Genomic DNA, 57,671 nt, shown 5'->3' with positions numbered 1-57,671 from the left:
CCGCCCGCACGCACGATCGTGGTGCGGCCGAGGATCGCGGCGCGGGTCCAGCCGGTGAGCGTCGCGTCGGCGATGAGCCACGCGACGGCGCCGAGGCCGCCGGCGCCGCCTTCGGTCCGGGCACTCGAAGACTGGGTGGCGGTGGCCAGCAGCGAGATGGAGCCGGTCGTGGCGAGCGTGGTGATCGCGCCCGAGGTCGAGCCGATGCGGGCGTCGGAGTCGACGTCGACGTCGGTGTCGACGCGCGCGCCCGAGCCGCCGATCGCGCCGATCGCGACGACGACGATCGACGCCTCGGCGATGGCCGTGTTGACGGCCTCGACCGCGATCGATCCGGCGCGCACCGTGACGGCGTCGGCGATGAAGGCTCGGGCGATGCCGTAGAGCGCGACCGCGAGACCCACGCCTCCGACCGCGACGACTCCGACCGCAGCCGTCGCGCCCGAGACCCGCACGGTCGGGGTGAAGCGGGATGCCACCCGGACGGCGCCCGATGCGTAGATGAGGGTTCCGCGCCGCACCTCTGCCGAAGCGACCGCAGCGCCCGAGACACCCACGGTGATCGCGAGGACACCCGCCGAGACGCCGAGCGGGCCGCCCGCGAGCGCGAGGATCGTGATGCGCGATGAGCCGAACGACGAAACGGTCGAGGTGACCTTGGCCTCGATGGTCACCGTGCCGACCGTGGCGGTCGGAGAGTCGACGCCGATGCGCGAGAAGGTGCCGGTCGCGGCGAGCGCGGACCCGGTGGAGTTCACGACGACGACCGAGGCGCCGACGGCGGCGGCGATGATGCCCACCGCGGCGGCGACCGCGGCGACGTGGATGCCGACGATGCGCTCGGCGAGGATCTGGACGGTTCCCGCTGCCGCGATGACGGCGGCATCCGCGGTGCTCGTGGCGTCTTCGAGGTAGGCGCTGACCGCGCCGCGGTCGTTGACGACGACGACCGATGCGGCGACACCCACGATCGCGCCGAACCCGGCCGTGACGGCGAGGACGCTGAAGTCGGCGAACAGGCGTGCCCGGAGCGCGACCGTTCCGGTGGCACCGGCGCTCACCGTGGAACCTGAGCCGATGAAGGCGGTGACGTCGTCGTCGAAGGTGAGGACGGCGATGCCGGCGCCGATCCCCGCGCCGCCGATGCCGAGGCCGCCGCCGACCATCAGGACGATGAGGCGGCTGCGGGCGTCGATGAGCACGTCGCCGCCCGCGGTGATCGTGGCGTTGCGGCCGATGAAGGCCGCCGTGCCGCTGGGGACCTCCTGCGTGCCCACGAGCGGGCTCGCGCCGGGGGCGGCCGTCGCGGCGCCCACCGCGCCGCCCGGAGCCTGGGCGTCGAACGTGCTCTTGACGTCGGCGGCGGCATCGCGCATGTCGCCGGAGTTCTGGGTGGTGCCGGCCGCGTTGCCGTCGTCGTCGACGCCGGGGTTCACGAGCGACCCGAGCGCGGACGATGCGTCAGAACCGTTGATGAGGCCGTCGACCTTCGCGATCGTCGAGGTGTTCTCGCCGCTCGAGCCCTTGCCGGTCAGCGCGTCGGTGCTGCGTGTCGTGTTCGCGCCGCTCTGCGTCTTGTCGGCGTAGGCGTAGGTCGAGATGAGGTTGCCGCCGAGCGTCCACACCGACACCGCTGCGGCGAGTCCCACCGCGCCGCCGCCGGCGCTGATCACGAAGCTGCTGAGCTCGCGGTCGGCCAGGGCGCTGGCGGTGATGTGGCGCCGGGCGCGCACATCGATGCCGGCGATGAACGCGGTCGTGTCGTTGTGGACGATGCCGATGTCCACACCGCCGGCGAGACCGACGGCGCCGACGCCGATGGCGCCCGAGATCGCGAGGATCGTGACGTCGTTGATCGCGACGACCCGCACATCCTGGTTCGCCGAGGCCGTGCCCTGCGCGAGGGTGTTGATGCGGGCGCCGCCGTCGATGAACGCGCGGGTGTCGGAGTCGAGCACCTGCACGGTGACGGCTCCGGCGATTCCGGCGATGAGACCACCCGCACCGGCGATCGCCACCGAGAGGACGTCTTCGCTGCTGACGGCGACGACGATCACGCCGTGGACGTTGTCGACGGCATCCGTGATGCCGAAGACCCCACTGTCGCTCAGCGTGCCGTCGTACGTGTTGATGAGGTCGGACCGGCCACCGGCATCCACCGTCGCATTGCCGATCCAGGCCCGCGTGTCCTTCGTGATGACCGTGACCGAGGTGCCCGCTCCGACGCCGGCCTTCGCGAAGCCGATGCCGGCGGCGATCGAGAGGATGTCGAGGTCGGTCAGGTCGGAGGCGATGACGACGACGTTGCCGCCCGCGAAGGCGACCGCGCCCGACGCGATGCTCGCGTGCGTCGTGTTGTCGATCACGAGGACGCCGACGGCCCCGCCGATGCCGACCCCGCCGGAAACGGCGATCGCGATCGTGATGATCAGGATGTCTTCTGCGGCCTGCGCACGCACCTCGATGTCGCGCGCGGCCTCGACGCGGGCCGAGGTGCGGATCGACGCCGTCACCGTGTTGAGCACGACGGCGACCTCGACGGCGGGCGTGACCCCGACGACACCCGAGAAGGCGCCGCCGCCGGCGATGCCGAGAAGCTGGTAGTCGTTCGCCGCGATGACGAGCACGCTCTGGTTCGCACCCTCGCTGCCGGCGCTCGCGTTGATCTCTGCGAAATCGCCGATGCGGGCTGTGGTCGAGGCCGTGATCACGTGCACGATGGCCGAGATCTGCACGGCGACGGATGCCGAGGCCCCCGCGCCGATGCCGTACATGCCGATGTCGTCGCGGTTGAGCGCGGTGACCGCGACGCCGGTGAAGCCGGTGCGGGTGTCGGGCGTCACGACGCGGTAGCCCGTGAACTGCTCGTCGACGAGGGGGTCTTCGGCGTCGGGGTTCGACGGGTTGTAGCCCACGTCGCTGTTCGAGATCGACGGCGGCCGCACCTGCCCGGTCTCGCCACCGTAGTTCACGAACACGACGTCGAAGCCGCCGTCGACGTCGATTCCCGGGCGGAGGCCGCGGCCGTCGACGATCGCGCGGGCGCCGATCGCGGCATCCGTCCTCTTGGTGATCACCGGCACCACGACCGCGCCGCCGATGCCGGCGGCGATCGCGCCGACCGCGAGGTTGCCGGCGATGAAGTCGACCTCGGTGTCACTGGAGGCCGCGACCTGCACGCTGCCGAGCGCCAGGACGGTTGTCGGCGTCAGCGCGGCTGTCGCGGTGCCCCGGATCTTGGCGGTGGTGGAGATGTCGAGCACGTAGATGTCGACGGCGCCGGCGATGCCGACCTTGCCGCCGGCGGCGACCGCTCCAGAGACCGAGACGATCTTCTCTTGCGAGAAGGCCAGCACCCGGACGTCACGCTGCGCCTGCACCCACGCACCCGCGCCGATCCAGGCGTGGGTGTTCTTGGTGAGCACGCCGACCTCGACGCCGGCGCCGATGCCGGCCTTGCCGCCGATGGCGATCGAGCCGGCCACGCCGACGTGGTCGGTGCGGCTGGAGGCGATCACCACGACGCTCTGGTCGACGCTCTCGCCGGTCGTTCCCTGGTTGATCCGCGCACCGTCGCCGATCCAGGCGTGGACGGTGCGATCGATCACCGTGACGCTGCCCGAGCCGGCGACGCCGAACTTCGCTCCGCCCGCGAGACCGATGGCGATGGTGCGCACGGTCTGGAACGACGTGGCCGAGACGGCGAGGCCCTTGACGAGAAGGGTCTGCGCAACACCGGCGGAGTTCTTCGTTCCGGTGCGGGCGAGCACGCCGCTGCCGTTGCCGCGGGCGTCGACGACGGTTCCGTCGCCGATCCAGGCCTTCACCGAGCTGAGGTCGATCTGCAGGGGAACTGCGGCTCCGCCGGCGCTGCCGCCCGCCGCCGCACCACCGGCGACCGCGACCGCGGTGAGGTCGTCGGCCGCCTGGACGAGGATGCTGCCGTCGGCGTCGACCGAACGCGGCCCCGAGATGTAGGCGGTGATGGCGTGGGCGATGACGTTGATCGTGATCGCGCCGCCGAGGGCGAGCTGGCTCGCGCCCGCAGCGCCGATGGCGACGCTGATGATCCGCGCGGTGAACGGCGCGTTCGCCTCGGTGCTCGGGTCGCCCGGGATGGCGACGGTGACGATGTCTCCGATGCTCACCGAACCCGGCAGGGCCGAGGCCGGCGGCAGGTAGCCGGCCTTGACCTGGATGTCGCCGCCCGCCTGCACCCGCGCGTTGTGGATGTACGCGGTGATCTGGTCCTTGACCGTGCTGTCGCGGTCGATGACGTCGGGGTTGGCGGGGCTGAAGCCGCCTCCGATGAAGTTGTAGGCGATCGCGGCGCCGACCGCGGTCCCGGAGAGGGCCACCCCGACGCCGCCCGCGATGACGATCAGCGTGACCGACTCGGTGGCTGTGACCAGGACGTGCCGGCCGGCGCGGATGTCGGGGCTGTCGGCGATGTGGGCGTCGAGCGTGTTGGCGATCGAGTTCACCGTGAGCGATCCGCCGACGGCGACGTTGCCGCCCGAGAGGGCGGCGCCGAGCGCGATCGCGACGAGGGTCGCGCCCGAGGTGGCGGTGACGGAGATGTCGGAGGAGGCCCCCCGCGCGATGACGCTGGCGTCGTCGATAGAGGCGACGATGCGGTTCGAGATGAGGTTGTAGCTGATCGCGGCGCCGACCGCGATGCCCTTGGCGGCGACCGAGAAGCCGCCGGCGATCGAGACGATGAGCGACGAGTCGGTGGCCGAGACGCGGATGGGGCCGCCGGCGCTGATGACGGACGCGCCGACGTGCGAGTCGGCGACCGTGTCGCCGATCGTGGCCTCGACGCGCTTCTCGATGATGTTGATGAGGAGCGACCCGGCACCGCTCAGCGCGCTCTGGGGTCCGAGTGCGGCCGCGACGCCGAGCGCGACGCCGCCGATCTCGCCGTCGGAGACCGCGATGACCGTCAGCGCGCCGTCGATCGTGATGTCGACGTCGTCGAGACGCGCGAGCGTGTCGGTGTCGACCTCGTTGTAGCCGGCGGCGGCGCCGATCGAGTTCGAGGTCGAGAGACCCACGGCTCCGGCGATCGCGACGATGCCGGTGCGGTCGGTCGCGGAGACCGTCACGGCCACGACACCCGGGGTGCCGGCGAGCTCGGTGATCGTGGTGCTCCGGATCGCCGCTTCGGTGATCCCCTCGATGATGTTGACCCCGAGCATGAAGCCGAGGCCGAGGTTGCTCTGCGGGCCGAGGGCGAGTCCGATGCCGGCGCCGAACGCGAAGATGCGCGCCTCGGTCGTCGGGTTGACATTCGAGGCGGTGACCGAGACGGTCGTGCCGCCGATCGTGAGGCGCGATCCGGCGATGAGCGCGCGGGTGATCGTGGGGCGGGTCGGCGTTCCGAGCAGGTTGAGGCCGACCCCGAGACCGACTCCCGTCTTGCCGCCGAGCGCGATGCCGCCGCCGACGGCGATGATGCGCGAGTTGTCCGACGCGCTGACCACGACATTGCCGGCGATGCTGCCGATCATGCCGCGGATGATCGCCTCGGTCTCGTTGAGGATGACGTTCGCCGAGAACGACCCGGCCACCGCGAGGCTGTCGTTGCCCGGTGCGCCGGCGAGTCCCGCCGAGAGGGCGATGAGGTCCCCGCTGCGGGTCGCGGTGACGGTGACGTCGCCGGTCGCGGCGCCGGTCGGGTCGAGCACGATCGAGGTGGTCACGTCGGTGGCGACGATGAAGGCGCGGATCGTCGCCTCGATGTCGTTGAAGCTGAAGGCCCCGGCGATCGACTTGCCTCCCGGCTGCGCGCTGACGACGAAGCTCGCGCCGCCGGTGACGGCGAGCTGGAAGAAGTCGTCGAGGGCGGTGACGGTGACGCTGCCGGCGACGATGCGGCCGGCGTTCGCGATCGAGGCCTGCACGGTGTCGCGGACGATGTTGACGGATGCCGCGCCGGCGAGGCCGATGCCGGTGGGCGGCGTCTGCGCCGTGGTGCCCAGCAGCTGCAGCGCCTTGGCCGGGGTGCCGACAGGCGCTGTCGGTGCTCCCGGACGCGAAACCGCTCCGGCGACGCTGAACGCGTACAGGTCGCCATCGAGGCTGGCGAGGACGTCGATGACTCCCGTGACGTCGATGTTCACGGTGCTGCCGGCTGCCGCCGTGTTGGACGAGGTCGCGGTCAGGTCGCCGATGACCGCGCGGGTCGTCCGCTGCAGATCGTTGATCGCGACCGAGATGCCGACGCCCGTGCCCTCGCCGATGGTGACGGCGCCGACCCAGGTGACCTGGGTGGTGAGGTTGCCGGCGTACAGGCGGGCGTCGCGGCCGGTGACCTTGGCGGTGCCGCCCAGGTGCACGAGCGTGTCGCTGTCCTGGCCGATGTAGGCGACCGACCCGGCGAACGCGTAGGCGCCGCCGGTGGTGCCGGACTGCACGAGGTCGATGTGGAAGATCGCCTCTTCGGCCTTCATGTTGAAGCCGCCGTCGGCGCCGCTGAAGATCATCGCGCCGTTCTGGACGATCGCGTGCGTGGTGTTGTCCTGCACGAAGACGTAGAACGAGCCGCCGGCGCCGCCCTTCGAGCCCGCAGTACCCGCGGGGTTCAGCGAGATCCGGTCGGCGAACTTCGTGCCCTTCGAGTCGAGGTCGATGTCGGGCAGCGCGAAGATCCCGACCATGTTGATGAACTGCTGGTAGTTCGTCGCCTCGATCGAGACGACCTGCTCGGATCCCGCGGCATTGCCGTGGTCCGAGTTCCGCCACGCGAGCGTCTGGTTGATCTTCACGCCCGACTGCACGGTGGCGATCGCCCGGTTCGTGAGGACGAGCACGGTGACCGAGCCCGCGATGCCGACCTCGTCGGCCTGCGCGGTCGCCGAGGTCCACGTGTTGAAGAGCGAGTCCTTGAGGCCGAGCTGCGCGTTGACGTACTTGAGGATCGCGTCCCAGCCGTCGTTGCGGAGCGAGTCGACCAGCTCGCCCCACGACAGCGGGATGTACTGGTCGAACCGCGTGAGGAACGGGTATGACACGTCGGCGATGAGGCGGGTCGCGCGCAGTCCGTCGAGCGTCGCGCCGCTGGTGAGCGTCGCGGTCGCGGTGTTCTCGACGATGCCGATCGAGATCGCGACGCTGATCATCGTGCCGGCGCTGGCACCGTCGGGGCCGGACTGCGGCTCGGCGTTCGACTCGGCGTTGAGGTTGAGGGTCTGGGCGATCGTCGCCTTGACCTCGAGGTCCTCGTTGGACTGGATGACCGCTGCCGCCCCCACGATCGTGGTCACGTCGTGGTCGGCGAAGGTGAACGCGAGGGCGCCGGCGACCGCGATGCCGCCGTTGGACGCGACGCCGGCCTTGGCCTGGTGGTCGCGATAGGCACGCGTGAGCCGCGAGAGGAGCGAGTCGACGACGTTGGCCGCGAGCTTCTCCTTGACCTTCGCCCAGAGGTTCGGGTTCAGCTCCTCGTCCACGAGGCCGGCGCTCGCGGAGCTGGAATCCTTGGCGTTCAGCTGCGAGATGATGCCGACACCGGTCGCGAAGCCCGAGTCGAGAACGTGCTTCGCCTCGAACATGTAGCCGGTCGCGCCGACCGGGATCTCGCCGATGTCGATGAAGACGCCGCCGCGCGCCTCGTTCTCGCTCTCGGCGAGCCGGATGACCTGTGCGGTCGCGAAGCGCGTGTTTCCCTGGAGGTTCGTCTGATTGGTGCTCGCGATGACGTAGTACGTCTGGCCGTCGACGAGGCCGGCGATCGCGTGGGTGCCCTGGCGGTAGACGACCGCCTGGCCGAGTTCGAACGTGTTGAAGACCGTGCCCACGGGCCACCGGAGACGGACCGTGTTGGCGGCGCCGTCGACGTCGGTGCCGTTGAAGAGCCGCTCGTTGTTGCTCGTCTCGAGCACGGTGCCGGCCTGGTTGATCAGGTCGACGACGTTGCCGGCGTGGTAGTCGTACCCGAGGCCGGCGGTGATCGCGCGCTCTTCGGTGAAGGCGAGCTTGATCCACTGCGACTCGTCACGCCCGGGGTTGTCGGGGTCGTCGATGTCGAAGAGTTGGACCACGAAGTACTGGCGGCCGTCGACGAGCCCGCCGATACTCGTGCCACGCCGGTTCGTGTAGGTGATGACGTCTTCGGTGACGAGCGCGTGGGCTCCGACGAAGATCATGTTCTTCGCGTAGTCGACGTATCCGGGCTGAGTCGGGTCGGTCTCGGTCGGGTCGATCTCGATCTTGACGACCGAGCCCGAGCCCATGTTCGCGCGGACGGTGCCGAGCACCGTGTTGGTGATGTCGGCATCCGACAGCTCGATCGCCGTCGCGACGCCCGCGCTGCCGTCGGCGTAGATGCCCGATTCGGCCGACGCCGACGAGTCGGCGTTGCCCGTCGCGACGAGGTTCGCGGTCTTGCCCGCTTCGATGCGGGTGCGGAGGCCGACGCTGATCGTCGAGGTCACGACGGCGTTCGAGACGGCGAGCGAGAGCGCGATCTGCGTAGCCCCGGGGTTCGGAGTGCTCGAGAGCTCGCGGCTCGTCTCGGAAGAGATGGATGCCGTGGCCGTCGCCGTGGCCGTGATCACGACAGCCGCCGCGCCCGTGAGCACGGCATCGGTGCCGATCGTGACCCGCGCCGTCGCCGTCGCCCACACGAACCCGACGCTGACCATGCTGCCGCGGGCCGAGCCGCTCGCGTCGGCCGAAGCAGTCGCATAGATGCCCAGCGCATCGGCGCTGATGATCCGCACGCGGTTGCCGATCGTGATCGTGGCCGACGAGCTCTTCACGAGCACCTTCACCGGGAGGGCGATGATCGACTCGAGCAGGCTGATGAGCGGGTTGATGACGAAGTTCGCGACCTCCTTCATCTGGCCGAGGAACTCGGCCACGGTACGATCCTCGGCCTGCGCGATGATGTAGATGCCGGTCGCGCGGATCTCGGCATCCGCCTCGATCGTGATCGCGACGCTGCGGCTCGCGACCAGTCCCGGCCGGAGGTTCTCCCACGTCGAGGTCTCGATGTGGCGGGCACGCAGGACGATGTAGCCGTCGCCCGCGTCGATCGAGACACCCGCGCGCACCGTGATGTTCGCCGCGTAGATCTCCATCGTGCCCAGCGGTGCGATGTCGCCGGTGAAGAAGACCGAGTCGGCATCGGGGTCGTCGACGAAGATCGGGGTCGCGACACTGAGGCGGCGGTTGCCGTAGACGAAGATCGTCGCGCCGTCGTGCCAGCCCGACGAGAGGCTCGCGATCGTGATCGAGTCGGCGCCGGCGCGACCTTCGATGACGAGCGAGACGAGGGGGTTCAGGAAGATCTCGCCATCGACCAGGGTGCCGGTCACGACGTCGTACCAGGCGCGGCCGACGTAGCGGACCTGCATGCGGGTCGCGTCGACGGCCGAGACGACCATGACGTCGTCGGCCGAGGAGCCCTGGATGACGCGGGTCGAGTTGTTGCCGGCGAGAACGCTCTGGCGATCCAGACCCGTGTAGACGATGCTGCGGCCGTCGTAGTTCGCGGTGCCGCTGTGGTTCGCGGAGGGGACGTTGTACAGAACGGCGAGGGTGTCGCTGACGGCGAAGACGAGGGCGTCGGAGGTGCCGCTGCCTCCGGCGATGGAGCCGGAGAGGGTGCCGGTCGCGGTGACGGTGAACACGTCGGCAGACCCTGCGGCGCCGACGAGGGACTCGAACGACGAGAATCCGATGCCGGCGACGCTGCCCGCGTCATCCCCGTCGATGGTCCACCGAGTCGACTCGTCCGGAGGACCGCGCACCGTGTCGGCGCCCGCGCCGCCGGTGACGGTCTCGACGTTGACGAAGGCGGCGACGCCCGTCGCCGAGTGCATCCCCGGCGCGTAGACGAAGGTCAGCGCGTCGTCCGCCGAGAACGGGTTGGCGGCGCTCGCGGAGAGCACCTGCACCGAGAAGGCGCGGTAGCCCGGGTCGCCGGCGGCGCCGAGGCCGAGCAGCTTGAAGAGGATCCACTTCGCGTCGTCGTCGGTGGCGACGACGCGCACCTCGCCGAGGGGCGCGGGAGAGTCGTCGATGCGGTCGATCGCCGCGGCGATCACGCCGCCGGCGGCATTGCCGATGCCGACGCGGATCTGGGTCGCGCTCGACTGCGTCGCGGTGTTGAACCGCACCGTGCCGGCACCGGTGGTGGACGTCTGCGGCGTGGTCGCGAGTGAGAAGAGGGCGGCGAAGGTGAGCGCGCCGCCCGCGAGCGTGAGGGTCACGGGCGAGCCGAATCCCGCGAACGTGATCGTGTCGACGGCCGGCTCGTCCGCTTCGTCGTCATCGCCGCCGCCGTCGATCATGCCGGTCACCGAGCCGCCGGCGAGCATGCGGAACTCGTCGTCGCCGAGGCCGCCGATGAGGTTCTCGATCGCGGCGAAGGACTGCGTGCTGGTGAGCACGAGGTCATCGTCGGGGTCGACGGTGGAGAGCGTGCCGGTGCCCGCTCCGGTCAGTGTCCAGCGGTTGGCGAGGTCGCCGGCGACCAGCGCGTCGACGCCGCCGCCGCCGCTGATCACGCCGCTGAGCGTATGCACGCGCGGTGGATTGCTGGCAGTGACGACGGTGGTCACGGCGAAGGTGTCGGATGCCGACCCGCCGGTGATGTTCTCGACCGCCGAGAAGAGGGCGAAGGATGCTGCGCCCGTGTCGGCTCCGGTGATCGCCCAGTCGTTCTCGACGTTCGGTCCGACGAGGGTGTCGTCTCCGCCGCCGCCCTGGATGACGATGGTCACGTGCGCGGGGAGCGCCTCGACCCGGAAGGTGTCGTTGCCGGCGGCGCCGCGGACGGTGAGCTTTGTCGTCGTGGCGCCGATCGTGAAGGTGGTGAGCTCACCGGTGCCGGTGGTGAACTCGACCGTGATGTTGGTCGCACCGGTCGAGTGGATGCGGATCTGGTGGTTGTCGCTCGTGCCCGCGTCGACGAGGCACGCCACAGAGCACGAGAGGTTCACGGGCTCCAGGCCGTCGTACCGGGTGGTGCGGCCGTCGAGCACCACCGACCCCGACTGCGGGCCGCTCACCCGCGAGGTGACGCTGGCCGGGGACGAGTTGCGGGACGCGATGGTGTCGAAGCCGCCCGCACCGCCGTCGACGGCGCCGATCGTGCCGCTGCCGACCAGCTCGAAGAGATCCTTGTTGCCCTCGGCACCGCGCAGCGTCTCGATTCCGCGGAAGGTCACCGTCGCGCCCCCGGCGAGCATGCGCCCGGAGCCTGCGCCGTCGACGATCCAGCGCGCGTCGACCGTGGGGCCGGCGAGCACATCGGAGCCGCCGGCGCCGTCGAAGGACACCGACTTGCCCTTGAGTGCGGCGAGCGCGCTCGCGTCGATGACGAGGGTGTCAGCACCGGCACCGCCGATGACGATGACGGCGGTGATCGACGAGAGAGCACGGCGCTCGGTGCCGATCACCAGGTCGGTGCCGTCGATGCGCATGACCGCGGTGCCCGAGATCGTGACGGTCCATGGCGACGGGGCGATGACGACGGGCGCGACCGCAATCGGAGCCGCCGGCTCGGCGGTCGTCGTGGCCGCGGGCTCTGCCGCGACGGGCTCGGCCGGCGCTTCGGCTGCCGGTTCGGCCTCCGCTACGGGCTCGGCGGGAGCGGTGTCGACTGCGGGCTCCACCGGAGCGGTCGCGGGCTCAGCGGGGGCAGGCTCAGCGGGGGCGGGCTCAGCCGGCGCGGGCTCAGCCGGAGCAGGCTCCGCGGGTGCGGGCTCGGCAGGAGCGGGCTCCGCGGGCGCAGGCTCTTCGGCGACGGGCTGTTCCGCGGCCGGCTCTGAAGCGGGCTCGACGACGTCCATCGCGCGCAACGGCAGTTCGCGGCCCGCAGCAAGTGCGCGCAATACCTTCACGTGCGCGCCGTCGTCGAATCCGACGCCGAGGTGGCGCGTGCCCGGCGCGAGTCGCTCGTGCATCAGCGCGTCGTCACGATCGAGGTCGTCGCGACCGAGCAGATGGCCGATCTCGTGTGCGAGGACGGTTTGCAGGTCCATCAGGCCCGCGGCGACGCTCGACGCATCGGCGGTCGCCGTGGAGCCGGCGCCGTGCGTGAACTCGCGCGATGAGGCGGGGGTCGCGTCGACGAACCAGCCGTGGCCGGCGGCATCGGGGTCGACCGTGATCGTGGTGCCGCTCGTCACGGCGAGCCGGTCGCCGGAGACGTCGCCTACGCGCACCTCACCGGGCAGGTCGCGAAGGCCCCACAGGGCCAGCGCGCTCGGCAGCACACGATCGATGTCGGCGGCGTCCAGATCGGCGTGCGCGGCGTTCGCGGCGACGCTCGGAGCACGCAGAGCGTACTCGGCCGGAGCGGCCGCGGCAGCAGGAGAGACAGCCGGAGTGACGGCCATCGCGAGGGTGACGACCGCTGCTATCAGCGGCGTCCGGGCGCGGTCGACGAGCGAAGGCGGGCGTAGCCGCCGAGACGCTCGAGCACTCCCCACAAGCCCTCCAGAGGGTCGGGCACACCCGGCGAGGGGAATGCCCAGGGTGGACGGTCCGCACCACACCGCCCGGTTCGGATCGTCCCGTGGATCACCGGTCCGTGTCAATGGGGGTCGTCACATTGCTCCGCAGGGATCAGCCTGCCGATGCCGACGAACCGCTCACGCGAACCGGACGAACCCGCTGAAGACGAGCTCGCGCACCCGCGGCAGCAGATCGGCGCGCAGGGCCGCGGCATCCACGTCGAGCAGGTGTGCGATGGCATCGATCAGCACACCGACCGGCAGGTCGCCGTCGCAGGCGCCGACGAGGGCGGCGAGGCCGGGATCCACGGCGAGCGAGCGGGCGAATCCGCCGCCCTGACGCAGCTCGATCACCGTCGGATCCTCGGCTCCCGGCAGGTGATGGCGGGCTTCGGTGACGTCGGCGGCGACCGCGAGGACGGATGCCGCGAGCGCGGCATCGTCGAGGGCGGCGAGCCGGTCGTGCGCGGCGAGCGCGGCGGCCAGGTGGGCGCCGAGATCGTCCCCGCCGAGCGGCTGCGGGAGGGTCTCGTAGCGCGCGAGCGACGGCTGCCCGGCAACCGGACGCCGCAGCAGCACGTAGCCGAACCCGACCGCGGTCACCTGGCGAGCCGTGAAATCGTCGAGCCACGCATCGATGAGTCTCGCGAAGCGCTCGGTGCCCGGAAGAGTCCCGCCGTCGCGCACCCAGAGCTCGGCATACGAGAGCGGATCGAGGCTCTCACGCTCGACCACCCACGCGTCCAGGGGCACCGGCGACGCCTCAACCCACGCGCGCGCACGGTCGAGGCCGGAGTCCCCGGCGCGGGTCTCCCAGTTGCCCAGCAGCTGTGCGACTCCACCCGGCGCGAGGTGCACGCCGACGCCCTCGACGAACGCCCGGACGAGGTCGTCCCCGACGAGTCCGCCGTCGCGGTACTCGTACGCGGGCACGCCGTCGGAGCGCGGTGTGATGACGAACGGCGGATTCGACACGATGCGGTCGAACTGCTCGCCGGCGACCGGTTCGAACAGGCTGCCGAGCCGAGTCTCGATGGCGTCGATGCCGTTGAGCTCCGCGTTCAGGCGCGTGAAGTGCAGTGCGCGCTCCGAGATGTCGGTCGCGACGACATGGTCGACCGAGCGCCGGGCACGCAGTGCCTGGATGCCGCATCCGCTGCCGATGTCGAGCCCCCGACCGGCGGGTGTCGGCAGCTGCAGCGCCGCGAGCGTCAGGGACGCGCCGCCGACCCCGAGCACGTGATCCTCGGGCAGCGCGCCACCGAGCGCCGCCTCGTCGAGATCGCTCGCGAGCCACCAGGCGATCTCCCGATCCGGTGTCTCATCGTCGCCTCCGAACGAGATCGCCTGCGGTCGGACGAGCGCCGTCGGCCGCACCGTGTCGCCGTCGATCACGCCGATCCCGAGCCGCGCGATGCCGGCGGCGCCGGTGCGGGGGAGCGCTCGATCGACGTATGCCGTCGGCTGCGGCATCCCGAGCATGAGAAGGCGCCCGAGAACCGCCACCGCGTCGTCGCGATCACCGATGGCTCGCTCGGCGGGCGAGCGGAGCCCGCGCGCGATCGCGTCGTCGGCGGTCTCGCCCCAGGCGTCGCGCAGCGCATCCGACGTGTAACCCGCTTCGCGGAGATCATGGGCGAGGTCTCGGCACGTGGCGGGTTCGGGTTCGGGAAGCACGGCTCCATTCAACCGCGCCTCACACCGCGCCGCCCAGTGCAGTGGTGAAGGGCGGTGCGGTGCGGGGCTCTCAGATGGTCGCGCCGTAGAATCGCACTCGATCGTGCGGTCAGGACATCGCACAGGAGCGAACCACTTCATGACCGACTTCCGCCACGGGACCCCGCCGCGCCGCGCCCGTCGTGCACGCCGTGCGGCGGCTGTGGCCCTCGTCATGCTGGGCCTGTGCGCGGGGGGCATGCCGGCCGCTGCCGCTACCGCACCGACACCCACTCCCACCCCGATCGCGCCGACCGGCATGGTCGAGTTCACCCTCGCACCGGTCGGAGAGGGGATCGTCTCGCCCGGTGACCCGCTCGCCGTCTCACTCGCGCTCGACAACGGCACCGCGGTGGCGACCACACCGGTCACCGCGACGCTCTCGCTCGGCACGACGGCGCTCCGCGACCGCGCGGCGCTCACCGCGTGGCTCGACGGTGAGAGCGCTTCGGCGGGCCTCACCGACGTGGGCACGGTGCTCCTCGATGCCGTCGTCCCCGGCGGCGAACTCGTGAAGGGCTTGCGGGTGGAAGCGGACGATCCGACGCTCACGGCGCTCGAGCCCGGCGTCTATCCGCTCGCGGCCGCGTACGAGACGGCCGGGGTGACGACGACCTCGACGAGCGCCGTCATCGTTCCCGATCCCGCTGTCTCAGGGGTGGGGATCGGCGTCGTCGTGCCCATCACCGCCGGGCCGCTGTCGACCGGTCTGCTGACGGCGGAACAGCTCGCGGTGCTCACCGCTCCGAACGGTGCACTCACGAGCCAGCTGAACGGGGTCGCCGACACCGCCGCGATCCTGGCCGTCGACCCCGCGATCCCCGCGGCGATCCGGGTGCTGGGCTCCGCCGCCCCCGATTCCGCCCGCGCCTGGGTGCAGCGCCTGGTCGACCTGCCCAACTCGCGCTTCGCGCTTCAGTTCGGCGACGCCGATGTGGCCGTGCAGCTCGAAGCCGGCCTGAACCGTCCGCTGCGCCCGACCTCGCTCACCGCCTACATGGACCCCGCCGACTTCGACCCCGATGAGGATGCCGAGCCGACGCCCGCGCCGACGGCGACCCCTGCTCCCGATCCTGATGCGGTGGTGCTGCCGAGCATGGACGAGCTGCTCGACATCGGCGGAGCGCGGGGCGCGGTCTACTGGCCGGCGGGCGGCGCAGCGACCTCTGGCGTGGTCTCGGAGATCGGCGGCATCACCGTCGACGACCAGACCTCCCTCACCCTGCTGTCATCGGCAGCCACCGCCGGCGGCGCTGTCGGTGAGACGGTCCCGGCTCGCGCGCTCGTCGACGAGGCCGACGTGCTCGTCTACGACGCCGACGCCTCGCGGGCACTCCGCGACGCGTCGCTCGAAGACACCGCTCGCCGCGGCGCCCCGCTCACTGCGGCGGCCGCCTACCTCGCCTTCGCGACCGACGAGTCCGGCGGCGGTCCGCTGCTGGTGACCGTCGACCGCGCGCAGGGCCGCTCCAACGTGGCACTCGGGGCGACCATCGGCGCAGCACTTCGCACCCCCGGCGCCGTGCCGATCACCCTCAGCGGGCTCGCCGCCGCCGAAGCGTCGCCGATCGCTCTGACCGATGCCGCGATGCCGGCGGAGAGGGTGGCTGCGGCATCCGCTCTCTTCGCTGACGAAGCCGAACTCTCGCGATTCGCCACGATCCTCGACGAGCCGTCCCTGCTCACCGGCCCGGAGCGCGCCGAGATCCTGCAGCTGCTCGGCGCGGGCTGGACGAGCGACGACCTCGCGTGGAACGCCGCCGTCGCGACCCATAGCCAGGAGACCACCACCACCCTCGACGCGGTCGGTCTCCTCCCCACTGACTCGATCGACCTCTACGGCTCGAACGCGGGTCTGCGCTTCTGGGTGCGCAACGACCTGCCGTATCCGGTCAACCTCGTCCTCTATGCGACCCCCGACAATCTGCGGCTCGATGTCCAGGGCGAGAACCCGGTCGTGGCGACCGCGTCGAGCAACACCCGCGTCGAAGTTCCCGTGCAGGCGCGGCTCGGGAGCGGCGAGGTGACCATCGCCCTGCAGCTGCGCAGCCCCGCGAGCGTCGCGATCGGCGATCCGATGTCGGTCGACGTCGACGTGCGTGCCGAGTGGGAGACCTTCGGTGTCGCAGCCCTCGGCACACTCGTGGGTGCGCTGCTGCTGCTGGGCGTCGTGCGGACGGTGCTGCGGATGCGGGCCCGTCGCAAGACAGCCGGAGCGGATGCCGAGGACGACGCATGAGCATCGGGCGGGCGAGCGTCCTCATCGGTGCCGGGACGATCGTCTCGCGGCTGACCGGCTTCCTCCGCGCGGTCGTGCTCGTTTCGGCGGTCGGGGCGACCACGGAGGCCGGCAACGCCTTCGCGATCGCGAACCAGCTGCCCAACAACATCTACGCGATCATCTCGACCGGGCTTCTGAGCGCCGTGGTGGTGCCGCAGATCGTGAAGGCCGCCGCGCACGACGACGGCGGGCGCGCGTTCGTGTCGAAGCTGTTCACGCTCGGCACCGTCGTGCTGGTGGCGACCGCGGCGCTCGCGACGATCGCGGCTCCGTGGCTGGTATCGCTCTACGCTCCCGACTTCCCGCCCGCCCAGCATGCCCTCGCGACGGCGTTCGCGTACTGGTGCCTGCCGCAGATCCTCTTCTACGGACTCTTCGCGCTGGTGGGCGAATCCCTCAACGCCCGACGCGTGTTCGGTCCGTACACGTGGGCGCCGATCGTCAACAACATCGTCTCGATCGCGGGTTTCCTCGTCTTCATCCAGCTGTTCGGCGCGGCCGGCGCCGGCACGGTGTGGACGCCCGAGATGATCGCGCTTCTCGCCGGCACCGCGACGCTGGGCATCGTGGTGCAGACAGTGATCCTGTTCGCGTTCTGGCGACGCACCGGGCTCCACGTGCGGCCCGACTTCCGCTGGCGCGGCGTTGGCCTCGGGCAGATCGGGCGCCTCGCCGGCTGGACCTTCCTGATGGTCGTGGCGGGTCAGCTCGCCGGCATCGTGCAGTCGCGCGTCCTCTCGCAGATCCCCGAGGGCGACCCCGGAATCTTCGTGTCGCAGAACGCCTGGCTGCTGTTCATGCTCCCGTACTCGATCATCGTGCTGTCGATCGGCACCCCGTACTTCACGCAGCTCAGCGAGCACGCGGCAGGCGGCCGCCACGACGAGGTGCGCGCCGATGTGGGGCGCAGCATCCGCATTCTGGGTCTCTTCGTCGTGATCGCGACGACCGCCCTCGCGGCAGCCTCGGTACCCGCATCGCGCATCTTCACCGGCAGTCGCGACGAGGCCGTCGCCGCGGCAGTCGTGCTCGTCTGCTACCTCTTCAGCCTCGTGCCGCTGGCCGTGCTGTTCGTGATCCAGCGCACCTTCTACGCCTACGACGACACCCGCACGCCGTTCTTGTTCACGCTGCTGCAGTGCGCACTCGTGGTGCTCACCGCCCTGGCAGCGTCCTGGGCGGTGTCGGCCGAGGTGCTCGCGATCGGGTGGCTCGCCGCGTCCGTCGCCCTCGGGCAGTCGTTCGCGACCATCGTGCAGGTGATCATCGCCACCGCGATGCTGCAGCGCCGTCGCGGGGGTCTCGGAATCGGGTCGTGGATGCTGTCGCTCGGCCGGTTCGCCCTCGCCGCCGTTCCCGCCGCGGCGGTCGGCTGGCTCACGTTCCTCCTTCTCGGCGGCGTGGACGGGTGGATGGTCTCGGACAAGCTCCTGGGCGCGATCGGCGCCGGGATCATCGGCATCGTCTCGATCGCGGTGTACGTGGGGCTGCTGGCATTGCTGAGGGCGCCCGAGCTCGACACCGCGATCGGCCTGGTTCGACGGATGTTGCCCGGCCGCCGCTGACGGGGTTCACCGCGCGTTCACCGGCACGGGGTGGAATGCCCCGCGGTTACCATGGGTTGAGTCATGCGGGGCGATTCCGCCCCGAAAGAGAAGGGTGCGCGAGTGCGTCACGTCATCATCATCGGATCCGGTCCCGCGGGCTACACCGCGGCGATCTACGCGGCGCGGGCGAACCTCGAGCCCCTCGTGGTCGCGAGCTCGGTTGAAGCCGGCGGCGAGCTGATGAACACCACCGATGTCGAGAACTTCCCCGGATTCCCCGAGGGCATCCAGGGGCCCGAGCTCATGGCGAAGATGCAGGAGCAGGCCGAGCGCTTCGGCGCCGAGGTGCTCTACGACGACGTCGTCGAACTCGATGTCGACGGCCCGGTGAAGAAGGTGAAGCTCGGCAGCGGCGCCGAGCACGAAGCCCATGCGATCGTCTTCGCAACGGGCTCGGCCCACCGCAAGATCGGCATCGACGGCGAAGAGCGACTTTCCGGCCGCGGCGTCTCGTACTGCGCGACGTGCGACGGATTCTTCTTCCGCGAGCGCGTCATCGCCGTCGTCGGCGGCGGCGACTCCGCGATGGAAGAGGCCACGTTCCTCACCAAGTTCGCCTCGAAGGTCTACGTCATCCACCGCCGCGAAGAGCTGCGCGCCTCGAAGATCATGCAGCAGCGCGCGTTCGCGAACGAGAAGATCGAGTTCGTCTGGAACAGCGAAGTCGTCGACATCCTGGGCGACGAAGCCGTCACCGGCATCGTGCTCGGCTCGACCGTCGACGGCACGCGCCGCGTGCTTCCCCTCGACGGCGTGTTCGTCGCGATCGGCAACGACCCGCGGACGCACCTCGTGCACGGAAAGCTCGACATCACGCCCGAGGGCACGATCTGGGTCGACGGCCGCTCCGCGCGCACGTCGGTGGACGGCGTCTTCGCCGCCGGTGACGTCGTCGACCCGACCTACCGTCAGGCCGTCACCGCTGCCGGCAGCGGAACCGTCGCCGCCCTCGACGTCGAGCACTTCCTCGCCGCCCTCGGTGAGGCCGGCGCCCCCGACGCGACCGCCGACCAGATCGAAGACCTGCCCGGCGCAGACGCAGCCTGATCGGGCCTGGCGAGCCGCTCGGAACAATCCGAAGCGCCGCCGCGTTCGAACAACCGGAAGACTTACCCACCGAAGGAGACAGAATGACCGCCAAGGCGACGACATCCGCCACCTGGGAGCAGGACGTGCTCCAGGCCGAGGGCCCCGTGCTCGTGGACTTCTGGGCCGTGTGGTGCGGTCCGTGCCGCATGGTCGCCCCGGTCCTCGACCAGATCCAGTCGGAGCACCCCGACAAGATCACGATCCTCAAGCTCAACGTCGATGAGAACCCCGATCTCGCGATGAAGTACCAGATCACCTCGATCCCCGCGATGAAGGTATTCAACAAGGGTCAGGTCGAGACCACGATCATCGGCGCGAAGCCCAAGTTCGCGCTCGAGCAGGACCTCGCCGCTTACATCGGCTGAGCTGTCCGCTCTTCGAGAGAGCCCCGCTGTTCCGGATGAAAAGTCCGGATCAGCGGGGCTTTCTCATACATGCCGGCTTCGGCATCCGTCGATTCTTCGAGCGATTTCGGCAAGGATGTCGATCCGGGCCCCTCTCGTTCGACGCACGAAGTGAGAAGGGTCACCGAGACCCCCGGGCCGGTGGCCCGAGCGACGTCAGGAGGACGAGATGCGGTACATGCTGATCATGCAGGTCGAGCGCGAGGCGGCGGCACAGGCCGCCGAGATGGACATGGCCGAGATGTTCGCCGTGATGGGGGCCTACAACGACGAGTTGCAGAAGGCCGGGGTGTTCCTGGCGGCCGAGGGTCTGACCGACCCCGCCGAAGGGTTCCGCGTCGACTTCACCACCACCCCGCCGGCCGTCACCGATGGGCCGTTCGCCGAAACGCGTGAGTTCTTCAACGGGTACTGGATGCTCGAGGTCGCAAGCCGCGAAGAGGCCGTCCACTGGGCGCGCAAGTGCCCGCTCGGGCCGGGATCAGCGCTCGAGGTGCGTCGGGTGCACGATCTCGCCGACTTCGATCTGCCCGGCGACGAGTGGATCGAGAAGGAGCAGGAGTGGCGCGCAGCCAACACGTGAGCGATGCGTCCTGTTCCGCCTGGGGCGGGTCAGGACGCGTCGGCGCGCACCGTCGCATCCCAGCGACGGTGCGTCTCGGCGTCACCGAGCAGCCGCCACACGGCGCGCGTCAGCGGCGGATAGTCCAGGGCGATCTGACGCAGGACGCGGTACTGGCGAGCCGCGGTCGGGCGCACCCCGCCGTTCTCGGCGATGTTCTCGGCGCGAAGCATGAAGACGACCAGTTCGTCGACACTCGGCAGGTCTTCCATGAAGTCCCACGGGTCTTCGCCCGCGCGCAGGCGTTCGGCGATCAGCACCGACAACTCGTCGGTCGCCTCGGCACGCAAGAGCTCCAGGCTGGCGCGCCTGCGGTGGGTCTGTTCTTCTCTCGCCACCCATCCAGGGTACGTGAGGCCTGGGACGCGGGGTCGCACACGCGCGCGCCGGAGCGCGACGCGTGACGGGTGTCGAGGACCACGCCCGGCGCGCCGTCGAGGCGGTGTGGCGCGGCGAATCCGCACGCATCGTCGCCGCGCTCGTGCGTCACACCGGCGACTTCGCGTGGGCCGAGGATCTCGCGCAGGAGGCACTGCTCGAGGCGCTGTCCCGGTGGCCGGCCGGCGGCATCCCCGACACTCCGGGGGCCTGGCTGCTCACCGTCGCCAAGCGGCGCGCCGTCGACGGGTGGCGTCGTCGCGAGCGGCTCGCGCAGCGCGAGCCGCTGCTCGCCGTCGATGTGCGCCACGACGAAGAGCGCGACGCGGTTCCCGACCTCGGCGATCCCGATCGCATCGACGACGACGTGCTGAGGCTCGTCTTCGTCGCGTGCCATCCGGTGCTGCCGGCGCAGGCGCGGCTCGCGCTCACCCTCCGCACGGTCGCGGGGCTCACCACCGAGCAGATCGCGCAGGTGCTGCTGATGACCGTGCCGACGGTGCAGCAGCGGATCGTCCGTGCGAAGCGGACGCTCGCGGATGCCGCCGTGCCCTTCGACGTGCCTGATCGCGGCGAGCGGCCGGCCCGGCTCGCCAGCGTGCTGCAGGTGATCTATCTGCTCTTCACCGAGGGCTACTCGGCCTCGGGCGGCGATGCGGCCGTTCGCGTGGACGTCGCGCGTGAGGCGGTGCGGCTCGCGCGTCAGTTGAGAGCGGTCATGCCCCGCGAGCCCGAGGTGCACGCACTCATCGCCCTCATGGAGTTCTCGTCGTCACGCTTCGCCGCGCGCGTCGATGCGCGCGGTCTGCCGCTCACCCTCGCCGAGCAGGATCGCCGTCGGTGGGATCGTTCGGCGATCGCACGTGGTCTCGAGTCACGACGGCGAGCGGATGCTGCGGACCGCGGCCTCGGGTACTACGGGCTGCAGGCGGCGATAGCCGAGTGCCACGCAGTCGCGCCGACGTTAGCGGAGACCGACTGGGAGCGGATCGTGCGGCTGTATGACGCTCTCGAGACACTCGCGCCGTCGCCGGTGGTGCGTCTCAACCGCGCCGTGGCGGTGTCGATGACGGCGGGGCCGGAGGCGGCGCTGGCGATCGTAGAGGATCTGGCCGCGGAGCTCGGCACGTTCCGCCCGTGGTGGGCGGTGCGGGCCGAGCTTCTGGAGCGGATCGGGGAGACGGATGCCGCGACCGAGGGGTTCCTGCGGGCAGCGGAGCTTCCGGGCAACGATGCTGAGGCGACAGTGCTGCGACGTCGGGCTCGTGCGCTGGGCTCAGACGGTCGGGGTCAGAGCGAGCCGTAGCCCGTCTCGCCGATCTCTTCGAGTATGCGATTCAGATCCTGGATGCTCGCGAAATCAATGCTGATCTGGCCTTTTCGTGCCGTCAGTGCGATGCGGACGCGCGTGTTGAGCCGGTCTCCGAGCCGCTCGGCGACCTCGTCGAGGTGCGCGCGACGGGCCCCGGCCTGGGGCTTGGAGCGGGACGGACCGGCATCGGGAAGCTTGGCTGCCGCCTCGGCGGCGCGTACGGAGAGGTCTTCGTTCACGATCTTGTCGGCTAGACGCTGCATCGCCTCGGGGCCTTCGAGCGACAGGATCGCGCGGGCGTGGCCGGCGCTGAGGACGCCCGCTGCGACCCGTTGCTGCACCGGCATGGGCAGCTTCAGGAGGCGAATGGTGTTGCTGATCTGCGGACGCGACCGGCCGATGCGCGATGCGAGCTCTTCCTGCGTGATGCCGAAGTCCTCGAGGAGCTGCTGGTAGGCCGAGGCCTCTTCGAGGGGGTTGAGTTCGGAGCGGTGGAGGTTCTCGAGCAGAGCATCGCGGAGAAGGTGCTCGTCCGACGTGTCGCGGACGACAGCCGGAATCGAGGTGAGGCCGGCCTCGCGAGCCGCGCGCGTGCGGCGCTCGCCCATGATGAGCTCGTACGTGCCGTCCTCGGTCGCCCGCACGACGACGGGCTGGAGCACACCGAACTCCCGCACGCTGTGGACGAGCTCGGCGAGATCCTCGGAGTCGAAGTGGGTGCGGGGCTGCCGCGGGTTCGGCACGATCTCGTGCGGATCGATGTGCACGAGGCGTGCGCCGGGAACGGCGAGGAGCTTCTCGGTGGAGTCGGCGGTCTCCGTGCCGTTGGTGTCTGCGGTGGCTGCGGGCGCAGCATCCGTCGACGCTTCGTCGGTGGAGTCGCCGGGGCCCGTCGTGTCGCCCGTGGGGGCCGCCCGGGGGAAGAAGACGTCCGAGGGACGATCCTCGACTGCTTCGCTCGTGGGGATGAGGGCCCCGATCCCCCGGCCGAGTCCTGTGCGCTTGGCCATCAGGATGCTCCTTCTTCGCTGTTCGGTGCGATGTCACGACGGATCATCTCGACGGCCGCCTCGCGATATGCGATCGCTCCGGCCGATTGCCCATCGTAGGCGATGACGGTCTGCCCGAAGCTCGGCGCCTCCGACACGCGCACGGATCGCGGGATGACGGTCTGGAACACCTCTTTCGGGAAGTGCTCGCGCACCTCGTCGGCCACCTGCTGCGCGAGGCGCGTGCGGCCGTCGTACATCGTCAGCAGGATCGACGAGAGCAACAGGCGTGGGTTGAGGTGCTTCTGAATCATCCGCACGGTTCCAAGCAGCTGACTGAGGCCTTCGAGCGCGTAGTACTCGCACTGGATGGGGATGAGCAACTCGCTCGCGGCGGTGAACGCGTTGATCGTGAGCAGTCCGAGTGACGGCGGGCAGTCGATGAGGACGAAGTCGATCCGCTCGTCGACCGTCGCGAGGTATTCCTCGAGCGCTGTGCGCAGCCGGTGCTCGCGGGCGACCTGCGAGACGAGCTCGATCTCGGCGCCGGCCAGATGGATGGTGCTCGGTGCACACAACAGGTTCGGCGACTCGGGGCTCGTCTGGATGATGTCGGCGAGCGGGAACTCGTCGATGAGGACGTCGTAGACGCTCGGAGTCTCTGCGGTGTGCGGCACGCCGAGGGCGGTGGAGGCGTTTCCCTGCGGATCGAGATCGATCACGAGTACGCGGGCATCGACAGCCGCGAGCGCGGCGGCGATGTTCACGGTGGTGGTCGTCTTGCCGACTCCACCCTTCTGGTTCGAGACCGTCAGCACGCGTGTCCGGCCGGAGAGCTGGATGTCGCTGCTCTCGAGCGCACGTCGTCGAGCGGAAAGATCGGCGATTTCGCGGGCGAGAGGGGTGTCTTCGAACGAGAAGGATGCTTCGGCGTCCGCCTCGTCGGGCTGTTTCACGTGAAACACTCTCCCTTTCGCGTGCCTTCGAACAACGCCCTCCACTCTATCCCGCCCTCCCCCTCCCGCTTTGCTCTCTCGCTCTCAACCGGCGGTCGGGGAGCGAGCGAAGCCCGCGTATCGAGACCCGGCACCCATCGCACGTGATCTCGATACACCCGGGCTTCGCTCGGGCACTCGATCACCGGGAGCCCACATTCCGGTGGTCGAGTAGCGCAGCGTATCGAGACCACGACGTTTCACGTGAAACATCGCCCGGGTGGAGATCTCGATACACCGTGGCTTCGCTCGAGAACCGGTGGTCGAGTAGCGCGCGAAGCCCGCGTATCGAGACCCGGTACGTATGCACCCGGTGGTCGAGTAGCGCGCGAAGCCCGCGTATCGAGACCAGGCACCCATCGCACGTGATCTCGATACACCCGGGCTTCGCTCGGGCACTCGATCACCGGGAGCCCACATTCCGGTGGTCGAGTAGCGCGCGAAGCCCGCGTATCGAGAACCGGTACCCATCGCACGTGATCTCGATACACCCGGGCTTCGCTCCGGCACTCGATCACCGGGAGCCCACATTCCGGTGGTCGAGTAGCGCAGCGTATCGAGACCCACGACGTTTCACGTGAAACATCAGGCTCAGCCCATCGGGAAGCTCTTCTTACTCAGCCCGGCCAGCCTCTCCTGCTGGTCCTTGACCAAGGCCAGTCGCTTGGCGCGACCCCACTTCTGCACCTGCTTCTCGCGGCCAAATGCGTCCGCGACCCGCTCGTACTCCTCGAAGTAGAGCAGTCGCACCGGAAGCCGCGTTCGCGTGTAGTTCGAACCTTCCCCCTCCTGGTGCTGCTCGAGTCGCCGATCGAGGTTGAGTGTGCTGCCGACGTAGAGTGATCGGTCCGAGCATTCAAGGATGTACATGTACGCCATGGCGACCATCGTCGACGGATGGCATGGCGAGCACAGGCCATGCGGATCCATCTGTGAACAAGCAGTGTGAACCGCGAACTGGGGAGGAACAGACACTCGAGTTGTTTCACGTGAAACATCGCGGGTCTCGATGCGCGGGCTTCGCTCGCTACTCGACCACCGGAGCCGTGAACTGCGCTGATACCGGTGATCGAGTGCCGGCGCGAAGCCCCGGTGTATCGAGATCACGCCAGGCCGATGTTTCACGTGAAACATCATGGGATTCGATACGCTGCGCTACTCGACCACCGGGCCGGGCGTATCGAGATCACCGCCGCAGGGTCAGCGAACCGTCGCTCGCACCACCCGCGAGGGCTCGTCCAGCACGCCCTCGCCGACGACCTCGACGCGCGCGTTCGTCACGCGGAACTTGCGCAGCTGCTTCTCGGCGGCCTCGATCTCGCCTACGGCACCGGCGCCCTTCAGCAGGATCAGCTCACCGCCGTCGCGCACCAGGGGAGCCGTCAGTGGCACGAGCGTCCGCAATGCACTCACCGCGCGTGCGGTCACGGCATCCAGGACCGGTCCGCGCTTCCAGTCCTCGGCACGCGCACGCACCACCTCGACGTTGTCGAGCCCGAGCGATTCCGCCTGCTCCGACAACCAGGCGACCCGGCGCTCCATCGGCTCGATGAGCACCCACTCGACGTCTGGCCGTGCAATCGCGAGCACCAGTCCCGGCAGACCGGCTCCTGAACCGATGTCACCCACGCGTCCTGAGAAGAGAGGAGCGATCACCGCACTGTTCAGGATGTGGCGGCTCCACAGCCGCGGCGGCTCGAGCGGACCGATCAGTCCACGCTCCTCACCGTGCTCGCCGAGAGCGGCGGCGAAGCGCCGGGCCATCTCGATGCGGTCACCGAAGATCACCGCTGCTGCGGCCGGTTCAGACTCGATCTCGATCATCGATGTTTCACGTGAAACACGGCATCAGCCGCGACGGATCACCGTGTGGCGGTCTGCGCCCTCGCCGTACGACTCCGACACGAACCCGCGATCCGACACGATGTCATGGACGAGCTTGCGCTCGTAGCTCGACATCGCCGGCAGCGAGGCCTGCGATGCACCCTCCTCGAGGCGCACGATCGCACGGTCGACGAGAGTCGCGAGCTGCTGCTGACGCGTCTCGCGCGAACCGCCCACGTCGAGGATCAGCCGCGAGAAGCGGCCGGTGCTGGTCTGCACGGCGATGCGAGTGAGCTCCTGCAGTGCCTGCACGGTGTCAGGGTCGGCGATCAGCGCCACCGAGCCGCCCTCAGGCGCTTCGACCGAGACATACGCACGGCCGGAGCGCACATCCAGGTCGAGATCACCGTCGATGTCGGCGATGTCGAGCAGACCCTCGAGGAAGTCCGCCGCGACGTCGCCCTCCTGCTCGAGCTGCTCGACGGTTGCAGGCTCGCGCTCGGCGCGCACGTCATCGACCGGGGCGATATCGGGAGTCGTGGTCATGGTGTCCTCAGAAATGCGGTTGCGACGAAAGGTCGAATGGGGGTGATCAGGATGCCGCGCCGGCGGAACCTGCAGTACCGGCCGGCCCATCGGGCACATCACCGGTCTTCGGAGCGCTCGATCCGGGCTGAGCCGCGGGCTTCTGCCCCTGCTTCTTCGCCCGCTGCTTCCCGACAGGCTGCTGACGCTTGGGTGCCGTCGCCTTCGCGCGCTCGACCTCTTCATACAGGCGCTGCTGCTCGGCGAGGTACTTCTCCATCGGCACGACCTTGCCCTGTGCGTCGAGTGCCTTGCCCTTGCGTGCGAGACGCTCCTCGCGCGCCTTGGCCGCGTCCGAACCCGGGGTCGGCATCTCGCGGATGACGAGGAACTGCTGGCCCATCGTCCACAGGTTCGACACGAACCAGTAGATGACGACGCCGAGCGGGAAGAAGACGCCCGAGAAGACGAAGGCGAAGGGCAGGACGTAGAGCATGATCTTCTGCATCTGGTACGCCTGGCCGGTCTTGGCCTCGGGGGAGAGATTCTTCGAGATGATCTGCAGCTGCGTGAAGAACTGCGATGCGATCATCAGCACGACGAGGGTCGCGAGGATCGCGATCGCCGCGGTGTTGTTGGTGTTGACCGCGTCGATGAGGGTCTCATGAAGCGACGCGACGCCGAAGAGCTTCGCGTTGTAGAACTCCGCCGTGAGCTCGGCATTGAGCAGGCCCACACCGCCGATGCCGGCGTCGTAGTGCTTGGTGACGTCGTTGAGCACACTGAACAGGGCGAAGAAGATCGGCATCTGCACGAGCAGCGGCAGGCAGCTCGAGACGGGCGTGGTGCCGTGCTTCTTGTACAGCGCCATCGTCTCGCGGCTCATGGCCTCACGAGAGAGCTGATCGCGCTTTCCCTTGTATTTCTCCTGAACTTTCCGCAGTTCAGGGGCAATTTCCATCATCTTGCGCTGGCTCTTGATCTGCTTGACGAAGAGCGGGATCAGGGCCGAGCGAACGACGATCACGAGCCCGACGATCGAGAGCACCCACGTGATGCCGTCCGCCGGCGGGAGGCCGATCGCCGTGAAAACCCAGTGCCATGCGACGAGCACGGCCTCGACCGCCCATTTGAGCGGCCAGAGGATGATTCCGATGAGATCCATGAGGCGGATCAGTCCTTTCCAGTGGGGACGGGCACCACGTACCCATGGCGGGTGAGTGCGTGCCGGAAGCTCTTGTGCGGCGGAACGTCGTCGACACCGCCGACGGCCCAGGGGTGACAGCGCGCCAGGCGAGCTGCGGTGAGGGCGACGCCCTTGACGGCCCCGTGCTGCTGCACCGCGCCGACGGCGTAGGCCGAGCACGACGGATAGTACTTGCAGACGTCGCCGTACGTGTGAGAGATGGTGGCGCGATAGCCGTGCAGGAGCGCCAGCGCGGCATTGCGGGGGAGCAGGGGCACGGCGCGGAGGGAATCGGATGCCGCGAACTGCGCGTCACCGAGCGCGTACGCAGGCAGGACGCTCATGCGGCCGCCCGTCGCTCGAGGCAGCGCACGACCTCATCGCGGAGGTCGCCGTACGAGGCGGTCGCGGCGCTCGGCAGGGCGCGGATCACGATCTCGTTGCCGGGTCGGACCGACCCGAGGGCTTCGGAGCAGACGGCTTTGAGCCGCCTGCGCACGGTATTGCGCACGACGGCCCCGCCGACCTGCTTGCTGACGATGAACCCGAACCGCACCGGTCCGTCGTTCTCCGCGGGGTTCACGTACGTGACCGTGTGCGCACCGGCGCACCGGCGGCCCCGACGGACGACGGCCTTGTACTCCGCTCCGCGGGTGAGTCGGTTCGGCCTCGCCAGCACCGCTCGGGGGTCAGGCCGAGAGCTCGGTGCGGCCCTTGCCGCGACGAGCCGAGAGGATGGCGCGGCCGGCGCGGGTGCGCATGCGGGCACGGAAGCCGTGCTTCTTGGCGCGACGGCGGTTGTTGGGCTGGAAGGTGCGCTTGCTCATGGGATCACTTCCGGATCATCAGGTGTCACCGGGACTCTGAGACCGGGGACGCTCGTACAAAGGGACTGCCTCGAGGGCATAAGTCAACCGATTTAGAGTACGCCGCCCTTCCTGAGAACTCAAACTGAGCGGCGGGTCCGGGCATTATGCAGCGACCTCGCCCGTGACCCTGGCAATGACACGCGGGCCGGTTCTACAGTGGAGTTTGCTCCCGGCCCGACTGCTGACTAGCGTGTCTCCGGCAGTTATCCACAGGCTCGGTGAGAAGATTCCGCGGCTACCGGTGGAGTCATCAACACCCGGGGGGGCCATGTCACCGCACGAGATTCCAGATGTACCGGTCTGGACAGCCGTGCTCGACGAGCTCACCGACGACGACCGCATCACGCCGCAGCTGCAGGGATTCCTGAGCCTTGCCGTGCCGCAGGGCGTCATGGGCGGCACGCTCTATCTCGACGTGCCGAACGATCTCACGGCCGCGCAGTTCACCAAGCGCATGCGCGCGCCGATCATGGAGGCTCTCGCCCGTGTCGGCACGGGCGACCCGTCGGGCGCGTCGACGTTTCGCGTCGTGGTGAACCCGGACCTCGCCGACGTACATCTGACCGCCCCCATCCCGATCCAGCAGTCCGGAACCGCGCCGTCGAGCACCGCAACCCCGGCGCGTTCGCAGTCGGGGCTCGGTCAGCCGAGCTCCATGCCTCGGTCGCCGATCGAGGAGATCCCGGATGCCGCATCCTCGGCATCCCGCAGCGATACGCGGCTCAACCCGAAGTACACGTTCGACAACTTCGTCATCGGGCAGTCCAACCGCTTCGCCCATGCCGCGGCGGTCGCCGTGGCCGAGGCGCCGGCGAAGGCGTACAACCCCCTCTTCATCTACGGCGATTCCGGTCTCGGCAAGACGCACCTCCTCCATGCCATCGGCGACTACGCGATGAGCCTGTACTCAGGCATCCGCGTGCGATACGTCTCGAGCGAGGAGTTCACGAACGACTTCATCAACTCGATCGCCAACAACCGCGGGTCCGCCTTCCAGGCGCGGTACCGCGATGTCGACATCCTGCTGATCGACGACATCCAATTCCTGCAGGGTCGCGCCGAGACGCAGGAGGCGTTCTTCCACACCTTCAACACCCTCCACGATCACGACAAACAGGTCGTGATCACGAGCGATGTGCCGCCGAAGCACCTGACGGGCTTCGAAGACCGCATGCGCAGTCGGTTCGAATGGGGCCTGATCACCGACGTCCAGGCTCCCGACCTCGAGACACGTATCGCGATCCTCCGCAAGAAGGCCCAGTCCGAGCGCCTCCACATCCCCGACGAGGTGCTCGAGTACATCGCGACCGTCGTCTCGTCGAACATCCGCGAGCTCGAAGGCGCGCTCATCCGCGTCTCGGCGTTCGCGAGCCTCAACCGCTCGACGCTCGACATGTCGCTCGCCCAGACGGTGCTGCGCGACATCGTCGATCAAGACGACGCGAACGTCATCTCGCCGACCGACATCATCACGGCGACCGCCGCGTATTTCAAGCTCACGGTCGACGATCTTTACGGCTCGAGCCGTTCGCAGTCGGTCGCCACTGCTCGCCAGATCGCGATGTATCTGTGTCGTGAGCGCACGAGCCTGTCGCTTCCGAAGATCGGCCAGCTCTTCGGGAATCGCGACCACACGACCGTCATGTACGCGTACAAGAAGATCAGCGACCTGATGAAAGAGCGCCGCTCGATCTACAACCAGGTCTCCGAGATCACCGCGCAGCTCGGCCGCAACGGCCGCTGATCGCTCGCGGCGTCATATGCCGCAGAAAGTCCTTGACAGTCATAGGTGCGAGGGCCATTATTACCGTTCTTCACAGTGTGGATAACCTGTGGATAACTCGCCAACCCTGCGGACACGCTGTGAGCGGAGAAGCCCTGTCTGTGGATGACCGTGGAAAGTCGGAGACCGGGGGGCGGGGCATCCCGAATCGTTTCCGCAGCCGCTCCACAACTCACACGCGTGTGGTTTCCCTGTGCCGTCTGGCATCGCTCGAGTTATCCACAGTTTCCACAGGCGTTAACACCATGACAGAGAGAGATTGATGAAAGCCCGGCCGATCACCTTGACGGTGGACAAGTGTGGAAATCCTCTCCGGCGATACCCGGCACTCGGATCAGGCCGACGTGGCACTAGCATGAGAAAGCCCAACCCGCAGTCGAGGGAGCATTCGTGAAGTTCCACGTCAATCGCGATGTGTTCAGCGAAGCCGTGTCGTTCGTCGTCAAGCTCCTGCCGCAGCGCAATCCGCAGCCGATCCTCGCGGGTGTGCTGATCGAGGCATCCGCCGACGGTCTGTCGCTCGCAGCCTTCGACTACGAGGCATCGGCCCGCACGACGATCGAGGCGACCGTCGACGAGCCGGGCACGATCCTCGTCCACGGCCGGCTGCTCTCCGAGATCGCGAGCCGCCTGCCCAACGCACCGATCCAGGTCGTGGTCGACGAGGACGGCGGCATCGTCCTCACGTGCGGCTCTGCGCGGTTCACCCTCGCGTCGATGCCGGTGCAGGAGTATCCGGCGATCCCCGAGGTCACCGGCGACTCGGGCCTTGTGCCGGCCGAAGACTTCGGCACCGCCATCGCCCAGGTCGCCTTCGCCGCATCGCGCGACGACGTCACCCCCGTGCTCACCGGCGTGCAGCTCGAGGTGTCGGGCACCACCCTCAGCCTCGTCGCGACGGACCGCTATCGGGTCGCGCTCCGCGAGATCCCGTGGGACGGCGGCACACAGACCTCCGACGAGCCGACCACCGCGCTCGTGCCGGCGCGCACCCTCACCGAGGTCGGCAAGACCTTCGCGCACGGCGGCGACATCTCGATCGCGTTCTCCGGTTCCGGCGATCGCGAGATCATCGCCTTCACCGCCGGCAACAAGACGGTCACGTCGCTGCTCATCAAGGGCAACTTTCCGCCGGTGCGGCGACTCTTCCCAGAGGCCACCGAGCATCACGCGGTCGTCAACACCGCCGAGCTCGCCGAGGCGGTGCGTCGCGTCTCGCTCGTGCTCGACCGCTCGGCGCCGCTGCGGTTCACCTTCACGACCGACAGCGTGTCGATGGACGCGTCGGGCACCGAACAGGCGCGCGCGTCTGAATCGGTCGACGCGAATCTCGTCGGCGAGGACGTGACCCTCGGCCTCAATCCGCAGTATCTGCTCGAGTCGCTGAGCGCGGTCAAGAGCGAGTTCGCGCGCATCACCTTCACCTCGAGCGACAACGCGAACAAGCTGAGCCCCGTGCTCATCACGCCGCAGACCTCGGTCGACAAGGCGGGCGACACCTTCCGGTATCTCCTGCAGCCGAACCTGCTGCTGCGTTGACGTGGTTCGGGTCAATGCGAGCGAAGCCCGCGTAGATCCTCCACCCCCGCGACGCCTGTCCGTCGGTCGAACTAGGCTGACCCGGTGATCGTGGAGCAGCTGAGTCTCGTCGACTTCCGCAACTATGCGGTCGCCGACCTCTCGCTGGTCGCAGGTCCGAACGTCTTCGTCGGGCGAAACGGCCAGGGCAAGACGAATCTCGCCGAGGCGATCGCCTTCCTCGCCACCCTCGGCTCGCATCGGGCCTCCAACGATGCGCCGATGGTGCGAGACGGAGCGGATGCCGCGATCATCCGTGCCCGGCTCGCGCACGGCGAGCGGCGGGTGCTCCTCGAGGCGCAGGTGAACAGGCAGGGTTCGAACAAGGCGCGCGTCAACGGTGCACCGGTCAAGCCCGCCGAGCTTCCGCGCTACGCGCAGGTGGTGCTCTTCGCCCCCGAAGACCTGCAGATCGTTCGCGGCGATCCATCTGCCCGCCGCCGCTTCGCCGATCAGCTGCTCGTGCAGCGCTCGCCTCGCATGGCCGGAGTGCTCGCCGACTACGACCGCGTGCTCAAGCAGCGCACCGCACTGCTGAAATCTGCCCGCGCCCGCGGCATCCGTGCCGAGGGCCTGTCGACCCTCGATGTGTGGGACGACAAGCTCGTCGACCTCGGATCACAGCTGATCCGCGCACGCCTCGCCCTCGCGCAGGATCTCGCGGGGCCGCTCGCGGCCGCGTACGCCGCGATCGCGGGCGCCGATCATCGGCCCGAGGTCGCCTGGGCGCTCTCGATCGCGGGCGGTGATCCGGAGGAGGACACGGATGCCGCAACCCGAGCCGCGTCCGGGCGAGAGGTGAACGACCTCTTCCGCGTTGCACTCACAGCCCGCCGTTCGGCCGAACTCGATCGAGGCCTCACACTCGTCGGGCCCCACCGCGATGATCTGCTGCTCCGCATCCGCGATCTTCCGGTCAAGGGCTACGCGTCGCACGGCGAGTCGTGGTCTGTCGCGCTCTCGCTGCGGTTGGCCTCGGCCGAGCTTCTGCGCGCCGACTCCGCTCTCGGCGACCCGGTGCTGATCCTCGACGACGTCTTCGCCGAGCTCGACGCCGAGCGCCGCGGCCGGCTCGCCGAGCTCGCCGGCGGCTACGAGCAGGTGGTCGTGACGGCCGCTGTCGAAGAAGACGTGCCCGATCGCCTGCGCGCGCGCATCGTGCGCGTCGAGGCCGGCCGGATCCTGGCGGAGACGGATGCCTGAGCCCGACGAGCAGGCCGAGCCGGCGGCATCCACCTCTCCCCGTCTTCCCGAGACCATCGCGACATACCTGCGGCTGCGCGGTCTCGCTCCCTCCGCGCGCGGCTACCGTCGTCGCCGCCACAAGCGCACCGAAGACGACGACAACATCCCGTTCGCGCCCGGCCGCGACCCCCGCGGTATGGGCGACGTGCTCGCCGATCTCACGCGGACCGCCGGCTGGGACCGCGAACTGGCGCGCGAAGACGTCGTCCGAGCGTGGGCCGAAGTGGCAGGCGACGACACCGCCCGGCACACCCGACCGGTCGCCTTCTCGGAGGGGACGCTCACGGTTCAGGCCGATTCGACGGCATGGGCCAAGCAGCTCCAGCTGATGCGTGCGCACATCCTCTCGGAGATCGTCCTCCGCTTCCCCGACGCAGGGGTCCAAGTGATCCGCTTCATCGGGCCGGACGTTCCCTCGTGGAAATGGGGTCCGAGGACCATCCCAGGGCGTGGCCCGCGCGATACCTACGGCTGAGTGACCTCCGTTACTCTCCGAAGCGTTTTTCTGGCCTCACAGAGGCGCAGAACCCCCGCAATGGGGGCTGTCCTTGATAGACTGTCAGCGCTGCCGCCGAACGATTTGGAGCGCTCTCACTTATGACGTCTGCGAACCCCGAAAACGTTCCCGAGGAACCTCGATCGACCCCCGCTGAGAAGGCTCCTCACGAATACGGGGCAGACGAGATCCAAGTTCTCGAAGGTCTCGAGGCGGTGCGCAAGCGCCCCGGCATGTACATCGGCTCGACCGGTGCCCGCGGACTCCACCACCTCGTGCAGGAGATCGTCGACAATTCCGTCGACGAGGCGCTCGCCGGCTACTGCGACACGATCGACGTCACGATCCTTCAAGACGGCGGCGTCCGCGTCGTCGACAACGGGCGAGGCATCCCGGTCGACATGCACCGCAGCGAGGGCAAGTCCACCGTCGAGGTCGTCCTCACGGTTCTCCACGCCGGCGGCAAGTTCGGCGGCGGCGGGTACGCGGTCTCGGGCGGCCTCCACGGTGTCGGCTCCTCTGTCGTGAACGCGCTCTCGACGCGCCTCGAGGTCGAGGTCAAGCGGCAGGGCCACGTGTGGCGCCAGTCGTATCGCGACGGCGGGCAGCCGCTCGCGCCCCTCGCCCAGGCCGAGGCCAGCGACGAGACCGGAACCACGATCACGTTCTGGCCCGACGCCTCGATCTTCGACACCGTCGACTTCGACTACGACACGCTGCGCACCCGCTTCCAGCAGATGGCGTTCCTCAACAAGGGCCTCCGCATCAACCTGAGCGACGAGCGCCCCGAGGGCCTCGTCGAGAGTGCGACGCCCGCGGACGGCGTCGAGCCGACGGCGCGCCACGACAGCTTCCTCTACGAGCGCGGCCTCGTCGACTACGTCGAGCACCTCAACAAGGTGCGTCACGCCGACGTCGTCAACGACGAGATCATCGACTTCGAGTCCGAAGACACCGAGCGCAAGATCGCGCTCGAGCTCGCGATGCAGTGGACGACGAGCTACACCGAGAACGTCTTCACCTATGCCAACACGATCAACACGCACGAGGGCGGCACTCACGAAGAGGGCTTCCGTGCGGCGCTGACCACCCTCGTCAACAAGTACGCCCGCGCGAACAACCTGCTCAAAGAGAAGGACGACAACCTCTCGGGGGAAGACGTCCGCGAAGGCCTCACCGCGGTGATCTCGGTGAAGCTCTCCGAGCCGCAGTTCGAGGGCCAGACCAAGACCAAGCTCGGGAACACCGAGGCGAAGGCGTTCGTGCAGAAGGTCGTCGGCGATCGGCTCGGCGACTGGTTCGACCGCAACCCGGTGCAGGCGAAGAATGTCGTCCGCAAGGCGATCGATGCGGCCACCGCGCGGCTCGCCGCGCGCAAGGCGCGTGAGACGGCGCGACGCAAGAGCGTGTTCGAGTCGGCCGCGATGCCCGACAAGCTCAAGGACTGCGCGTCGAAAGACCCGTCGATCAGCGAGATCTTCCTCGTGGAGGGCGACTCGGCCGGCGGCTCGGCGGTGTCGGGTCGCGACCCGCACACCCAGGCGATCCTGGCCCTTCGCGGCAAGATCCTCAACGTCGAGCGCGCACGCCTCGACAAGGCTCTGGCCAACAAAGAGGTCCAGGCGATGATCCAGGCCTTCGGCACGGGCATCGGTGAGGACTTCGCGATCGAGAAGGCGCGCTATCACAAGATCGTCTTGATGGCGGATGCCGATGTCGACGGTCAGCACATCACGACGCTGCTGCTGACGATGCTGTTCCGCTACATGCGCGGGCTCATCGAGGCCGGGTTCGTCTACCTCGCGATGCCGCCGCTGTATCGTCTGAAGTGGTCGAACTCGCCGCACGAGTACGTGTATTCCGACAAGGAGCGCGACGGACTCCTCGCGCACGGCCTCGCATCGGGCAAGCGGATCCCGAAGGACTCCGGCATCCAGCGCTACAAAGGCCTCGGTGAGATGAACGCCAAGGAGCTGTGGGAGACCACGATGGATCACCGCACCCGGACGCTGCGTCAGGTCACGATCGACGACGCGGCCGCAGCCGACGAGATCTTCTCAGTGCTGATGGGCGAAGACGTCGAGTCGCGGCGCACGTTCATCCAGCGCAACGCCAAAGACGTTCGCTTCCTCGACATCTGAAACTCCCCGCGCCGTCCGTCGCTTCGGCTGACGAACAGGCGCCGATGAAAGAAGACCAATGACTGACGACGAGCGCCCGGACCCCGCGGCCGAGCACGAGCACGGCCGGATCGACCAGGTCGATCTGCAGCTGGAGATGCAGCGCAGCTATCTCGACTACGCGATGGCGGTCATCATCGGCCGTGCGCTGCCCGATGTTCGCGACGGACTCAAGCCCGTCCACCGCCGTGTGATCTACGGCATGTACGACGGCGGGTTCCGCCCCGACAAGTCGTTCTCGAAGTGCGCGCGCATCGTCGGCGAGGTGATGGGCCAGTATCACCCGCACGGTGACACCGCGATCTACGACGCGCTCGTGCGCCTCGTGCAGCCGTGGTCGCTGCGGTATCCGCTCGCCCTCGGACAGGGAAACTTCGGCTCACCCGGAAACATGGGCGCGGCCGCCCCGCGGTACACCGAGACCAAGATGGCTCCGCTCGCGCTCGAGATGGTGCGGGACATCGAAGAGGAGACCGTCGACTTCCACGACAACTACGACGGTCAGACGCAGGAGCCCTCGGTGCTCCCGGCGCGCTTCCCGAACCTGCTCGTCAACGGATCGGTCGGTATCGCCGTCGGCATGGCGACCAACATCCCGCCGCACAACCTGCGCGAGGTCGCCTCCGGCGCGCTGTGGGCACTCGAGAACCCCGATGCCACGCGCGAAGAGCTGCTCGAGGCGCTCATGGAGCGCATCCCCGGCCCCGATTTCCCCACCGGCGCCCAGATCCTGGGCACGAAGGGCATCCGCGAGGCCTATCGCACCGGCCGCGGCTCGATCACGATGCGAGCCGTCGTCTCGATCGAAGAGCTCCAGGGCCGCACGTGCCTGGTGATCACAGAGCTGCCGTACCAGGTGAACCCCGACAACCTGGCCGTCAAGATCGGCGACCTCGCCCGAGACGGCAAGATCACCGGCATCGCCGACATCCGCGACGAGACGAGCGACCGCACGGGTCAGCGACTCATCGTGGTGCTCAAGCGCGACGCTGTCGCCAAGGTCGTGCTCAACAACCTGTACAAGCACACCCAGCTGCAGGAGAACTTCGGCGCGAACATGCTCGCGATCGTCGACAACGTGCCGCGGACGCTCTCGCTCGACGGCTTCATCTCACTGTGGGTCGACCACCAGGTCGAGGTCATCGTCCGTCGGACGACGTATCGCCTGCGCAAAGCCGAAGAGCGCATGCACATCCTGCGCGGCTACCTCAAGGCGCTCGACGCGCTCGACGAGGTCATCGCGCTGATCCGCCGATCGCCCACCGTGCAGGAGGCGAACGAGGGACTGCAGAAGCTCCTCGAGATCGACGACATCCAGGCCCAGGCCATCCTCGACATGCAGCTGCGTCGCCTTGCGGCGCTCGAGCGGCAGAAGATCATCGACGAGGCGGCCGAGCTCGAGGCGCGCATCGCCGACTACCAGGCGATCCTCGCCGACCCCATCCGTCAGCGCTCGATCATCCGCGACGAGCTCACCGCGATCGTCGACCGCTTCGGCGACGACCGCCGAACGCACATCCTGCCCGGGTTCGACGGCGACATGTCGGTGGAAGACCTCATCCCCGAAGAGGAGATGGTCATCACCGTCACTCGCGACGGCTACATCAAGCGCACGCGCAGCGACAATTACCGTCAGCAGCACCGCGGCGGCAAGGGCGTCAAGGGAGCACAACTGCGTGCCGACGACCTCGTCGAGCACTTCTTCGTGACCACGACGCACCACTGGCTGCTGTTCTTCACGAACAAGGGTCGCGTCTACCGCTCGAAGGCGTATGACCTGCCCGAGGCCGGCCGCGACGCCAAGGGTCAGCACATCGCGAACTTCCTCGCGCTGCAGCCCGACGAGGAGATCGCCCAGATCCTCGACATCCGCGATTACGGCGTGGCCACCTACCTCGTGCTCGCCACTCGCGGCGGTCTCGTGAAGAAGACGCGCCTCGTCGACTACGACACCAACCGTCAGGGCGGGGTCATCGCGATCCGGCTTCGCGAAGAGGACGAGGTGGTCAGCGCTCTCCTCGTCGACGAGGGCGATGACATCCTGCTCATCAGCCGGCACGGTATGTCGCTGCGGTTCACCGCCACCGACGACGCCCTCCGTCCGATGGGTCGATCGACCGAAGGCGTGAAGGGCATGTCGTTCCGGGATGCCGACAGCCTGCTTTCGGCATCCCTCGCCACGGGAGACGGCTACGTGTTCGTCGTCACCGAAGGCGGCTACGCCAAGCGCACCGCGGTCGACCAGTACCGCACCCAGAGCCGTGGCGGACTGGGTATCAAGGTGGCCCGCCTCAACGACGATCGGGGCGATCTCGCGGGCGGTCTGATGGTCAGCGAGGACGACGAGGTCTTGGTGGTTCTTGCCAGCGGCAAGGTGGTACGCTCTGCCGTGGCCGAGGTGCCCGCCAAGGGCAGAGACACCATGGGTGTCGTTTTCGCCCGCGCCGCCGGCGACGATCGAATCATCGCGATCGCACGGAACGGCGAGCGGGGCCTCGTCGCAACCGAAGAGGCCGCCGATCCCGAATCGGCCGCGGAGCCGGCCCCCGGGTCCGAGGCCTCTCCCGAGATCCCCGAAGAGAGTACTGACGCATGAGCACCGTAGCCGACAAGCTCGCGAAGAAATCCAGCCACAAGACCACCGCCAAGCAGGTCCGCCTGCGCCTGGTCTACATCGACTTCTGGTCGGCCGTGAAGCTGTCCTTCCTCGCGGCGATCGCCATCGCGATCGTGACCGTCGTGGCGTTCGTGATGGTCTTCTTCGTCGTCCAGGCGACAGGCACGATCGAAACGGTCGACGGGTTCGTCGGCAGCATCTCCGACGGCAGCATCCTGATTTCCGAGTTCATCAGTCTTCCGCAGGTGCTGGCCTTCTCGGCGATCGTGGCGATCCTGAACCTCGTGGTGGTCACGGTGCTCGGCGCCGTCATGGCCGGAATCTACAACCTCGCGGTGAAGGTCACCGGCGGCCTGCTGGTCGGCTTCACCTCGAACTGACCCTCACACCACGGTCGTCCCCAGCAGCGACCCGATCAGCCACGTGACGGCGAGGGCCAGCGCCCCGCCCACCACGAGGCGCAGTGCGGCACGGCCCTTCGGCGCATCGCCGAGGTGTGCCGAAAGCGTTCCCGTCAGCGCGAGGGCGGCGATGACCGCGATGAAGGTCACCGGCACCCGCCACTCCGGCGGTGGCAGCAGGATCGCCAGCAGCGGCAGCAGTGCTCCCAGCGTGAAGGCGATCGCCGACGACAGCGCTGCGTGCCAGGGGTTCACGAGATCGTCGCGATCGATGTGCAGCTCGACCTCGAGATGCGCCGCGAGCGCGTCGTGGGCCGTGAGCTCCTTCGCGACCTGCCGCGCCGTCTCGTCGGTGAGTCCACGCTCGCGGTACAGGCGCGTGAGCTCGTCGAGCTCTTCCTCGGGCAGCTCCTGCAGCTCGCGCGTCTCCTTGGCGATGAGCGCGCGCTCGGTGTCGCGCTGGCTGCTCACCGACACGTACTCGCCGAGCGCCATCGAGATCGCGCCGCCGACGAGGCCCGCGACACCCGCGACGAAGAGTGGTCCGGTCTCTGTCGAGACCCCGGCGACGCCCACCACAAGGGCGGCGACCGAGACGATTCCGTCGTTCGCGCCCAGCACGCCGGCGCGCAGCCAATTGAGCCGTTGACCGAGCCCCGGCCGGTGTGCTTCTCCTGCGTGACCTTCCACGCGCTCAGTCAACCAGCCGATTCGTGAAAACGGCGGACGTCGGGTAAAGTCTTGGAGGTTGACGGCGAGAGATCGCCGCCACAGCGGGGCTATAGCTCAGGCGGTTAGAGCGCTTCACTGATAATGAAGAGGTCCCAGGTTCAAGTCCTGGTAGCCCCACTTTTCAGCCCCGGGGCCTTAGCTCAGTTGGTAGAGCGCCTGCTTTGCAAGCAGGATGTCAGGAGTTCGAATCTCCTAGGCTCCACAGCGAGAAGAGCCGGTCCACAGGACCGGCTCTTCGCATCTCCGGCACCTGACGACCGCCCGATAGGGTGAAGCATGGATCTGCGCGTGGCGGCGTACGCCGTCATCATCGACGCCCAAGAGCGCATGCTCCTCGCCCACTGGAACGAGGGTCGCCGCGCTGCATGGACGCTTCCCGGGGGTGGCCTCGAGCCGGGGGAAGACCCCGAGCGGGCGGTGCGCCGCGAGGTGCGGGAGGAGACGGGCTACAAGGTCGCCGTCGACGGGCTGCTCGGCATCCACTCCCGCGTGATCCCGCCGGGCCGGCGGCTCACGCCCGACGCCGTCGATCCGCTCCACACCCTGCGCATCGTCTACCGCGCGCACATCACGGGCGGGCGCCTGCGCCCCGAGGTCGACGGGACCACCGACCTCGCCGACTGGTTCGATCTCGCCGGTGTTCGCTCGCTGCAGCGCGTCAAGCTCGTCGACATCGCGCTCGGCATGGCGCGCGACGCCTGAATCGAGCGGATGCCGCTACCCGAGCTGCTGCGAGATGTCGGCGACCGTCGCGCCGTACGCTGCGATCAGGTCGTCGGCCTCGACGAACAGGCTGTAGCCGTGCGCGCCTGCGCCCATCGCGATGCGCGTGCCGACGATCTGCTCGTCGGCGTAGATCGGCCACTCGGTGGAGCTCCCGATCGGCACGATGGTGCCTCGCTCATACCCCGTCGCTGCCAAAGCGCGCTCGGGGTCGGGGAGCTGGAGCTTGTTCACCCCGACCACCGCGCGGAGCTTCGGCCACGAGATCGCGCGATCGCCGGGGATGAGCGCGAACAGGTAGGTGTCGTCCGCTCGCTTGACCACGAGGGTCTTCACGATCCCCGCGGGGTCGATGCCGAGCAGCGCCGCAGCCTCCGGCAGACTGTTCGCCACCGGTCGCTCGCGCAGCTCGACGTCGAGACCTCGAGCGGATGCCGCCTGTCTGACCCGGTCGAGCGGATCAGGCATCCGGCGCGCGCAGCGGGTCGTCCGCCACCCACAGCTCGTCGTCGGCGCGGAGCGTCTGCCACGCCGCGTAGAGGACGCCGAGAGCCGCGGCCACCCCGAGGATGATCGCGATCACGCCGCCGGCGCCGATGCCCTGCTTCGGGGCGGGCTCGAGCGACCCGAGCTTGGCCGCGAGCTTCTTCGCGGCATCCTTCGAGTACTTGTCGGTGAGCTTGCCGTACTTCGCCGAATCCGGGAGCGCGATCCCCTGACCGGAAGCGAGGCGCTCGCGCGTCTCGTTGGCGGCATCCCATACCGACAGCGCCGAGCCGACGACGGCACCGGCCGCGGGGACCACGCGGTCCTCGAGAAGCTGCTTCGAAACGCGCCTCGTGCGGTCGACATGGGGCGCGGCGTACCGGTCGTAGCCCGACTGGACACCGGGCAGAACCTGCTCGCGGTGGAAGTGGCCGAGCTGTTTGCCGGCCTCTCGGGCGACCGCGGCCGCCTCACTCACCAGCACCTGCTGCGACTCCCACAGGTTGTTGGCCTGCGTCTGAAGCTTGCGGAGTTCCTTCTTGCGCTTGCGGCTGAGGCTCACGGTGCCCTCCCAATCGGACGGGGATCTGGTTCACCCATCTTGCCAGACAGGGCCGCACGCGGGAGAGGTTGTACAGAACTCTGGAAGAATGGCAGAATGCCGCTTCACACAGCCGTCGCCACCTTCCACACCAACTACGGCGACATCGTCGTCAACCTCTTCGGCGACCACGCCCCTCGTACCGTCCAGAACTTCATCGGCCTCGCCGACGGCACCGGATCGTGGACGAACCCCGCCACCGGCAAGCCGGGCGAGGGTCCCCTCTACAAGGACGTCGTCTTCCACCGCATCATCGCGGGCTTCATGATCCAGGGCGGCGACCCGCTCGGTCAGGGTGTCGGCGGACCCGGCTACAACTTCGACGACGAGATCAGCCCCGAACTGACCTTCACCGCGCCGTACAAGCTCGCGATGGCCAACGCCGGACTCCGCCGCAACGCGATCACGGGCAAGGCCGAAGGCACCAACGGCTCGCAGTTCTTCATCACCGTCCCCGGCCAGGGTGGCCGCGGTCCCGAGTGGCTGCAGGGCAAGCACACGATCTTCGGCGAGGTCGCCGATGACGCCTCGAAGGCCGTCGTCGACACGATCAGCGACGTGCCGACCGCTGCCGGCGACCGCCCCCTCGAGCCGGTCGTGCTGCAGTCGGTCGACATCGTCGCGGTCTAGGCATCCCGCCTTCGTGACCACCGACCAGTTCCGTCGCAACAGCGACAACTTCTGCTACCGGCATCCCGACCGGCAGAGTTTCGTGCTCTGCCAGCGATGCCTGCGCACCATCTGCCCCGAGTGCCAGACCCAGGCGCCCGTGGGAGTGGTGTGCCCGGAGTGCCTGCGCGCACAGCAGCAGGCGGCGACGCCTGCGCAGCGCAAGGCGGAACGGCGGTGGTCACGACCCCGCGCCCTCGTCGCGTACGACGGCCGCCCGGTCGTGACCTATGCGATCGTCGGGATCACCGCGTTCTCCTACCTGCTCGGTCTCATCCCTGGGCTCGGTCGCATCATCGAGAACGCGCTGCTGTTCTGGGCGCCGCTGATCTACCCCGGTATGAGCGGATCGTTCGAGCCGTGGCGCCTGTTCACGGTGGCGCTCGTCCACTCGAGCTTCTGGCACGTCGGCCTCAATATGCTCGCGCTCTGGATGATCGGGCGGAGCCTCGAGCCGCTGCTCGGGCGCGGGCGGTTCCTCACCCTCTACCTGCTCAGCACACTGGGCGGCTCGGTCGCGGTGACGCTGTTGTCGTTCGGCACGCCCGTCGTCGGCGCGTCGGGCGCGATCTTCGGACTCTTCGGCGCGCTGCTCGTGATCGGCCGCCACCTCGGGGCGAACGTCGCCGGAATCGCGATCGTGCTCGGCATCAACCTGGTGATCGGGTTCATCCCCGGCTTCAACGTGTCGTGGCAGGCGCACGTCGGCGGGCTCGTCGTCGGTGCCCTCGTCGGCTTGATCTACGCCCGAACCCGCGGGACCCGCCAGCGGAACCTGCAGGTCTGGCTGCTGGTCGCGGTCGGGGCGGGCCTGGTCGGGCTGCTGTTCGTGCCGGTGCTGCTGCCCCAGTTCGTCCTCGGCTGACTTATCCACAGGTTCATCCACAGCTGGGGATGAATGACACTCGTGTAATTCACACCTGTTAACAACCCTGTTAACAACTCCCGGGAACACGAAAGCCCCGGTGGACCGGGGCTTTCGGAAGGTGGGATGCCGGCTACCGCCAGCGCGTGGTCATGAGGAAGCCGATGAAGGCGATGCCGAAGCCGATCACGAGGTTCCACGGACCGATGTCGGGGATCGGGTACGCCATGTTGCTCAGGTAGAAGACGAGTACCCAGACCAGCCCGACGAGCATCAGACCGATCATGATCGGCTTGAACCAAACGGGGTTGGGTGCGGCTTCACCCTCTGCGCGCTCGATGAGCGTGTCGTCGTCCTTGCGTGCCATTCCGACAGTCTAACTGCCAGCCGGGCCACAGCCTGCGCTGACTAGACTCCCCCTGTGGATGAAGCGCTGGCAGGGGACGCCGGGCGCGCGACCTCTCGTCGCGATGCTCGCGCCGAACCGCGTCCGCAGCCGCGTCCGCGCCACCGCACGTCCGTCGTCGGCGTCATCGGCGAGGTGCTCATCACGGCCGGAGTCATCACGCTCCTCTATGTGGTGTGGCAGCTCTGGATCGGCGACATGATCTACGGCGCCGAGCGGAATGCAACCGGCCAGGAGCTCTCGCAGACGTGGGCGCAGGAGTACGTCCCGCCCGCCGACGCTCCCGTCGAGCCCGCCCCGGGCGAAGCGCCCGTGACCGCCGAGCCGATCATCCTCCCCGAGCCGGCCGACGCCGAGGAGTTCGGTGTCATGCACATCCCGCGCTTCGGCTCGGAGTACGCGGTTCCGATGGCGGGGGGCGTCACGCGCGCACGGACCCTGGATCCCATCGGCATCGGGCACTATCCGGGAACGAGCATGCCGGGCGAACCGGGCAACTTCGCCGTCGCCGCGCACCGGACCACGTGGGGGAAGCCCTTCAACCGCATCGCCGAGCTCCAGGTCGGCGACGCCATCGTCGTCGAGACCGAAGGCGGCTGGTACACGTACCGCTTCCGCACGCTCGAGTACGTCACGCCCGATCAGGTGGAAGTGCTGCTTCCGGTGCCGCAGGCCCTGGATGTTCCTGCCGGGACCGCGTACATGACCATGACGAGCTGCAGTCCGATGTACTCGCTCGCGGAGCGCATCGTCGCTTACAGCGTGTTCGAGTCGTTCACACCTCGGTCGGCGGGCGAGCCGGCCTCGCTCACCGGGACGGTGGTGTGATGTACGCGGGGCTCTGGCGCATCCTTCCCGGCCCGTGGTGGCTGCGCGCGATCATCCTCCTCGTGCTCGTCGCGGCGGTTCTCTACGGACTCCTCTTCTACGTGTTTCCGTGGGTGAGCCAGTTCGTCAACCCGCAGGAAGTCACCGTCACGTGACCGCGGCATCGCCTCCGAGATGAGCGCGCCGATCCTCGTGGTCGACAACCACGACAGCTTCGTCCACACCCTCGTCGGCTATCTCCACGAGCTCGGCGCCGACACGGATCTCGTTGAGGCGGATGCCGTCGCAGACGCATCAGCGGCGATCGCGGGGTACCGGGGCGTGCTGGTGTCGCCGGGTCCGGGAACCCCTGCCGCCGCAGGAGCGTCGATCGAGGTCGTGCGCTCGGCAGCGGTTTCGCGCACCCCGCTCCTCGGCGTGTGCCTCGGGCACCAGGCGATCGCGGAGGCGTTCGGCGCCACGGTCGCGCACGCACCGGAGCTCATGCACGGAATGACCTCGCTCGTGCACCACGACGGCGGTGATCTCTACGACGGACTCCCCGACCCGTTCCGAGCGACGCGCTACCACTCGCTCGCGGTCGAGCCCGAGAGCGTTCCACGGGAGCTCGCGGTGACCAGCCGCACGGACGGCGGCGTCATCATGGGCATCGCACATCGCTCGCTGCCGATCCAGGGCGTGCAGTTCCACCCCGAGAGCGTGCTCACCGAAGGCGGGTATCGACTGCTCGGCAATTGGCTGGCCACGGTCGGCTTCGCGGATGCCGCGGCCCTCGGCGCGAGGATGAGTCCTCGTCGCCGCGCGGCGGCGCGCTAAGGGGTTCCCGAGCAGAAGCGCAGGGTGATCTCGGAGTGGATCGGCACATCTCCGGGCGGCAGTGACTGCGACGACACGGTCGGGGGCGCGGCGGCCGGGCACGCGGTGTCCTCCTGGGTGAGGACGGTGAGCCCGACGCCGTCGAGTTCGCGTTCGGCCGCCTCTACGGTGTACCCCGTGACATCGTTGATGGTGACGCGACCCGAGGCGACCACGAGGTTCACCGCCGTCCCCAGCGCGATCGACGATCCTGCCGTCTGATCGGCCGAGATCACGGTGCCGCCCGGGAGATCGGGGTCGTTGCGCGAGGTGACCGTGCCGAGGGCGAGACCGGCGTCCGTGAGCGCCTTGGTGGCGGCATCCTGCCCCAAGCCCTCGAGGGTCGGGACGGTCGCCACCTCCAGGCCGGTCGACACGTAGACGCGCACCGTCTGATCGGGGCTCACCGCGGCGCCGGCCTCGGGGTCGGTGCGGATGACGTTGCCTTCGGCGACGTCGGCATTCTCCTCGTCGACGCGGAAGGCGAGAAGGTCGTTCGTCGCGAGCTCGGTGTTCGCCCGCTCGTAGGTCATCCCCGCCACGTTCGGGACGACGCGGGCGTTCGAGGGAACCTCGCCGGGGGCCGAGCGGATCGACAGCACCCAGAACAGCACCGAGATCAGCAGCACGGCGAGGATGCCGATGCCCGCCCAGATCCACGCGACAGGGGGTCCTGCCTGCGTGCGCTTCATCGTGGTGTCTGTGCTCAGCTGACGCAGCGACCGAGCCGTCTCGGCGGCCTGTCGCGGATTGGGGCCGTACAGCTCGCTCGTGAGCGCGCCGACCTGCCGCTTGGACGGGGAGCGGCCGTCGATCGTCGCATCGAGTGCCTCGCGGAACGACGCCGCGTCCTGGTACCGCTGGAAGGGATCTTTCGCCAGGGCGCGAAGCGCGACCGCGTCGAGGGCGCGCGGGACCGTCTCGCGGATCTCGGACGGCGGGAGCGGCGCCTCGCTCACGTGCTGGTACGCGACGGCGACCGGCGACTCGCCCCGGAAGGGCTGGCGCCCCGTGAGCAGCTCGTACAGCACGACGCCGGTCGAATAGAGGTCGGCGCGCGCGTCGACCGGCTCACCCTTGGCCTGTTCGGGCGAGAAATACGCGGCCGTGCCGAGGATCTGGGTAGTCTCGGCGACCGTCGACGATCCGTCCGACACCGCACGCGCGATGCCGAAGTCCATGACCTTGATCTGGCCGGCATCGGTGACCATGACGTTGCCGGGCTTGATGTCGCGGTGGACGACGCCGGCACGGTGCGAGTACTCGAGGGCTTCCAGGATGCCGTCGACGTAGCGCACCGAGTCGGCGACGGGAACGGGGCCTTCGGTGATGATGTCTTTCAGGAGGCGGCCCTTGACGAGTTCCATCACGATGAACGGAACCGGGCGGATCACGCCGTCGGGCATCGTCTCGGAGTCTTCGCCGGCGTCGTAGACGCGGACGATCGTCGGATTGGCCATGCGGGAGGCGGCCTGCGCTTCGAGCCGGAACCGGGTGCGGAAGGCGTTGTCGACGGCGAGGTCGCGATCAAGGATCTTCACCGCGATGTCGCGGCCCAGAGTCAGGTCATACCCCCGATAGACGCTTGCCATGCCACCACGACCGATGGGCTCGTCGAGGCGATAGCGCCCCGAAAGCACGCGCGGCTCAGCTGTCACGGTCACTCCCTGCATGGAACACAAGCAACCCTAGCCGAGGGTGTCGCCCGACCTCCGCCGGGCGACACCTCTGCGGGCTTACGGTTCGGTCGTGTCGTCGTCACCGTCGGGGGGTGCCGGGGCGACGATCGTCGCCGTGGCCTCGGGAGATGCTCCCGAGGTTCGGTCACCCGACGGCCCGCCCGTGCACGTCACCGTGTAGGTCACGATGAGCGTGCCGGTGGCGTTGTTGGGCACGGTGATCTCGGCGGTGCGGTCGGCGTTGCCGAACGCAGACGTCGACTGGCCGTTCGTGAACGTTCCATTGGTCGCCGACAGGTTGTACGCGCTCGGCGAGCCCTCACCGGCGGGGCAGCTGTAGCCCTGCCAGTTCACGGTGATCGTTCCGCCCGGTGCCACCTCGGCGGCGCTGAGCGTCGGGGCGCCCGGCGCGGGCATCGCGACCTGGTCACCGTACGCCGTCAGCACGATGGTCGTGCCGGGCTCGACGCGGCCGGTCGGGTTCACGTCGTAGACGAGACCCACCTCGCCCGAGGTGGGCGCCGCGTTGCCCGTGCGGCAGTCGGTGACGAGGTCGGCGCCGTCGAGGATGCCGCGCGCCTCGTCGCAGGTCTTGCCCTCGAGCGCGAGCGCAGTGACGTCGATACGCTCCTCGGTGGGAGTCGGGGTCGGCGTGTCGGAGGGGGTGGGCGTCGCCGACGCGGAGGTCGAGGTCGAGGTCGGCGTCGGGTCGGCATCGTCGCCCGGGTTCGCCAGCAGCGCCCAGATGGTTCCGCCGAGCACGAGGAGCAGCAGCACGATCAGGGCGATGAGCGGCCAGGTCCACGGGCTGCGCTTCTTCTTCTCGCCCTCGTCGTCGACGGGGGGTGCCGCCGGCATGAGCTGGGTCGCCGCGGCGGTGTCGCCCGCCGGCGTGAGCAGCTGCGTCATGTCGTCGCCGACGGCGGTGCCGGCCGCGATCGCGGGCACGGCGGCAGCCGCGGCTGCGACGTCCCCGCGGCGCAGCGCGCTCGCGGCACGCGCGACGACGGCAGACGATGCGGGTCGGTCCTCGGGCTTCTTGGCGATCATCGCCATGACGAGGTTCTGCACCGGAACGGCCACGGTCGGCGGCAGCGGCGGGGGCTGCTCGTTGATCTGCGCCATCGCGATCGCCACCTGCGACTCGCCCGTGAAGGGGCGACGGCCCGCGAGGCATTCGTACGCGACGATGCCGAGCGAGTAGGTGTCGGTCGCCGGCGACGCCGGGTGTCCCGACGCCTGTTCCGGCGAGAGGTACTGCACGGTTCCCATCACCTGGCCGGTGGCGGTGAGCGGCACCTGGTCGGCGATGCGGGCGATGCCGAAGTCGGTGATCTTGACGCGCCCGTCGGGCGTGATCAGCAGGTTTCCCGGCTTGATGTCACGGTGCACGAGGCCGGCGGCGTGCGCCGCCTGGAGGGCGGCCGAGGTCTGCGCGACGATGTCGAGCGTCTTGTCGGCGCCGAGCGAGCCGTCTCGCTCGATGATCGTCGAGAGGGCCTCGCCGGGGACGAGCTCCATGACGAGGAAGGCGCTGCCGTTCTCCTCGCCGTAGTCGAAGACGCTCGCGATGCCCTCGTGGTTGACGAGCGCGGCGTGACGGGCCTCGGCGCGGAAGCGCTCGAGGAACCCGGGATCGCCCATGTACTCGTCTTTGAGGATCTTGATCGCGACGGTGCGGCCGATGACGTGGTCGGTCGCCTCCCACACCTCGCCCATGCCGCCGATCGCGATCCGCGAATCCAGCTCGTAACGGCCGCCGAAGGTCACACCCTGCGTCGGTCTCATCTCGTCAGCACCGCCTCCATGACCTTCTTCGCGATCGGCGCCGCGATGGTGTTACCGCTTCCGGATTGTCCTTGCCCGCCGCCGTCTTCGACGACGACGGCCACGGCGACCTGCGGATCGTCCGCAGGTGCGAATCCGGTGAACCACAGGGTGTACGGGTCGCCCGCGCCGTTCTCGGCCGTCCCGGTCTTACCGGCCACGTCGACCCCGTCTATTCTTGCACCCGATGCCGCACCGTCACTGACATTGGCGACCATCATGGCCACGAGCTCGGCGGCGATGTCCTCGTCGAGGGCGCGACCGTACTCGGTGCTCTCCATCGTCTCCTGCACCGAGAGGTCGGGGCCGATGACGCGGTCCACCATGCGGGGATTCATGACGACGCCGCCGTTGGCGATGCCGCCCGAGACCATCGCCATCTGGAGGGGGGTCGCCGTGACCTGCCCCTGGCCGAATCCCGTGAGCGCGGTCTGCGGATCGTCGAGGGCCCGCGGGTAGCTCGAGGGCGTCGAGACCAGCGGCAGCTCGAACGCGGCGTTGAAGCCGAACTTCTCGGCCTCTTCGCGGATGGCGTTGTCGCCGAGTTCGACCGCGAGCTCCGCGAACGGGATGTTGCAGCTCAGCCGCAGCGCATCGGCGATGGAGACCTCGGCACCGGGACCGCACGCGCCGCCGCTGGCGTTGTACACGACACTGCTCGACTGGGGCAGCTGATACACCGCGGGGTTCGGCAGCATCGAGGTGGGCGTGTACTCACCCGACGAGAGGGCGGCCGAGGCCACCACGAGCTTGAACGTCGAGCCGGGCGGGTTGAGGTCGCCCCCGATCGCACGGTTGTAGAGCGGGTTCGCGGGATCGGCCACTAGCGTGTCGTAGGCGGTGTTGACGTCGCTCGCCACGTGCGAGGCGAGGAGGTTCGTGTCGTAGCTCGGGCTCGTGACCATGGCGAGCACGCGGCCGGTGTCGGGCTCGTAGGCGACGATTCCGCCCTGCAGATCGCCGAGAGCCTCGAAGGCAGCGCGCTGCACGTCGGCGTCGAGAGAGAGCACGACGTTCGATCCCCGCGGTTGCTGACCGGTGATGATGCGGTCGAGGCGAGAGAGGAACTGCGAGCCGGCGGTGCCGCTGAGAACCTGGTTCATCGCCTGCTCGATCCCGGTGACGGAGCCTGGACCCAGGGCCGGATTGATGTAGCCCGTCACCGGCGCCCACATCTCGGCATCCGTGTACACCCGCTGCCAGCTGTAGACGTCGTTCGAGGGCACGGAAGAGGCGATCGCCGAGCCGCTCGCGATGATCGAGCCGCGCTGCACCTCGTACGAGTCGTAGAGCGCGCGGGTGTTGCGCGGGTTCTGGGCGAGGGCCTCGGCCTGCACCACCTGGATCCAGCTGGTGGACGCGAACAGCGCGACGAACATGAACAGCATCAGGAGGCTGAGACGGCGGAGCTCTTTGGTCACTAGCCGATCACCACCCGGGGGCGGCTGCGGACGGCATCCGAGATGCGCAGCAGGAGCGCGACGATGATCCAGTTCGCCACCAGCGACGAGCCGCCCGCGGCGAGGAACGGCGTCGTCAGGCCGGTGAGCGGGATCACGCGCGTGACGCCGCCGACCATGATGAACACCTGGAGCGCGATCGTGAACGACAGCCCGGTCGCCAGGAGCTTGCCGAAGTCGTCCTGGCCGGCGAGCCCGATGCGGATGCCGCGGCTTGTGAAGACCATGTACAGGCACAGGATCGCGAAGACGCCGATGAGTCCGAGCTCTTCGCCGAGCGCGGGGAGGATGTAGTCGCTCTCGGAGACGGGAGTGAGATACGGGCGGCCCTGGCCGAGCCCCGTGCCGATGAGGCCGCCCTGCGCGAGGCCGAACAGTCCCTGCACGAGCTGATAGCTGCCGCCGTCGGCCTCGATGACAGCGGGATTGAAAGCGTCGAGCCAGTTCGTGAAGCGGCCCTGCACGTACGAGAGCACGCGCGAGGCGAGGAAGGCGCCGCCCGCGGCCAGCAGCACGCCGATGAGCACCCAGCTGGTCTTGCCCGTGGCGACGTAGAGCATCGCGACGAACATGCCGAAGATGAGGAGACCTGTGCCGAGGTCGCGCTGGAGCACGATGATCCCGAGCGAGATGAGCCATATCACCAGCAGGGGGCCGAGTTCACGGGCGCGCGGCCACGTGAGGCCGAGGAATCGGGTGCCGGTCGAGGTGAGACTCTCGCGGGTGCGCACGAGGTAGCCGGCGAAGAAGATCGCCAGTGCGATCTTCGCGAGCTCGCCGGGCTGGAACGAGAAGAACCCGAGCGAGACCCAGACATCCGCGTTCGCGTTGGTGCCGAGCCCTGGGATGATCGGCAGCACCAGCAGCACGATCCCGACGAAGCCGAAGATGTAGGTGTAGCGGAAGAGTACGCGGTAGTTGCGCAGCAGGATCACCACGACGATCGCGCCGACGAGGGCGATGGCCGCCCACGCCAGCTGCCGGGTCGAGAACGCGTCCCACCCGTGGCGGTCGTCGGCGATGTCGAGTCGGTAGATCATCGCGAGGCCGAGGCCCGTCAGCAGCGTCGCGATCGGCACCACGAACGGGTCGGCGGCGCTCGCGCGCAGCCGCAGCACGATGTGGATCGCGACGACGAGTGCGGTGAGACCCCCGCAGTAGACGAGAAAGGTCCAGTCGATCGCGTCCTGGGCGCCGAGCTGCACGAGGGCGACGGCCGAGCCGTTGATGGCGAAGGCGAACAGCAGCAGGCCCAGCTCGCGGTTGCGCTGCGTCTGCGGCACCCGGATGCGCCGGAGCGCGCGGATGACGGCGGTGTCGGTCGATGCCTGGTCGACCGGTGTGCTCGTCGGCGCGCTCATCCGCCCCCTCCCGTCTCGCTGATGCTCGCGACGATACGTCGTGCGTCTGAGAGGGAGCTTGCCGGGATGGTCTGCTCGACGATCGCCTGCGCGAATTCGGTGAGCGAATCGAGGGGGATGCCGGTGTCTTCGTACGGGGTCGACAGCGCGATCGGTCCGAGGTTCTGCTGGATGCCCTGGAAGATGACGACGGTGTCTTCGTCGGCACCGACGAAGTAGCGGGTCTGGGTGTACTGGTACCCGAGCCAGAGGGCGCTGGAGAGGAGCCCGAGCACGAGGACGAGTCCGACGATCCAGCCGATGCGTCGGCGACGTGCGCGTCGGCGATCCTCTTCGATGAGCTCCTCGAGGAACTCCGGTGCCGGCTCGAAGTGGGTCGGCTCGTTCGCCGCCTGGCGGTTGGGGTGCAGCCAGCTGGTGCGGCCGGGTCGTGCGGCGGGCACCTCGATGCCGATCGGGTTCGACGCGGAGCCTACGATCGTGGGGGTGCCGGAGAAGAGCGGATGCTGACCGCCGACGTCGATGATGACGATCGTGACGTTGTCGGGGGCACCGCCGTCGAGCGCCTGCTTCAGCAGGCTGTCGGCCGTGCGACCGGGCGCGAGGCCGAGGGCCAGCGCCTTGGCGGTGTGCGCGTCGTCGACCACCCCCGACAGTCCGTCCGAGCACAGCAGCCAGCGGTCGCCCGGCTGCGTCGGCATGATGAACGTGTCGAGCTCGGGATCGGGATCCATGTCGCCGAGCACTCGCATGAGCACCGAGCGGCGTGGGTGGTAGCGGGCCTCTTCCGGCGTGATGCGCCCCGAGTCGACCAGGCGCTGCACGAAGGTGTGGTCGGTCGTGATCTGCGTGAGCGCGTCGTCGCGGTAGAGATAGATGCGCGAGTCGCCGATGTGGGCGATGACGGCGTACTGGTCGACCATCACCAGGGCGCTCACGGTCGTGCCCATGCCGGCGAGCTCGGGCCGCACGTCCACGGTGTCGATCAGCTCGGCTGCGGTGTCGGAGATCGCCTCGCGCAGCGCCCGCTCGGCCGCCGAGGTCGATTCGAAGGGCATGTCGAGGCGCTCAAGGCGATGGATCGCCAGGCTCGACGCGACGTCGCCGCCGGCGTGCCCGCCCATGCCGTCGGCGACGGCGAAGAGGTTCGAGCCCGCGTAGCCCGAATCCTGGTTGTTGGAGCGCACCTTGCCGGTGTGCGAGATCGCAACGCTCGAGCCCTGGAAGACCATCGGTTCGGGGCCTGCTACTTCCGCAGCTCGAAGGTGGTGGCCCCCACCTTGATCGGCGCCCCGACGAGTACCGGTGCCGGGGCGCTCACACGTGCGCCGTCGTGCCAGGTGCCGTTGGTGGAGTCGAGATCCTGGATCATCCACTGCTCGCCCCACAGCACGAGGCGCGCGTGGTGGCTCGAGGTGTAGTCGTCGCGGACGACGAGGCCCGATTCGCTCGACCGGCCGATCGTGAGCGGTTCGTTGCCGAGGGGCAGCTCGAGGCCGGCTTTCGGCCCGCTCGTGATCACGATGCGCGACACCGTCTGCGTCGTCGCGGGGCCTGTGCCCTTCGGTCCGCTCGCGGCCGCACTCGACGCCGCGGCCGAGGCTGCGACGGGTCCGGCGGCGGCCGCAGGGGCGGCGGAGCGGGAAGCCGCGGCCGGCGCTGCGGCCGGCGCGGCATCCGGCATCCGCCTCACCTTCACGCCGAACAGGTCCGCCCGCAGCGAATAGACCACCGCGAACACGAACGCCCACAGCATCACCAGGAACCCGATGCGCAGGAGGAGCAGCGTCAGTTCGCTCATGCCAGGGGTCCTCCGTCGCGCAGGTTGTACGCGCGGGTCGCGTCGTCGGCCGACATCGGCGGCTTCGGGGGCGCCGCCTGCGCGACGACGTGGAACACGATTTCGGTGCGACCGATCGTCACGGTCGAATCCGGCGGAAGTGCGGCTTCGGTGACCTTCCGTCCATCGAGCTTCGTGCCGTTCGTGGAGTTCATGTCGCGCACCATCGCGCGCTCGCCGTCCCACAGGATCTCGACGTGCTTGCGGCTGGTGCCCGCGTCGGCGATCGTGATGTCGGCGTCGCTGCCGCGGCCGATGACGGTGCGGGCCTTGACGAGCGGATGCCGGTGACCGGCGATGTCGACGACCCCGCGCCACGCGACCTGGCCACCCTGCGCGGCCGACGACTCGACGCGGAGCGTGCCGGTGGGGACCTGCTCGTCGCGCTGCAGCGTGATCGTCACGGGGCCGGCGAACGAGTAGCCCTGGGCCTTCGCGTGGGCATGCACGAGGGTGTCGAGCTCGTGCCCGAGCGCACCGCCGAGTGCGGCCATCTTGTCGTCGTCGGCGGGCGAGAGGCGCACGGTGAAGGCGTTGGGCGCGAGGATGCGGTCGCGGCTGACGACTGCCGCCTTCTTGTCGAGTTCGCTGCGCAGCGCGGCGGCGATCTCCACAGGTTGGATGCCGCTGCGGAAGGTCTTCGCGAACGCGCTGTTCACAGCGCGTTCGAGACCTTTCTCGAAGCTGTCAAGTAGTCCCACGGGGCTCCTCGGACGGGGGGTGCCGGTTGGTACATGCTAATCGCAGGCTCTCGCGGTGCGCGCACCGCCGTGCGGACGCGCGGTTCTGCCGTGATATCCTCGGGAGGTTGAGTGCGAGGGATCCCCGGGTCCCTCGACTCGCGCGAGTGGCGGAATAGGCAGACGCGCTGGCTTCAGGTGCCAGTGCCCGAAAGGGCGTGGGGGTTCAACTCCCCCCTCGCGCACAGCGCGGAAGAGGCTCCCGAGAGGGGGCCTCTTCTCTTTTTGTCGGGGTCAGGCTCCGTCGAGAGCCGGCACGAGGGTGAAGACGATCTCCTCGACCTCGCGACCGACACCCGGCGCGAACGCGACATTGCGCGAGACCTCGGTGAACCCGGCCTTCTCGAGCACCGCGATCGAACCGGCGTTGTGTGTCGCGGCCCGCGCGAAGAGCGGCCGCACCGGTTCGCGCGAGACGAGCAGTCGCAGTGCTGCGGTCGCGACGCCCCGCCCCCACGCGTGGCGCGCGATCCAGAAGCTCACCTCGCGGTCGCCGTCGATGGAGAACACCGCGGCGGTGCCGGCGAAGCCGCCGTTCTCGGTCACGACGGCGTACAGCACGTCTTCGGCGTCGCGCTGTCGTGCGATCCACGCGTCGAACGCAGAACGGTCGTCGGGATCAGCGGAGGTGAACGCCGCGAGCTCGACCGCCGGGCGGTCGCGCATCATCTCGAACACGGCGTCGAGGTCGTCGTCGTCCAGGTCGCGCAGCTCGATGTGTCCCACGGCTTCACCGTAGCGACGGGATCCGGCTAAATGAAGCCGTGCAGCTCGCGAAGCGCGAGCTCGGCCTCGGCGCCGTCGCGGCGGGCAAGCGCCTCGCGGAATTTCGTATACGCCGCGGTGCGGCCGATCGGGCATTCCAGGAATGGATGCCACGTCGGGACGTTCCGGTGGATGGCGAGCTCCGCTTCGCGCATGAAGCGGATGATCGCCACGTTGTCGCTCGCACGTGTGAGCTTCGTGAAGCACGCGATGCTCGCCCGGCCGAGCGCCAGATCGTCGTCGCGGCTCGAGGCCTCGACCATCGCGTCGGCATCGGCGAGCGTGTCGGCGAGCACCTCGTCGTCGCAGCGCGCGACGGCCATCCGCACCGCGATCCCCATGAGATAGGCGACGAACTCGAATGTGTCCGCCTGGGACTTGTCGTTCGGCATCGTCACGCGGGTGTATCGATGCGGTGAGACTTCGACGAGCCCCGTGCGCTCGAGCCGCTGCAGCGCTTCGCGCACCGGGGTTCGCGAGACGCCGAGCCGCTCGGCGAGGTCCTGATCCCGAAGCCGCTCGCCGGGCGCGAGGGTTCCGTCGACGATCGCTCGGCCGAGCCGCTGATAGACCTCGTCGCCGAGGACGGTGCCGCGCGGGTCGAGGGGGGCGAAGGGCAGGGTCATGGGTGCGATAAGTGTACGACGCACGCATCGCGCCCATCGGCGGATTCATTGCACGCCGACCTCGCCGCAGGACCGATATATCGGTACCATATGAGGGTCACGCCTGGCGTGGCCTATCCGGGGGGATCCGTCGACGCCCGGGCTTGGAGCACTGCTCGGCCCGGGCGTGCGATGGGGAATGCATCGCACGTAATCTGCAACATTTCTGTCACCATCCGTTACACGTCTCGCGGTGCGCCCCACGCGGTCACTAGCGTGGTAAGGGACCCGTGGCATGAGCGCGGGCACCCAGGAAGAACGGCAAGTAATGAGCACGCAGGGCACCGTCAAGTGGTTCAACTCCGAGAAGGGCTTCGGCTTCATCGCACCCGATGAAGGCGGCGCAGACGTCTTCGCGCACTACAGCGCGATCGAGTCGAGCGGCTACCGCTCGCTCGAAGAGAACCAGCGCGTCGAGTTCGAGATCGCCCAGGGCCCCAAGGGCCTGCAGGCTGAGAACATCCGCCCGATCTGATCGGGTCTCGGCCGCGGCATCCCGCCTCGACGGGGCGGGATGCCGCGGATCAGCCGTGCTCGCCGCGCACCAGCTCCACGCCGGCGCCGGCGAATTGACGCAGCGTCGCGTCCGGGAGGAACGCCCGGGTGAGCGCGCCGCCGATGCGGGTGAGGTCTGCCTCGTCGCGGAAGAGCAGATACATGGTCTCGTACCGTGGGTGGAACTTCTCCTTGAAGCGGTGCAGCGATCCGAAGCCGTAGACCGGCTCGAGCGCGTCCGCCAGCCGGTCGCTGAGGGCCGCGATCATCCCGGCGTCCGGCGGGTAGTCGTGCGCGAGCGGCGCGCCCGACAGCGACATGATCTCGGCGCCCTCTTCGGAGAACTGCCGCGCCGAAGAGCCGATCAGATACTCCATCACCGGCCCGAAGCCGCCGTCACGGCGGCGCATGAGGTCGAGCGTCCAGCCGCGGATCGCGCCGCCCGGTGCGTACACCGGCAGCCATGACAGGAACCCGTCGACGTCGCCGGTCGGTGCGATCGCGAGCGCGAGGCGCACCTCGGAGTCCTCGGCTTCGACGAGGGTCCCGAGCGTGAAGCCCATCTCAGGGAGGCCCTTGTCGCCGACCCACATCTCCGAGATCGCGCGCACCTGCTGCCGGATGCCCCACGGCTCGTCGGCCAGGCGTGTCATGCGGAAGGTCATCTCCTCGCGCCCCGCGCGGTTCAGGGATGAGCGCACCGAGTTCCACTGCTTGCCGGTGAACTTCAGGCCCGGCAGATCCACGATCGTGTCGTCGGCGACCACGATGCTTCGCCAGGCCGACGGCACCGCGGCACGCGTCTGCTCGTCGGCGCTGAAGAAGCAGGGGATGAGACCGGCCGCCTCGGCACCACGGATGAAGTCGGCGACGGCCGCGCTGCGCGCCTCGATCGGTCCGATCGGATCGGCGAGGGCGAGGGCGACGCCCGCACGTCGCTGGAAGGCGACGATCCCGCCGTCCATGCGCGCGTAGCTGTTGTCGTCCCACGTCGTCATCCACGACAGCGTGCCGCCGCCGTGCGTGCGGATCGCGTCCTTGACCTCGGCGGTTCCGGGCTCGGGAGCGACGCCGATCCCCGACTTCCGGCGCGAGCGGAACGCGGCGCGCACCCATACCAGGTAGACGAGCACCAGCGTCCACATCACAGCCCCCACGAGCGACAGCTCGGTCTCGCCGTCGATGACGTCCTCGACGCCACTCTCGCTGACCAGGATGATCCCCACCAGCACCAGCGCGCCGAACACGACGTTGACGCCCCCGAGCACGACGCCCACCACCCATGCCCAGCGCCGGCCGCGGCGCAGGCCGTTGGCGAGCAGCAGGATCACGATGGTGTCGATCGCGACATCCACGAATCCCCCCGAGACCGGTTCGGTGGGCCCGAACATCCCGTCGGTGGGGACGAGGATCACGATGATCTGGAGAACGCCGAGCGTCAGCACGGCGACGAACGCGATGAGGCGCTGTTCGCGCACTGTGGTGCGGCGGATGCGCAGCGACCGGTCGACGCCGAGGATCAGCAGCACCGCGAGCAGGTGCTCGAGGTCGGCGAGCTCGCCCCACAGCAGCATCGCGACGAAGACGAACGCGAGGAGCACGAGCCACGCGCGCACCCGCCACGGCGGGACGAAGAGCCCCACCGCCGCCGCGATGCACGCCATCGTGCCGCCCGAGGCGCCCACGTCGAGTGCGGCGGCCTGCGTCGCGGCCCACTCCCACGGCAGGAGCGACGCCGCGGCGAGCACGAGCGCGGTCGCGAGGATCGCGAACAGCTGCCCCACCCAGAAGTACGCGAGCGCCACGCGCGATCCCCGCTTGAACTCGAGGTACGCCATCCCGGCGAAGCTCGCGATCGTGAAGATGTAGACCCACGGCTGATTGACGAAGAACGTCCCGGTGATCGGCGTCCACCACCGCCCTTCGACGAGTGCGGGCAGGCCGTAGGCCACGACATCCCACAGGTCGGTGTCTTCGAAGGGTCGCCAGAGCCCCTGCCAGATGACGCCGACCGCCAGGATCACCGCGATCATCCCGAGCGTCGCCGGGATCCGGCGGATCACCGCGACGGGGCGGTGTCGTGGATCGGCGGTGGGCGGGTCGGGGG

At 69.0% G+C, this 57,671-nt stretch carries 46 protein-coding genes and 3 tRNA genes (1 of these 49 running past the window's edge); 23 read left to right on the top strand and 26 right to left on the bottom strand.

Going from position 1 to position 57,671, the window contains the following annotated elements; genetic code table 11:
- Together FFS15_RS14400 and FFS15_RS14395 are read right to left on the bottom strand one after the other, a co-directional pair.
- Positions 1-12,353, bottom strand: the 5' end (the start) of a protein-coding gene (locus tag FFS15_RS14400) for a Calx-beta domain-containing protein (RefSeq protein ID WP_137845735.1). The gene continues 15,985 nt to the left of window position 1, outside the view; the window shows 12,353 of its 28,338 coding nt (coding positions 1-12,353); its start codon is at positions 12,351-12,353; its stop codon lies off the left edge, out of view.
- A gap of 255 nt (positions 12,354-12,608) precedes the next feature.
- Positions 12,609-14,147, bottom strand: coding sequence for a methyltransferase (locus tag FFS15_RS14395; protein WP_249354079.1), 1,539 nt, complete (start codon positions 14,145-14,147; stop codon positions 12,609-12,611).
- A 139-nt stretch (positions 14,148-14,286) separates the two neighbouring features.
- Between FFS15_RS14395 and FFS15_RS14390 the strand changes: the two genes are divergently transcribed.
- The 5 genes from FFS15_RS14390 (at position 14,287) to FFS15_RS14370 (ending at position 20,150) form a co-directional block, all read left to right on the top strand.
- The gene (locus tag FFS15_RS14390; protein ID WP_137845733.1) at positions 14,287-16,425 is read left to right on the top strand and encodes a DUF6049 family protein; all 2,139 of its coding nucleotides are present in this window, start codon (positions 14,287-14,289) and stop codon (positions 16,423-16,425) included.
- The gene (murJ, locus tag FFS15_RS14385) at positions 16,422-18,032 is read left to right on the top strand and encodes a murein biosynthesis integral membrane protein MurJ (protein ID WP_137845732.1); all 1,611 of its coding nucleotides are present in this window, start codon (positions 16,422-16,424) and stop codon (positions 18,030-18,032) included. Before FFS15_RS14390 ends, murJ begins: the two co-directional genes overlap by 4 nt.
- 102 nt (positions 18,033-18,134) lie before the next feature.
- Positions 18,135-19,121 (top strand): thioredoxin-disulfide reductase, encoded by a 987-nt coding sequence (trxB, locus tag FFS15_RS14380; protein ID WP_137845731.1) that lies wholly within the window; start codon positions 18,135-18,137, stop codon positions 19,119-19,121.
- Between the two features lie 83 nt (positions 19,122-19,204).
- Positions 19,205-19,528 (top strand): thioredoxin, encoded by a 324-nt coding sequence (gene trxA, locus FFS15_RS14375; RefSeq protein ID WP_137845730.1) that lies wholly within the window; start codon positions 19,205-19,207, stop codon positions 19,526-19,528.
- Between the two features lie 208 nt (positions 19,529-19,736).
- Complete coding sequence (locus FFS15_RS14370) at positions 19,737-20,150, top strand: YciI family protein (RefSeq protein ID WP_137845729.1); 414 nt, start codon at positions 19,737-19,739, stop codon at positions 20,148-20,150.
- Between the two features lie 29 nt (positions 20,151-20,179).
- Here FFS15_RS14370 and FFS15_RS14365 read toward each other — a convergent pair whose 3' ends face one another.
- Positions 20,180-20,527: a tryptophan synthase subunit alpha gene (locus FFS15_RS14365; RefSeq protein ID WP_137845728.1), complete on the bottom strand. Its 348-nt coding sequence runs from the start codon at positions 20,525-20,527 to the stop codon at positions 20,180-20,182.
- Positions 20,528-20,589: 62 nt separating this feature from the next.
- On the opposite strand from FFS15_RS14365, the gene FFS15_RS14360 reads away from it, so the two are divergent.
- Complete coding sequence (locus FFS15_RS14360) at positions 20,590-21,873, top strand: sigma-70 family RNA polymerase sigma factor (RefSeq protein WP_137845727.1); 1,284 nt, start codon at positions 20,590-20,592, stop codon at positions 21,871-21,873.
- On the opposite strand, the gene FFS15_RS14355 is transcribed toward FFS15_RS14360, so the two are convergent.
- From FFS15_RS14355 to rpmH, 9 genes are all read right to left on the bottom strand, one after another.
- Positions 21,858-22,889: a ParB/RepB/Spo0J family partition protein gene (locus FFS15_RS14355; RefSeq protein WP_137845726.1), complete on the bottom strand. Its 1,032-nt coding sequence runs from the start codon at positions 22,887-22,889 to the stop codon at positions 21,858-21,860. The genes FFS15_RS14360 and FFS15_RS14355 overlap by 16 nt on opposite strands.
- Positions 22,889-23,824 (bottom strand): ParA family protein, encoded by a 936-nt coding sequence (locus FFS15_RS14350; protein WP_137845725.1) that lies wholly within the window; start codon positions 23,822-23,824, stop codon positions 22,889-22,891. Before FFS15_RS14350 ends, FFS15_RS14355 begins: the two co-directional genes overlap by 1 nt.
- A gap of 630 nt (positions 23,825-24,454) precedes the next feature.
- Complete coding sequence (locus tag FFS15_RS14345; protein WP_137845724.1) at positions 24,455-24,742, bottom strand: GIY-YIG nuclease family protein; 288 nt, start codon at positions 24,740-24,742, stop codon at positions 24,455-24,457.
- A 321-nt stretch (positions 24,743-25,063) separates the two neighbouring features.
- Positions 25,064-25,687 carry a 16S rRNA (guanine(527)-N(7))-methyltransferase RsmG gene (gene rsmG / locus FFS15_RS14340; protein WP_137845723.1) on the bottom strand — a complete coding sequence of 208 codons (624 nt, stop codon included), beginning with the start codon at positions 25,685-25,687 and terminating at the stop codon, positions 25,064-25,066.
- Positions 25,688-25,711: 24 nt separating this feature from the next.
- Positions 25,712-26,233, bottom strand: coding sequence for a R3H domain-containing nucleic acid-binding protein (locus FFS15_RS14335; RefSeq protein ID WP_137845722.1), 522 nt, complete (start codon positions 26,231-26,233; stop codon positions 25,712-25,714).
- Between the two features lie 46 nt (positions 26,234-26,279).
- Complete coding sequence (yidC, locus tag FFS15_RS14330; protein ID WP_249354077.1) at positions 26,280-27,377, bottom strand: membrane protein insertase YidC; 1,098 nt, start codon at positions 27,375-27,377, stop codon at positions 26,280-26,282.
- 8 nt (positions 27,378-27,385) lie between these two features.
- The gene (gene yidD / locus FFS15_RS14325) at positions 27,386-27,742 is read right to left on the bottom strand and encodes a membrane protein insertion efficiency factor YidD (protein WP_137845721.1); all 357 of its coding nucleotides are present in this window, start codon (positions 27,740-27,742) and stop codon (positions 27,386-27,388) included.
- Entirely contained in the window at positions 27,739-28,077 is a 339-nt protein-coding gene (gene rnpA / locus FFS15_RS14320) for a ribonuclease P protein component (RefSeq protein ID WP_137845720.1), read from the bottom strand. Before rnpA ends, yidD begins: the two co-directional genes overlap by 4 nt.
- 10 nt (positions 28,078-28,087) lie before the next feature.
- Complete coding sequence (gene rpmH, locus FFS15_RS14315) at positions 28,088-28,225, bottom strand: 50S ribosomal protein L34 (protein WP_036304730.1); 138 nt, start codon at positions 28,223-28,225, stop codon at positions 28,088-28,090.
- 310 nt (positions 28,226-28,535) lie between these two features.
- On the opposite strand from rpmH, the gene dnaA reads away from it, so the two are divergent.
- The 7 genes from dnaA (at position 28,536) to FFS15_RS14280 (ending at position 38,546) form a co-directional block, all read left to right on the top strand.
- Positions 28,536-30,011, top strand: coding sequence for a chromosomal replication initiator protein DnaA (gene dnaA / locus FFS15_RS14310; RefSeq protein ID WP_137845719.1), 1,476 nt, complete (start codon positions 28,536-28,538; stop codon positions 30,009-30,011).
- A 429-nt stretch (positions 30,012-30,440) separates the two neighbouring features.
- Positions 30,441-31,589: a DNA polymerase III subunit beta gene (gene dnaN, locus FFS15_RS14305; RefSeq protein WP_137845718.1), complete on the top strand. Its 1,149-nt coding sequence runs from the start codon at positions 30,441-30,443 to the stop codon at positions 31,587-31,589.
- Positions 31,590-31,673: 84 nt separating this feature from the next.
- The gene (recF, locus tag FFS15_RS14300) at positions 31,674-32,831 is read left to right on the top strand and encodes a DNA replication/repair protein RecF (protein WP_137845717.1); all 1,158 of its coding nucleotides are present in this window, start codon (positions 31,674-31,676) and stop codon (positions 32,829-32,831) included.
- Positions 32,824-33,348, top strand: a complete 525-nt coding sequence (locus FFS15_RS14295; RefSeq protein WP_137845716.1) for a DciA family protein — start codon at positions 32,824-32,826, stop codon at positions 33,346-33,348. Before recF ends, FFS15_RS14295 begins: the two co-directional genes overlap by 8 nt.
- A gap of 122 nt (positions 33,349-33,470) precedes the next feature.
- On the top strand, positions 33,471-35,510 hold the full coding sequence (gene gyrB, locus FFS15_RS14290) for a DNA topoisomerase (ATP-hydrolyzing) subunit B (RefSeq protein ID WP_137845715.1): 2,040 nt from the start codon (positions 33,471-33,473) through the stop codon (positions 35,508-35,510).
- 58 nt (positions 35,511-35,568) lie between these two features.
- Complete coding sequence (gyrA, locus tag FFS15_RS14285; protein ID WP_137845714.1) at positions 35,569-38,145, top strand: DNA gyrase subunit A; 2,577 nt, start codon at positions 35,569-35,571, stop codon at positions 38,143-38,145.
- Entirely contained in the window at positions 38,142-38,546 is a 405-nt protein-coding gene (locus FFS15_RS14280) for a DUF3566 domain-containing protein (protein WP_137845713.1), read from the top strand. Before gyrA ends, FFS15_RS14280 begins: the two co-directional genes overlap by 4 nt.
- A gap of 3 nt (positions 38,547-38,549) precedes the next feature.
- On the opposite strand, the gene FFS15_RS14275 is transcribed toward FFS15_RS14280, so the two are convergent.
- Positions 38,550-39,257 carry a VIT family protein gene (locus FFS15_RS14275; RefSeq protein ID WP_137845712.1) on the bottom strand — a complete coding sequence of 236 codons (708 nt, stop codon included), beginning with the start codon at positions 39,255-39,257 and terminating at the stop codon, positions 38,550-38,552.
- Between the two features lie 85 nt (positions 39,258-39,342).
- On the opposite strand from FFS15_RS14275, the gene FFS15_RS14270 reads away from it, so the two are divergent.
- The 3 genes from FFS15_RS14270 (at position 39,343) to FFS15_RS14260 (ending at position 40,001) form a co-directional block, all read left to right on the top strand.
- Positions 39,343-39,416: transfer RNA gene (locus tag FFS15_RS14270), tRNA-Ile, on the top strand.
- Between the two features lie 12 nt (positions 39,417-39,428).
- Positions 39,429-39,501, top strand: a tRNA-Ala gene (locus FFS15_RS14265).
- Positions 39,502-39,575: 74 nt separating this feature from the next.
- Positions 39,576-40,001, top strand: a complete 426-nt coding sequence (locus tag FFS15_RS14260) for an NUDIX domain-containing protein (protein WP_137845711.1) — start codon at positions 39,576-39,578, stop codon at positions 39,999-40,001.
- Between the two features lie 15 nt (positions 40,002-40,016).
- Here the strand turns inward: FFS15_RS14260 and FFS15_RS14255 are convergent, their stop codons facing one another.
- Both FFS15_RS14255 and FFS15_RS14250 read right to left on the bottom strand, forming a co-directional pair.
- Positions 40,017-40,490, bottom strand: a complete 474-nt coding sequence (locus FFS15_RS14255) for a YbaK/EbsC family protein (protein WP_137845710.1) — start codon at positions 40,488-40,490, stop codon at positions 40,017-40,019.
- Positions 40,483-41,070: a DNA helicase gene (locus FFS15_RS14250; protein WP_137845709.1), complete on the bottom strand. Its 588-nt coding sequence runs from the start codon at positions 41,068-41,070 to the stop codon at positions 40,483-40,485. Before FFS15_RS14250 ends, FFS15_RS14255 begins: the two co-directional genes overlap by 8 nt.
- 96 nt (positions 41,071-41,166) lie before the next feature.
- On the opposite strand from FFS15_RS14250, the gene FFS15_RS14245 reads away from it, so the two are divergent.
- Together FFS15_RS14245 and FFS15_RS14240 are read left to right on the top strand one after the other, a co-directional pair.
- Positions 41,167-41,739: a peptidylprolyl isomerase gene (locus FFS15_RS14245; RefSeq protein WP_137845708.1), complete on the top strand. Its 573-nt coding sequence runs from the start codon at positions 41,167-41,169 to the stop codon at positions 41,737-41,739.
- A 13-nt stretch (positions 41,740-41,752) separates the two neighbouring features.
- Entirely contained in the window at positions 41,753-42,643 is an 891-nt protein-coding gene (locus FFS15_RS14240; RefSeq protein WP_171013211.1) for a rhomboid family intramembrane serine protease, read from the top strand.
- A 133-nt stretch (positions 42,644-42,776) separates the two neighbouring features.
- On the opposite strand, the gene FFS15_RS14235 is transcribed toward FFS15_RS14240, so the two are convergent.
- On the bottom strand, positions 42,777-43,010 hold the full coding sequence (locus FFS15_RS14235; RefSeq protein ID WP_137845706.1) for a cell division protein CrgA: 234 nt from the start codon (positions 43,008-43,010) through the stop codon (positions 42,777-42,779).
- A 54-nt stretch (positions 43,011-43,064) separates the two neighbouring features.
- Between FFS15_RS14235 and FFS15_RS14230 the strand changes: the two genes are divergently transcribed.
- Genes FFS15_RS14230 through FFS15_RS14220 form a run of 3 tightly spaced genes read left to right on the top strand, consistent with a single transcriptional unit; the run spans position 43,065 to position 44,693 of the window.
- Complete coding sequence (locus tag FFS15_RS14230) at positions 43,065-43,877, top strand: class E sortase (RefSeq protein WP_249354075.1); 813 nt, start codon at positions 43,065-43,067, stop codon at positions 43,875-43,877.
- Positions 43,877-44,032, top strand: a complete 156-nt coding sequence (locus FFS15_RS14225; RefSeq protein WP_137845705.1) for a DUF4175 domain-containing protein — start codon at positions 43,877-43,879, stop codon at positions 44,030-44,032. Before FFS15_RS14230 ends, FFS15_RS14225 begins: the two co-directional genes overlap by 1 nt.
- A gap of 19 nt (positions 44,033-44,051) precedes the next feature.
- Complete coding sequence (locus FFS15_RS14220) at positions 44,052-44,693, top strand: gamma-glutamyl-gamma-aminobutyrate hydrolase family protein (protein WP_137845704.1); 642 nt, start codon at positions 44,052-44,054, stop codon at positions 44,691-44,693.
- Here the strand turns inward: FFS15_RS14220 and pknB are convergent.
- From pknB to FFS15_RS14185, 7 genes are all read right to left on the bottom strand, one after another.
- Positions 44,690-46,405, bottom strand: coding sequence for a Stk1 family PASTA domain-containing Ser/Thr kinase (gene pknB / locus FFS15_RS14215; protein WP_171013210.1), 1,716 nt, complete (start codon positions 46,403-46,405; stop codon positions 44,690-44,692). The genes FFS15_RS14220 and pknB overlap by 4 nt on opposite strands.
- Before the next feature lie 63 nt (positions 46,406-46,468).
- Positions 46,469-48,199, bottom strand: coding sequence for a serine/threonine-protein kinase (locus tag FFS15_RS14210; protein WP_137845703.1), 1,731 nt, complete (start codon positions 48,197-48,199; stop codon positions 46,469-46,471).
- Positions 48,196-49,659 (bottom strand): penicillin-binding transpeptidase domain-containing protein, encoded by a 1,464-nt coding sequence (locus FFS15_RS14205; protein WP_137845702.1) that lies wholly within the window; start codon positions 49,657-49,659, stop codon positions 48,196-48,198. The genes FFS15_RS14210 and FFS15_RS14205 overlap by 4 nt, the downstream gene beginning before the upstream one ends.
- Positions 49,659-51,059, bottom strand: coding sequence for an FtsW/RodA/SpoVE family cell cycle protein (locus FFS15_RS14200; RefSeq protein ID WP_137845701.1), 1,401 nt, complete (start codon positions 51,057-51,059; stop codon positions 49,659-49,661). The genes FFS15_RS14205 and FFS15_RS14200 overlap by 1 nt, the downstream gene beginning before the upstream one ends.
- Entirely contained in the window at positions 51,056-52,291 is a 1,236-nt protein-coding gene (locus FFS15_RS14195) for a PP2C family serine/threonine-protein phosphatase (protein WP_137845700.1), read from the bottom strand. The genes FFS15_RS14200 and FFS15_RS14195 overlap by 4 nt, the downstream gene beginning before the upstream one ends.
- A gap of 14 nt (positions 52,292-52,305) precedes the next feature.
- Positions 52,306-52,860, bottom strand: a complete 555-nt coding sequence (locus FFS15_RS14190) for an FHA domain-containing protein (protein ID WP_137845699.1) — start codon at positions 52,858-52,860, stop codon at positions 52,306-52,308.
- Positions 52,857-53,600, bottom strand: coding sequence for a DUF3662 and FHA domain-containing protein (locus tag FFS15_RS14185; RefSeq protein ID WP_137845698.1), 744 nt, complete (start codon positions 53,598-53,600; stop codon positions 52,857-52,859). Before FFS15_RS14185 ends, FFS15_RS14190 begins: the two co-directional genes overlap by 4 nt.
- Before the next feature lie 140 nt (positions 53,601-53,740).
- On the opposite strand from FFS15_RS14185, the gene FFS15_RS14180 reads away from it, so the two are divergent.
- Positions 53,741-53,824: transfer RNA gene (locus FFS15_RS14180), tRNA-Leu, on the top strand.
- Between the two features lie 49 nt (positions 53,825-53,873).
- Here the strand turns inward: FFS15_RS14180 and FFS15_RS14175 are convergent.
- A complete protein-coding gene (locus FFS15_RS14175; RefSeq protein ID WP_137845697.1) occupies positions 53,874-54,365 on the bottom strand; it encodes a GNAT family N-acetyltransferase in 492 nt (163 codons plus the stop codon).
- A 26-nt stretch (positions 54,366-54,391) separates the two neighbouring features.
- Complete coding sequence (locus FFS15_RS18970; protein WP_137845696.1) at positions 54,392-55,030, bottom strand: GntR family transcriptional regulator; 639 nt, start codon at positions 55,028-55,030, stop codon at positions 54,392-54,394.
- A 307-nt stretch (positions 55,031-55,337) separates the two neighbouring features.
- Here FFS15_RS18970 and FFS15_RS14165 point away from each other — a divergent pair, with 307 nt between their 5' ends.
- A complete protein-coding gene (locus tag FFS15_RS14165; RefSeq protein ID WP_137845695.1) occupies positions 55,338-55,544 on the top strand; it encodes a cold-shock protein in 207 nt (68 codons plus the stop codon).
- A 49-nt stretch (positions 55,545-55,593) separates the two neighbouring features.
- Here the strand turns inward: FFS15_RS14165 and FFS15_RS14160 are convergent, their stop codons facing one another.
- The gene (locus FFS15_RS14160; RefSeq protein ID WP_349290466.1) at positions 55,594-57,615 is read right to left on the bottom strand and encodes a DUF2156 domain-containing protein; all 2,022 of its coding nucleotides are present in this window, start codon (positions 57,613-57,615) and stop codon (positions 55,594-55,596) included.
- Positions 57,616-57,671: the final 56 nt, after the last annotated feature.

Source organism: Microbacterium sp. 2FI (genome assembly GCF_005502885.1).
Classification (GTDB): domain Bacteria; phylum Actinomycetota; class Actinomycetes; order Actinomycetales; family Microbacteriaceae; genus Microbacterium.
The sequence above is the reverse complement of the archived record's forward strand: the minus strand, read 5'-3'. Positions and strand labels throughout refer to the sequence as shown.

Bases quoted from the DNA above. Each gene is read 5' to 3' on its own strand.
- FFS15_RS14390 (WP_137845733.1), top strand. From the start codon at position 14,287: ATGACCGACTTCCGCCACGGGACCCCGCCGCGCCGCGCCCGTCGTGCA.
- murJ (WP_137845732.1), top strand. From the start codon at position 16,422: ATGAGCATCGGGCGGGCGAGCGTCCTCATCGGTGCCGGGACGATCGTC.
- trxA (WP_137845730.1), top strand. From the start codon at position 19,205: ATGACCGCCAAGGCGACGACATCCGCCACCTGGGAGCAGGACGTGCTC.
- FFS15_RS14370 (WP_137845729.1), top strand. From the start codon at position 19,737: ATGCGGTACATGCTGATCATGCAGGTCGAGCGCGAGGCGGCGGCACAG.
- FFS15_RS14355 (WP_137845726.1), bottom strand. From the start codon at position 22,889: ATGGCCAAGCGCACAGGACTCGGCCGGGGGATCGGGGCCCTCATCCCC.
- FFS15_RS14345 (WP_137845724.1), bottom strand. From the start codon at position 24,742: ATGGCGTACATGTACATCCTTGAATGCTCGGACCGATCACTCTACGTC.
- rsmG (WP_137845723.1), bottom strand. From the start codon at position 25,687: ATGATCGAGATCGAGTCTGAACCGGCCGCAGCAGCGGTGATCTTCGGT.
- FFS15_RS14335 (WP_137845722.1), bottom strand. From the start codon at position 26,233: ATGACCACGACTCCCGATATCGCCCCGGTCGATGACGTGCGCGCCGAG.
- yidC (WP_249354077.1), bottom strand. From the start codon at position 27,377: ATGGATCTCATCGGAATCATCCTCTGGCCGCTCAAATGGGCGGTCGAG.
- yidD (WP_137845721.1), bottom strand. From the start codon at position 27,742: ATGAGCGTCCTGCCTGCGTACGCGCTCGGTGACGCGCAGTTCGCGGCA.
- rpmH (WP_036304730.1), bottom strand. From the start codon at position 28,225: ATGAGCAAGCGCACCTTCCAGCCCAACAACCGCCGTCGCGCCAAGAAG.
- dnaA (WP_137845719.1), top strand. From the start codon at position 28,536: ATGTCACCGCACGAGATTCCAGATGTACCGGTCTGGACAGCCGTGCTC.
- FFS15_RS14295 (WP_137845716.1), top strand. From the start codon at position 32,824: ATGCCTGAGCCCGACGAGCAGGCCGAGCCGGCGGCATCCACCTCTCCC.
- gyrB (WP_137845715.1), top strand. From the start codon at position 33,471: ATGACGTCTGCGAACCCCGAAAACGTTCCCGAGGAACCTCGATCGACC.
- gyrA (WP_137845714.1), top strand. From the start codon at position 35,569: ATGACTGACGACGAGCGCCCGGACCCCGCGGCCGAGCACGAGCACGGC.
- FFS15_RS14280 (WP_137845713.1), top strand. From the start codon at position 38,142: ATGAGCACCGTAGCCGACAAGCTCGCGAAGAAATCCAGCCACAAGACC.
- FFS15_RS14260 (WP_137845711.1), top strand. From the start codon at position 39,576: ATGGATCTGCGCGTGGCGGCGTACGCCGTCATCATCGACGCCCAAGAG.
- FFS15_RS14255 (WP_137845710.1), bottom strand. From the start codon at position 40,490: ATGCCTGATCCGCTCGACCGGGTCAGACAGGCGGCATCCGCTCGAGGT.
- FFS15_RS14245 (WP_137845708.1), top strand. From the start codon at position 41,167: ATGCCGCTTCACACAGCCGTCGCCACCTTCCACACCAACTACGGCGAC.
- FFS15_RS14235 (WP_137845706.1), bottom strand. From the start codon at position 43,010: ATGGCACGCAAGGACGACGACACGCTCATCGAGCGCGCAGAGGGTGAA.
- FFS15_RS14225 (WP_137845705.1), top strand. From the start codon at position 43,877: ATGTACGCGGGGCTCTGGCGCATCCTTCCCGGCCCGTGGTGGCTGCGC.
- FFS15_RS14220 (WP_137845704.1), top strand. From the start codon at position 44,052: ATGAGCGCGCCGATCCTCGTGGTCGACAACCACGACAGCTTCGTCCAC.
- pknB (WP_171013210.1), bottom strand. From the start codon at position 46,405: ATGCAGGGAGTGACCGTGACAGCTGAGCCGCGCGTGCTTTCGGGGCGC.
- FFS15_RS14210 (WP_137845703.1), bottom strand. From the start codon at position 48,199: ATGAGACCGACGCAGGGTGTGACCTTCGGCGGCCGTTACGAGCTGGAT.
- FFS15_RS14200 (WP_137845701.1), bottom strand. From the start codon at position 51,059: ATGAGCGCGCCGACGAGCACACCGGTCGACCAGGCATCGACCGACACC.
- FFS15_RS14195 (WP_137845700.1), bottom strand. From the start codon at position 52,291: ATGGTCTTCCAGGGCTCGAGCGTTGCGATCTCGCACACCGGCAAGGTG.
- FFS15_RS14190 (WP_137845699.1), bottom strand. From the start codon at position 52,860: ATGAGCGAACTGACGCTGCTCCTCCTGCGCATCGGGTTCCTGGTGATG.
- FFS15_RS18970 (WP_137845696.1), bottom strand. From the start codon at position 55,030: ATGACCCTGCCCTTCGCCCCCCTCGACCCGCGCGGCACCGTCCTCGGC.
- FFS15_RS14165 (WP_137845695.1), top strand. From the start codon at position 55,338: ATGAGCACGCAGGGCACCGTCAAGTGGTTCAACTCCGAGAAGGGCTTC.